Below are 57,671 nucleotides of genomic sequence, written 5' to 3'. Positions count from 1 at the left end.
AATGGCAAAGGGACGGCCCAGATCCGTGCGGACGTCATCGACCAACAGGTCCAGCAACGCCTTCCACTCGTGAACCGGCGCCATCCGCTGCCGCACGCCCCGGCCCGGCATATGCAGGGGGATGACATTGACCCATCCTGGCATTCGGGCTGACCACTCCCGGTAGACGGAGGCATTGCCGCCGGCATACGGCAGGCACAATAGATTGAGAGGAGCCGCCACTGGACGCCTTTACGCTGCGGTCGTGGTCGTCGCAGAATCGCCATCCATCGCCTTTCGAAGGCTCAGCGGACGCATGTCGGTCCAGTGCTCTTCGATATAGGCCAGACATTCTGCCTTGGTGCCCTCCTTGCCCGCCTCACGCCAACCGCCCGGAATTTTCGATTTGTAGGCCGGCCATATGGAGTACTGCTCCTCGTGGTTGACCACCACCTTGAACGTCGCATTCTCGTCGTCCCAGCTCATCGCCGCTCCTTGCCTAGTTAATAAAACAAAATAGCCCCAGCACGCCTATGCCTTAATCCAGCACTTACATGATGCAAAATGATAATCATTCCATTTATTGGAGAAATGTACCGAACTCGTGAACGTTCTGTCAACACAATTCTTTCATGAAGTTCCATGCGGGGGCACCACGTCCGTGGCGACGCTATCCGCGCTGCGGGGCCGCGCAAAGCACCTACAATGACAAGGTGCTACCCTGCCGACCCTACGCTTTGGGCTGCATATCGAACGCGATGGCGGCTGAATATTTCGGCCCGGCGTCAAGCATACTGATCGACAATGACCGCAGCATGGCAGCGGTGGACGAATCGGCACACTCGGATACCTCGATGCGCCACCGATCACATGCGCCACGCACCGTTGAAAAATCCTGTAGGCATTGTGTAATACCCAGGCCAGTCGCCTTGAGCACCGCCTCCTTGCGGACCCAGCAGTCGTAGAACCCGCGCCGGCGGTGACTGGGCGGTATCTCGCTCAAAGCATGCAGCTCCTTACCGGTAAACACAGTCGCGCAAACCTCCTCGTAGTCGAAATCAGCGCGCTGCTCTTCCACGTCTACACCAACCCGGCCGAATCGGGATACTGCAACATAGGCTTGCTTTCCTGAATGGGTCACATTGAATTCGATGGGTTGGCCCTTCCAGAGAGGCTTATCGCGACAGTCCGCGTCCAAGTGGATTTCCCTGGGATCGGTCCCTGGCGCGACGCGGCTGAGCGCGTGCTTGAGCACTACGCGAGTAATGGTGAACCGCACGCGATCGGCATGTTGCTGATAACGCGCCGCGCGGTTCAGCTCTGCTGCATCGAGCCGGCCGAGCATGTCTTCGGGGATGTCAGCCTGAAGATCCAAGTCGATGCGCCAAAGCGTGATAGCCGCAGGGAGCTCGTCGGAGCCTATGCTGGTCACGCGACAGGCTCGATCCTGGGCCGTGCCTTCCATGATCTCTTCCAGATTAAAGGAGGCAGACATGGTCCACTTCAATAATGAGAATCGTTCTATAATAGCCGAAATTTTTGCTAGCAAGCACGTCGCGTATCCAAATTCGCTCGTCGGTTTTATAACATTATGGAGAGAGCGTACATGTCGATGGCCAAGAGTATCAGACTCTGGTATTCCATTCACAAGTGGACCAGTTTGGTCTGCACGGCCTTCTTGCTCACGCTTTGCCTGACCGGGCTGCCACTCATCTTCTCGGATGAGATTAGCACGTGGCTCGATGACGATCCGCCTTATGCGGTACTGCCCGCAAATGCCCCTCTCGCCGATCTGGATCACTTAGTCGATGTCGCGAAACAGAAATATCCCGAGCAGATCATTACTTCCGCGTTCATGGATGACGATGAACCGCAAGTAATTATTGGGCTTGCGCCTTCGTGGAAGGAATCCGAGGACACCCCAGACAGCAACCACTGGATCAAATTCGATTCGCGCACGGGCCAGATCCTCGAGGAGTCCAAGCCGGCTGCCGAACGGTCAATGAACTTTCTCACTCTCATGATGCGACTCCACATCGACCTGTTTGCCCGCCTGCCCGGTCAATTATTCCTGGGGCTAATGGGGATCTTATTCGTGCTAGCGGCTGTTTCGGGAGTGGCGCTCTATGGCCCATTCATGAAAAAACTGGAGTTCGGAACTGTGCGCAAGGGCCGCTCATCGCGCCTGAAATGGCTGGATCTGCACAACCTGTTCGGCATCGTGACACTGGTCTGGGTGTTGGTGGTGGGTTTCACCGGAGCGCTAAACGAATTTTCGACCCCGCTATTCGCGTTGTGGCAACGAACCGATGTTCAGGCTATGCTGCTGCCCTGGCAAGGTGCCCCTCCTCCAAATCCGAAGGAATTTTCTTCGCTTCAAGAGGCTGTCATTACCGCCAAGCGCGCAGTGCCGGCTATGACGGTGCTGAGCGTGTCCTATCCAGGCGGCAGGTTCGGCAGTGCATACCACTATCTCATTTGGGCAAAAGGCAACACTCCACTGACCTCCCGATTATTCAGCCCGCTGCTCGTTGACGCGCGTACCGGATCGCTCACTTCCATCATCAAAATGCCCTGGTATCTGCGCGCGCTGGAGGTCTCGCGGCCCTTGCATTTCGGCGACTATGGCGGACTGCCTCTGAAAATCATCTGGACCTTGCTAGACCTCATCACCCTCGTGGTATTGGGTAGTGGCCTGTACTTGTGGGTCGCCCGCCGCAAAGCGCAAGACGAACGAGTCAATCGGCTGATACAGCGGCTCAATGCCACCTCACCGATACCGATCGATGGCATCAGGGAGACCGCATGAATGCTGAACAGCATCGGCTACGAATATGGGGCATTCCGGCCATCCTTGCACTAGTCACGGCATTTGGGCTGCTCAGCGCGTTACTGGGTACCGGCATCTGGCACGGACTGGCCTGGATCGCATTGCTGATTCCCATCGCAGTCGGACTGACCTGCAGCTTCCGATCAAAGGGGTTAGATGACAAGAACAAGAAGGCGGTCGCCAAACCATGAAGTGTTTGGCGACCGTATTTCCACCCAGTACACCGTTCGCGGACTCAGGCGCGCAACCTAGCCGTTCATCGGCTATCCACGCCACCGCGGCGTTTCGCCCGTAATCATAGGAACAGACGACATGTCGGAACATACATCGGGATTACTGCGCACCGTCATGCACCTGCTACGCCCGTTCTGGCTTGTCGCAACCCTTGCCACCCTCGCCGGCACCGCCAGCGGGCTGGCCACAGCATCACTATTGGCCACCATCAACCATAGCCTGCACAGTAGCACCGGCATCACCAACCAATTGATACTTACCTTCGTCGTACTATTTGTCGTTACGCTGGTTGGAGAGATCATCTCCGATATAGGCAACACGCTGGTCGGTCAAAGAATCATCGCCAGCCTGCGCAATGATTTATCCGCCAAGATATTACGGGCGCCTATCGTCGAGATTGAACGCTATCAGCCCCATCGCATGCTCACTGCGCTGAATCAAGACATCAGCACCATCAGCAATTTCACCTTCGGATTTTCCGGCTTTGCGATCGCCGTGGCCGTGACGTTAGGTTGTTTCGCCTATATGTGTTGGTTGTCGCCGATCATGTTCCTCGTCACGGTGATTGCCGTCGCGCTCGGATCGATTGCCACCGGCTGGGCACGATCCAAGGGGATGCGCGGCTTCTCGATTACACGCGATGCCGAGGATCAACTGCAAAAGCACTATCGTTCCATCATCGAAGGCGCCAAGGAGCTGCGCATGCACCGCCCTCGCCGCATCGATATGTACACAAATAAGATCCAGGCGGCGACCCGCAGAATCGTCGAAGCGTTCATGGGAGGAGTCGTTGTCTTTTGCGCCGCCAACGCGTTTGGCTCCGCGCTGTTCTTCTTTGTGATCGGCCTTTTGCTCGTACTTCACAGCGATGCGGCATCGGATCAGCAGGCCACCATTGGGGGCTTCGTTCTTGTCTTGCTCTACGTAAAGGGGCCGCTGACCCAGATCATCGGCCAATTCCCGATGTTCGCACGCGCACAGATCGCCATGAAGCGCCTGGCCGAACTCTCGCAGCGCTTCAACAGTCCTGAAACCGGACTCACGCTCGACGAACAGCACGCCGGTGACGGCGAAGGCGAGGCTATCAAGACCATCGAACTGCGGGCCGTGAAATTTGCTTTTCCGGCGCCTGAGGGTGGAAATGCGTTTGTGCTGGGCCCCATAGACCTGTGCCTGCAAGCAGGGGAAATACTCTTCATCACAGGCGAAAACGGTGGGGGCAAGACCACGCTCATCAAGCTGTTGCTGGGCCTCTATGCACCAGCATCTGGAACTATCCTGGTCAATGGCGTTCCACTTTCCGACGACCGTTTGGATGGCTATCGGCAGTCCTTTGCAACCATATTCTCGGACTATTTCCTCTTCGACGAGCTCAGCCTTCCCGAAGGGGTTTTGCCCGATGAAGCCGTCAAATATCTCGAACGCCTGGAAATCGCAAACAAAGTGACGGTCAAGGATGGCCGATTCACCACAACGGATTTGTCCACAGGGCAACGAAAGCGTCTCGCCCTGATCCATACCTGGGTCGAGGGCCGCCCTCTCTTGGTATTTGACGAATGGGCCGCCGATCAGGATCCAGAATTCCGGCGCGTCTTTTACACCGAGATCCTGCCAGCCCTGAAACAGCAAGGCCGCACGGTCATCGCCATTTCGCACGATGACCGCTACTTCCATGTCGCGGACCGGCGCGTCACCCTGCGCGATGGCCAGATGGCAGAAAACCGGGACACCGCCACGGCATCCGCCCCGCAACCTGTCGCCTAAGCCTCAAGAAAAAGAAACGCCCAGCATGCCGCCTCGATCAAGAATACGTCGCTTCGCACTGCCTCCAGTCGTCCTCGCAGCGTTCATAATCATCCTCTGGGCGACGTTCTTTCGCACCGAGCGCCATATCGACACGGTGACCATTGGCCGCGGCAACATTGAGCTTACCGTCACCGCGCTGGGCAACTTGCGGCCACGCAGCTATGTCGACGTGGGCGCGCAAGCCTCGGGGGCCATCCGTCGCATCGCGGTGCAGCCCGGCGACCATGTACAGAAAGGACAACTGCTGGTCGAGATTGATCCGTCCATCCAGCAAGCCAAGGTCGATGTCGACCAGGCCAATCTGGCCGGTCTGAAGGCGCAATTGGCCGAACAGCAGGCGAACCGCGATCTGGCCTGGCAGCAATACGAGCGTCAGCGCAAAATGGCGGTCGACGGCGCCACACGGCAAGAAGACATTCAGACGGCACACGCCGCGTTACGGGTGGCCGTGGCGAGCATCGACAATCTGCGCGCACAGATTGACGCTGCTCTGTCCACGCTGAAGGGCGACCAAGCGCAACTTGGCTATACCCGCATCTACGCACCGATGGCCGGCACGGTCGTCACGCTCGATGCGCGCGAAGGCCAAACGCTCAATGCGACTTATCAAACCCCGACGATTCTGCGCATCGCCGATCTGTCGCACATGACGGTGTGGACCGAAGTGTCCGAAGCCGATATCAAGCGCGTCAGAACGGGCATGCCGGTGTATTTTACGACGCTTAGCGGCCAGACCGATACTGGACCACGGCGCTGGACCGGCACGGTACGCCAGATCTTGCCCGCGCCGCCCACGCCGGCCGGCCAGGATCCCAATACTGCGCCTCCCGCACCCACGGCCGGGACGTCGGGCAAGGTGGTCTTATATACGGTGCTCGTGGATGTCGACAATGCCGATGGCGCCCTGATGCCGCAAATGAGCGCCCAAGTGTTTTTCATCGTCGCTTCGGCGGAAAACGCCATACTGGCCCCGACGCCGTCGTTACAGCCAGTGAATCTGAAGCAAGACACCTACGCCGCCAAAATCCTGTCCGGCGCAGAGGTGATCGAGCGCAAGGTCAAGATCGGCGTGCATGACCGCTTGAATGCACAGGTGCTCTCGGGCTTAAGCGAAGGCGATTCCCTCGTGACGGCGATCCATGAGACGCACGCTGGCGCCGGGAGATTCAGGTGGTAGCCCCGGCGCGCAACACCGAACCGCCCTTGATCGAGCTTTGCGATATCCGGCGCAGCTACGGGGGGGCCGACGGCGCTCCGGCGGTCGAGGTACTCCGAGGCCTGTCGCTCAAGATCCATGCCGGCGAGTTCGTCGCGCTTGTCGGTGCCTCGGGGTCCGGCAAATCGACGCTGATGCACATCCTGGGCTGTCTGGATCGTCCTAGTTCCGGGCGGTACCTCTTTGCTGGCCGGGACATTGCCCGCTTTACCGCAGACGAACTCGCATGGCTGCGCCGAGCAGCGTTCGGATTCGTATTTCAAGGCTACCACCTGATACGGACCATCGACGCGCTGCATAACGTCGAGGTGCCGGCCGTCTATGCCGGCATCACTCAGGCAAAGCGCGAATCCCGTGCGGAATTGCTCTTGTCGCGTTTAGGCCTGGGCGACCGATTGGCGCACCGTCCCCACCAGTTATCGGGGGGACAGCAGCAACGCGTGTCGATCGCGCGCGCCTTGATGAACGGCGGCCATATCATCCTGGCCGACGAGCCCACCGGCGCTCTGGACAGCCGCAGCGGCGCCGAAGTCATGGCGTTATTGCGCGAACTCGCGCAAGCGGGCCATACCGTCATTCTGATCACCCATGACCGGGATGTCGCCAGTCAGGCGCAGCGCATCGTTGAAATCCGCGATGGGCAGATCATCGCCGATACCCCGTCGGACCCATCCGCCGAACCGCAATCCCGGACCCAAGCGGCCAATGAACTGCTCAGCGCACGCAACTTTCCGGCCCTCATGGCCCGCGGGGTAGCACACGCCGCTACGCCGGTGGCCGACATGCTCGAAGCGGTGCGTGCGGCCTGGGAGGTGATGTGGGTGAACCGCTTTCGCACGATGCTCACACTGCTTGGCATCGTCATCGGTGTGGCCTCGGTCATCGTGATGCTCGCGATCGGCGCGGGCACTCAAGAAACAGTCATTGCCAAGCTCGCCACGTTCGGCGTCAACCGTATGTATGTCATCCCCGGCGGGGACAACGAGCGCGGGCCCGGAGGCACGCTGTCCGAAGCAGATGTGGACATCGTGGCGAGTGTGCCCAATGTGACGGTGGCCATGCCGTTTGTCCAGGGCAAGGTCACGCTGCGCGCCGGAAGCGTCGATACCTCGGCGCCACTGTGGGCGGTTACAACGGATGCGCCCAAAGTGTTGAGTTGGAAGCCATCACGAGGCGTCTTTTTCACCAAGGAGGACGAACGCAACCTTGCCACCGTCGTTCTGCTGGGCAAACGCGTGAGCGAACGATTGTTCGGCGCGAAGAATCCACTGGGCCAATACGTCCTGGTCAACAATGTGCCCTTCCAGGTGATTGGCGAGCTGGAGGAAAAAGGCGCCACGTCGGGCGAATCCGATGACGACGATGTGATCATGGTGCCCTTTTCGACGGGCAGCCGGCGCGTGCTCGGCACCACCAATCTTTCCTGGATATCGGTGCTCGTCGATAATCTGGACATCGTCAACGAGACAGCCCGCCTGATTACCACGCCGCTTGCCCAGGCGCATCATATCCAGGACTTCAAGGTCTATAACCGCGCCGCCTCGGTCAAGGCGCAGGAAGACACACAGCAGACGCTGACGATGATGCTTGGCCTGATCGCGGCCATTTCGCTTGTGGTCGGGGGTATTGGCGTCATGAACATTATGCTGATGACCGTGAAGGAGCGCACCCGCGAAATCGGCATCCGGATGGCGACGGGTGCGCGCGAGCGCGACATTCTGCGCCAATTTCTGACCGAAGCGATCCTGGTGTCGCTGGTCGGCGGCGTGGCCGGCGTCGTTATCGGTTTGTGTCTGGGTGCCGCGCTCATCTTCTGGGACGTGGCGATCATCTTCTCGGTACGCGCGATCCTGGGCGCTTTTGCCTGCGCCTTGGCAACGGGACTGATCTTTGGCTTCATGCCCGCGCGTCAAGCCGCCCGGCTGGATCCGGTGGTGGCCCTGGCGAGCGAATGATGACGACCCGGCGCCTAACCCTTGCGATCACGGTGATGCCGCTGTGCATCCTGGCCGGATGCGCGCTGTCCGAAAACCCCGCCAATCGTAAAACCGCCGTACCCGCCGCCTGGCATTTTGCCGCATCCGGCACGCCAACCCGCAGCGATAGGGTAAGCGACCACTGGTGGACACAGTTCGGTAGCCGCGAGCTTGACCGTATCGTGACCCAGGCCGTCGCGCAAAGCTACGACGTGGCGGCGGCCACCGCGCGGGTACGCCAGGCGCAGGCCTATGCCCGGATCGCCGGGGCCCCACTGTTGCCTGAGGTGGACGCTGCCCTGTCAGCCAGCCGCCAGGGACAACTGGGCGGCCATGCGGCGGTTACCGGAACGGCGTTGTCCGCCGGTTTTACTGCAAGCTACGAAATCGACTTCTGGGGCGGCAACCGCGCCGTGCGCGACAGCGCCCTGGCCACTCTTCGCGCGACCGACTATGATCGGGATACGGTTCGCCTGACCATCAGCGCGGGCGCGGCGCGGCTATGGCTGCAGACAGTGGGGTTGCGCCAGCGACTGGCGATCGCGCATCTGAACCGGGACAATGCCGCCCAGGTGCTTAAGCTGGTCGAATCCCAGGTTCGCGCCGGCGCGGCCACGCCGCTCGAGCAGGCGCAGCAACGCGGACTGCTTGCTGCCCAGGATCGCAGCATCGCCGCGGTCGATCAGCAGATCGGCGACAGCGAAAATTCGCTCTCCGTACTGCTGGGGCGCCACGTGGGCGACCTCGCCCTGGACACCGCCTCGCTGGAATCCCTGAAGGCGCCCTCGATCCGCGCCGGCCTTCCCTCGGCGCTATTGCATCGCCGCCCCGATATCGCGCGCGCCGAGGCCGACCTGGCCGTAGCCGATGCCAACATCCTGGCCGCGCGCGCAGCGATGCTGCCCGCCCTGAATCTCACCGCGGGCGTGGGTTACGGCAGCGATCATCTGATCACCCTCCTTGATAACCCGCTTTATAGCGTCGCGGCGGCGCTGACCGCGCCCATCTTCAACGCGGGTCGGCTCGCCGCGGGCCGCGACCTGACGGTGGCACAGCGCGAGGAACTGCTCGCCCAATATCGATCCACCATTGTGTCCGCCTTCGGCGATGTCGAACGCGCGCTGAACGCCATTGAGGGCCTGGATCGCCAGGCCGAGGCGCAGCAGCAGGAACTTTCCCAGGCGCGCACTGCCTTCACCCTGGCGCAGGCACGCTACAAAGCCGGCGCGGAGACATTTCTGACCGTGCTCGATGCGCAGCGCACACTGTACGCGTCGATGGATCTGCACGCACAGTTGAGACAGTCCCGGCTGCAAGCCAGCGTCGGGTTGTGCAAGGCGCTGGGCGGCGGCTGGGCGTTGCCGCCCGATAGCCCCTAACGGTCCACATCCTTGATCGCATCGCCTCGCGCTGCACCATAAGCCACGCGCCCGCCCATGGCGCGGCTGGACTGCATTACGCGTCTTGGGCCACAGCCAGGGCGGCCAGCACCTGCGCGGTGGTCACGACCTCGCCGAACTCGCCATGCACGTTCGCAAGGCTTAACGCATGAACCAGCTCGGCGGGATAGGACTCGCCGTGCACACCGACAAGGTCGAACGTCCAGCTGGCGTCGCTGACCAACTGGGCGTTGAATCCGAGGTTTGCGGCCATCCGCAGGGTGGTCTCCACACAATGGTTGGTCGTGGCGCCGGCCACGACCAAGCTATCGATGCCGCCGGTGCGCAGGCGCTCTTCCAGACCGGTACCGATAAACGCCGAATTCACCGTTTTGAGCAGCACGGGTTCGCCTGCCCGCTCGCGGGCGAAATCCTGCGCTTCGAATCCAGGCTGGCCTTGCCTGAAGAGGGAAGCGGGCTCGAGCGAGGCGTGCCGCACATGAATGACGCGGGCGCCGACGCCGCGAAAGGCCGCCAGCAGCCGCGCGATGTGCGCCTCGGCGCTCGCATTGTTCCGGCTGCGGCCCTCCTGCTCCATGATCTTGAAACCTTGCTGCACATCAATGAGAAGCAATGCGCAGCGCGCAATGGGTCCGCGCATTTTTACCTCGTTAAGTCGGCCGCCCGCCCGGCGCCTTGACGGTCTTGCCTTTGACTGTTGCCGCTCCCATCTTGCTTTGACACACTGAACAGATGCCGTAGAGCGCCAATTGATGGTTTTGCAGCATGTAGCCTAAATCGTCCGCCACCGCCTTCTGCCGCGCAATCATGGCCTTGTCGTAGAACTCGTCCACCCGGCCGCACACCGAGCAGACGATATGGTCATGCGGACGCCCTTCATTGAGTTCATACGTAACCCTCTCCGCATCGAACCGGCTGCTGGACAGCACCCCCGCTTCTTCAAATTGCTGCATCACACGGTAGACCGTGGCAAGGCCGACGTCGATTTTCCGTCCTATCAGCAACTTGAACATTTCGTCAGTGCTGAAGTGAACGGCCTGCGGCCGCTCGCCGGAAAGCTTGGCTTTGTCGGTCTTGCGGCGCTGCTCGTCACGGAAGATCTCCAGGATCGCGACACGAGGCACCGTAGCCCTCATGTTCAAACTCAACAGCTCTTCGCGAATATCTTGTTTAAGCATCGTCATCAGTGGAGTGAGTATCACTCAATTTTAATTGTTAACCCCGCGCGCCAGGGAGAGATATGCATATAGCTTATCACTATATAGTAGAGGGTTGAAAGCCCATGTACGGTTAGGGGGTGGAATTGATAGAATAATAATAATTCTCGTTTTGACCATGGCAGCGCTGCCATGGCGATCCGCCCGGGGAAATTTTACCCGCTGCCACGCCAGCTCGCTACCCGAAGTCATTCCGCGCCGCCCTCAGGCAGCATGCCGGGGGCTTCGACTTTTACCGCTCACAGGGAAAACAATGCGCGTAGTCTTCGCAGCCAGGACAGCCGGGGGCGGGACCCGGCGTGGCGCCGGTGGACAGAGCCAGTTCGTAGGCGAGGAACTTCTTCCAGCGCCAGTACGCGGTATTGCGCGCCACGAGTTCTGGGAAATAGCGCTCCAGCAGCTGGGTCACGTCCTCGCGGCCCGCCAGCCCGAGATCGCGCCACAGATGGTCCGGGCGCAGGCATGCATTGGCGATAATCAATGCCATGCAGCGGGCGTCATCGGGATTGACCGCCGGGCTGGCATACCGCAGCAGCAATGCACACAATGCGGTCACGAAATCTTTGCGTTGACGCGTTCTCAGCACGACCGAGAATGCCGGCATGCCGAACGCCGCGGCATCCTGCGTGAAATAGTGCCGCCCCAGCAGCGCATCCACCTGGGCTGGGGACAGGCCCAGCAGGCCGAGTTCGCCGCGCTCGCAGCGGGGCGCGATGAGCTGGGCGAACAGGGCCGCATCGGGCGATTCGGGATCGCGCGCGCCTTGCATCCACTGGCGCACGCGCGCGGCATGGGCGCCCACCGGCTGTTGCGCGCCGCAAATGCCCGCGCTCGTGAACCCGGCGCCCGCCGCGCCTGCATGAGTCATGGCAAAATCTCCCCCAAAGCCTATCGGACTTGGCACGGCGTATTTTACGCGGCCGCGCTGCCCTGTGGGGGTGGATGGCCTCTTCGGTATTGATCTGCGTCACGACTGTGGCAGATCGCCGGCCCGCCGGCAGCGGGAGCGGCGAAATACCAGGTTCAGGAAGCAGCGGGGCCCGGCGCATAGGCCGGGCCCCGGCTCCAGGCCGTCAGGCGGCGCAGCTCATCAGAAGTCCATTTCCGGAGCCGGCGCGGCCGCCGCCTTTTCTTCCTTCGGAGCCTCGGCCACGGTGGCATCGGTGGTCAGAATCAGGCCGGCGATGGAGGCCGCGTTCTGCAGCGCCGTGCGCGTCACCTTGGTGGGATCGACAACGCCCAGCTCCACCAGATCGCCATACTCGCCTGTCGCGGCGTTGTAGCCAAAGTTGCCCTTGCCTTCAAGCACTTTCGCCAGGACGACCGATGCTTCGCCGCCGGCGTTGTCGACGATCGCCCGCAGCGGCGCTTCCAGCGCCCGCAGGGCGATGCGGATGCCGGCGTCCTGGTCGGCATTGATGCCCTTGAGCGCCGCCAGGGCCGCGCGGGCCCGCAACAGGGCTACGCCGCCGCCAGCCACAATACCCTCTTCGACGGCCGCGCGCGTGGCGTGCAAGGCGTCGTCGACTCGGTCTTTCTTTTCCTTCATCTCGACCTCGGTCGCGGCGCCCACCTTGATCACCGCAACGCCGCCGGCCAGCTTGGCGACGCGCTCCTGCAGCTTTTCGCGGTCATAGTCGCTGGTGGCCTGGTCGATCTGAACCTGGATGGACTTCACCCGGGCATCGATGCGCGCCTGGTCGCCGGCGCCATCGATGATGATGGTGTTTTCCTTCTGGACCTCGATGCGCTTGGCGCCGCCGAGATCTTCCAGGGTGGCGTTTTCAAGCTGCTTGCCGGTTTCATCGGAAATCACCGTCGCGCCGGTCAGGATGGCGATGTCCTCGAGCATGGTCTTGCGCCGGTCGCCAAAGCCCGGCGCCTTTACCGCCGCGACCTTCAGCACACCGCGCATCGAGTTCACGACCAGCGTGGCCAGCGCCTCGCCCTCCACGTCCTCGGCAACGATCAGCAAGGGCTTGCCCGCCTTGGCCGCGGACTCGAGCACGGGCAGGAGATCCCGGATGTTGGAGATCTTCTTGTCGTGCAGCAGCACCAGGGGACCGTCGAGATAGGCGACCTGCTTTTCCGGATCGTTGATGAAGTATGGACTCAGGTACCCGCGGTCGAACTGCATGCCCTCGACCACGTCAAGCTCGTTATCCAGGGATTTGCCGTCCTCGACGGTAATCACCCCTTCCTTGCCGACCTTGTCCATGGCATCGGCGATGATCTTGCCTATCGCCTCGTCGGCATTCGCCGACAGCGCCGCCACTTGGGCGATCTCCCTGCTGGTCGATATCGGCTTGGACTGCTTGCGCAATTCCTCGAGCACGGCCGATACCGCCTGGTCGATGCCGCGCTTCAGGTCCATCGGGTTCATGCCGGAGGCGACATGCTTCATGCCTTCCTGAACGATGGATTGGGCCAGCACTGTCGCCGTCGTGGTGCCGTCTCCGGCCACATCGGCGGTTTTGGAGGCGACTTGCTTGACGATCTGGGCGCCCATGTTTTCGAACTTGTCCTTGAGTTCGATTTCCTTGGCTACCGTCACACCGTCCTTGGTGATGGCCGGAGCCCCGAAGCTGCGCTCCAGCAGCACATTGCGGCCCTTGGGGCCGAGCGTGACCTTCACCGCATCGGCCAGTATGTTGACGCCCGTGACGATGCGATGGCGGGCGCTGTCGTGGAATTTGACGTCTTTTGCACTCATGTTTCTACTCCCGAAGATATACGCTCAGCGGATCAGGCCACTTTCTTCAGTTCGCCATGGCCGTCCTCCAGAACACCCATGACATCTTCCTCGCGAAGAACCAGCAGTTCTTCGCCATCAACCTTCACGGTCTGCCCGCCATACTTGCTGAAAAGGACATGGTCGCCGACTTTCAACTGCAGTTCGCGCAGTGTGCCGTCCTGCAGCGGCTTGCCGCTGCCCACGGCAATGACTTCGCCCTGCTCCGGTTTTTCGGCTGCCGAGTCGGGGATCACGATACCCGAGGCCGTCTTGCGCTGCTGCTCGATGCGCTTGACGATAACCCGGTCGTGAAGGGGACGAATTTTCATGTTCAATCTCCTAATCGATAACAGATAACCAAAGGGAACCCGGCCGCCTTGCAAAAACACAAGGGCAAAGCGGCCGCCTTCTCCAGCGGATACGCTGGCGTCGAAAAATTTATGGGCTGGAAAAGCCGATTTCAAGAGGCCGGTTGGCCATTAATTTGTATCATTGTTTTTCACGCGCCGGCCGTCGGGCAGGATGATGCCGGCGATATGGCCCAGGCGGTATACGGTGCGCTTGGCGCCCGCGCGGGGGCGGGACGGAACCGGACACGGCGGCGTGCGCCCGCCGGCCTCGTCGACCGTATCGTCGGGGTCATCGATTGCCGACCAAAGCCCTCCCTTGCGCGGCCTGAAGAGCCAGCGCAAGTAGCCTTTGCGGGCCGCCAGTTCCATCAAGTCCGCGCGGTCGGGCGCTTGAGCCACTACGTGTTCCCGCGCGTCGGCGGCATCGGCATAGTCGCCGAAGGCCCGGCGCCCCGCGAGCGCCTCGCTTGCGGGCGCGCCAATGCGCCACCAGGCCCTGCGCTCGAGGCGTTCCAGATCCCAGGCGCCAAGCCGCCAGGCCGCATCCAGAAGCGCCCGGTCCAGGGCATCGAATGAATCCCAATGCGCGTCGATCTGTGTGGCCGAGCCCGGCACAGGCCGCCGGGGTATATCCACGCCGGGGATGCGCAGCGGTGTTGCGCGGCGAAAGCCATGCCAGTGCATCATCAACAGCAGCGGCGTGTCGCGCCGGTCCACGGCAGTCAGCGTTACCGCGTACAGCGGCAGTTTCATTGCCTCCATCTGGGCCGATAGCATTGCATAGATGTCCACGTGAACCTCCATCAGGCGCCAGATGAAACTTTAGACATTAATATCCATGAATGCAAGACGCCGCGGATAGCGGACCTTTACAATAGCCGTGACCGGCCCCGCGCCGGAACCGTTGCCATACTCAACTTGTCGGGAGCCTTTGATGACGATCGAATATATGAAGCTCGGAGCCACCGGTCTGGAAGTATCCCAGCTCTGCCTTGGCTGCATGACTTACGGCGCGCCGGATCGTGGCAGCCACAGCTGGACGCTGGACGAGGAAAAAAGCCGGCCCCTTATCCGCCAGGCGCTTGAACTGGGCATCAATTTTTTCGATACCGCCAACGTCTATTCGGATGGCACCTCCGAGGAAATCGTCGGCCGCGCAATAAGAGACTTCGCGCGGCGCGAAGAAATCGTGCTCGCGACCAAGGTCTTCAACCGCATGCGCCCGGGCCCGAATGGCGCCGGGCTATCGCGCAAGGCCATCTTCGCGGAAATCGACGCCAGCCTCCGGCGCCTGGGCACGGACTATGTCGATCTTTACCAGATACACCGCTGGGACTACCGCACGCCCATCGAGGAAACCCTGGAGGCCCTGCATGACGTGGTCAAGGCGGGCAAGGCGCGGTATATCGGCGCCTCGTCCATGTATGCCTGGCAATTCTCCAAGGCGCTCTACACCTCGCGCCAGCATGGCTGGACTGAATTCATCAGCATGCAGAACCACCTGAATCTGCTGTACCGCGAGGAAGAGCGCGAAATGCTGCCCTTGTGCATAGACCAGGGCATCGCCGTGATCCCGTGGAGCCCGCTGGCGCGCGGCCGCCTTACGCGCGCCGCCGACGAGACAACGGCGCGCGTGGAAACCGACGACTTCGGCAGCAAGCTGTATGCGCGCTCGGCCGATTCGGATCGCAGCGTTATCGATCGCGTCGGCCAGGTCGCCGCCGCGCGCGGCGTGCCGCGCGCGCAAGTGGCGCTGGCGTGGCTGCGGCAAATACGCGGCGTCTCCGCCCCCATCATCGGCGCCTCCAAGCCGGCGCATCTTGCCGACGCCGTCAACGCGCTTTCATTCGAATTGAGCGGCGAAGAAATCGCCGCGCTCGAAGAACCCTATGTGCCGCACCGGGTCGCCGGCTTCATCTAGTTACCCGCCGCGCGCGATATAGGCATCGGCGCCGGCGGGCGCAAGGGGTATAGTGCATCCAGGCACAACGAGAATGCTCTCGAGGAGGTCCGACCTATGACGGCAGACTTGAACGAAGACCACGCGGCCCGGGCGGCGCCGCCCGATGCGCGCCTGCTGACGGCAAGCTCCCTGCCGCGGCGCGCCTTCCATGAACTGGCATTCTTCCTCGACCTGGATGGAACGCTGGCGCCCATCGTTCCTACGCCGGACCAGGCCAGAATACCGGACGCGACGCTGTCTCTGCTCGAGCGGCTGTATGTCGCCTGCGCCGGTTCCGTCGCCATCGTGTCGGGACGGGACGCGGCCGATATCGACCGCCTTCAGGCGCCGCTGTCATTGCCTTACGCGGCATTGCATGGCGCGCAGATCAAGGGGCCCGCGGGCCGGACCGAATCCATCGAGGTCCCGCCGGACGAACTGGCCGAAATCATCGCCCGCATCGAAAGCGTGGCGGGCCGGCTGCCCGGCGCGATAGTGGAGCGCAAGGCGCTGTCCGTCGCGCTTCATTACCGCAATGCGCCCCGCCACGAAGCCGAAATACGCCAGCTCGCGGCCAGCGCGCTGGCCGGGCATGGCGCCCACTTCGAAGTCCAGGAAGGCAAGATGGTGGTGGAGATAAAACCGCGCGGCGCCAGCAAAGGCGCGGCGGTGGAACGCTTCATGCGCATTGCGCCTTTTCAGGGGCGCACCCCGGTCTTCGCCGGAGACGACCTTACCGATGAATCGGCATTCCGCATCATCAATGCCATGAACGGCATCAGCGTCAAGATAGGCGCGGGCCCGACCCAGGCCCTTTGGCGGCTGGACGATCCGCCGGCGCTCAGCGCATGGCTGGGCTCCCTCTTCCAGACCCACGCCGCGGCGGCGGCCGCCGACACCATAAAGGACAGAAAATGAGCAGACTGATCGTTGTATCCAATCGCGTCGCTCCGATCACCGAAGGCAAAAGCTCCGCGGGCGGGCTGGTGGTCGGCGTCCTGGATGCCTTGCGCGAAACCGGGGGCATATGGCTGGGGTGGAACGGCAACATCGAGCCCGAACCGACGCAACAGCCGGTTACCGAGAGCGACAAGAACATTGATTTCTGCACGGTGGCGCTGACGCAGCGCGACTACGACCACTATTACCGCGGCTTTTCCAACGGCCTGCTGTGGCCCACGTTCCATTACCGCATCGACCTGAGCCGCTATACCGGCGACGACTATGCCGGCTACCTCAAGGTGAACCGGCATTTCGCTCAGATACTGGCGTCGTCCTTGCGGGATGACGACCGCATCTGGGTCCATGACTACCACTTGATCCCGCTGGGCAAAGCCTGCCGGGACCTCGGCATCCGCAACAGGATAGGCTTTTTCCTGCACATCCCCTTCCCCAGCCCTTCGGTGCTCACCACCATTCCGCCGCACCGGGCGCTGGTCGAGGCCATGTGCGCCTACGACCTGCTCGGCTTCCAGACGCAGACCGATGTCCAGGCCTTTGTGGACTACGCGACACGCTATCTCGGCGCCGCCGTCAGCGGCAATGAAGTCAAGATAGGCGACCGCAGCATCAAAGTGGGCGCTTATCCGATAGGCATCCATCCCGACCAGATCAGGGCCTTGTCCAAGCAGTCCCGCCGCTCCAAGCCGCTGGATGCGCTGAAATCGGGGCTGCAGCACCGCAAGCTCATCGTCAGCGTGGACCGCCTGGACTACAGCAAAGGGCTGGTCGAACGATTCAACGCCTTCGAAAGGCTGCTGGAAACCGCCCCCCGCCACCGCGGCAAAGTGACCTTTGTTCAAATAGCCCCGCCATCGCGCCAGGATGTCCAGGGATACCGCCAGATACGGCGCCAGCTCGAGAGCACCGCCGGGCGCATCAATGGCAAGTGGACCGAACTGTCCTGGACGCCGATCCGCTACATGAACCGATCCTACGAGCGGGCCTTGTTGATGTCTTTCTTCCGTGTGTCGCAGGTGGGGCTGGTAACACCGCTGCGCGACGGCATGAATCTTGTCGCCAAGGAATACATCGCCTCGCAGCCGGCCCACGATCCGGGGGTGCTGGTATTGTCCGAGTTCGCCGGCGCGGCGGCCGAAATGCGCGACGGCGCCCTCATGGTCAACCCCTATGACGTGCAAGGCATGGCCGACGCGCTGGACCGCGCGCTGAGCATGGCGCTGGACGAAAGAAAATCGCGCTACGAGCATTTGATGGAAATATTGAGAAAAAACGACCTGTCCAGCTGGCGCGACAGGTTCCTGGCGGACCTGGGCGACTGACTCCCGCCGGCGCGGCGGCCACAAGCCAGGCGCCGCCATCGATATCGGCTTGACTTTAGTTATGCTCCGAATTAGCATAAGTGGCGCGAGCCCGTTTTTGGCCACATAATGCTCATATGGAGCATTATGTGGCCGGCTTGCGGCCTTCCCCCCACTTGCGGACAAGATCATGAGCCAGGCCAATATCAGGAACATAGAATTCGACCTGCCGGCAGCCTCCCCGGGCGCCACGGGCAATACTTGCGCAGTCGGCCGGGCCTGGGCGCGCGTGCCCGAGGATCTGCCCGGCGCGCAAAGGGAAGCGCTCAAAGCCCGGATACGCGGCCTGCTGGCGCGCGAAAACGCCGTGCTGGTCGCGCACTACTATGTCGACGCGGAGCTTCAGGAGCTTGCCGACGAGACCGGCGGCTGCGTGGCTGATTCGCTGGAGATGGCGCGCTTCGGCAGGGACAACCCGGCGCATACCCTGGTGGTCGCCGGCGTGCGCTTCATGGGCGAGACCGCCAAGATCCTGAGCCCCGGCAAGCGCGTCCTGATGCCGGACCTGGAAGCGACCTGTTCGCTGGACCTGGGCTGCCCGGCCGAGGCATTCGCGGCGTTCTGCGATGCGCACCCCGACCGCAGCGTGGTGGTCTACGCCAATACCAGCGCCGCGGTAAAGGCGCGCGCGGACTGGACGGTAACCTCGTCGATCGGGCTGGACATCGTGGCGCACCTGCACGCCCGCGGCGAGAAAATCCTGTGGGCGCCCGATCGGCATCTGGGCGCCTATATCCAGCGGCAAACCGGCGCCGACATGTTGCTGTGGCAGGGTTCCTGCCTGGTTCACGATGAATTCAAGGGCATAGAGCTCGAACTGCTGCGCGGGCAATATCCCCAGGCGAAAGTGCTGGTGCATCCCGAGTCGCCAATGGCCGTCGTGGCGCAGGCCGACGTCGTCGGCTCGACCACGCAACTGATCGAGGCCGCGCAAAAGCTCGACGCCTCGCACTTCATCGTGGCGACCGACCAGGGCATACTGCACAAGCTGCGCTTGCGCGCGCCGGGCAAGACCTTCATCGCCGCGCCCACCGCGGGAAACAGCGCGACCTGCAAGAGCTGCGCGCACTGCCCGTGGATGGCCATGAACAGTCTGGCCAACCTGGCCGACGCCCTGGAGCGCGGCCGCGGCGAAATCCTCCTGGATCCGGCCCTGGGCGCCCGCGCCAAGGTGCCGATCGACCGCATGCTCGACTTTGCCGCCCACCTCAGCCGGGGCGTGCGCGCCAGCGGCGACCTGGCGCGCGACACCGCCCTTTTCGCCAATATAGGCCCCGCCTGACGCGGCATTTCCGCAACCGTGCGCGGCACGGCGCACGCAAGGACAGCAAGTGAAGAACACCATGCATTTCGACGTGATCATCGTGGGCGGCGGCCTGGCGGGATTGAGCGTTGCGCTCGAACTCGCGCCAGGCCGCCGCGTCGCGCTCATCGCCAAGACCGGCCTGACCGGCGGCGCGAGCGACCGGGCGCAGGGCGGCATCGCCGCGGTGCTGGACAAGAGCGACAGCATCGATGACCACGTCGATGACACCCTGATGGCCGGCGGCGGCCTGTGCGACGCCGCGGCCACGCGCTTCATTGTGGAAAACGGGCGCGCCGCCATCGAGTGGCTGATGGACGCCGGCGTCGGCTTCACGCCGGACGCGGCCGCCGATATGGGCCTGCATCTGGCGCGCGAAGGCGGGCATCGCCGCCGCCGCATCGCGCATGCGGCGGACACCACAGGACACGCGGTGATGGCCACGCTCGGCGAGCGCCTGCGCCAGCGGCCCAACATCAGCCTTTTCGAGCACCACCAGGCCATAGACCTGATAACGACGGGGAACCCGCCGGGCGCGCGCTGCCTGGGCCTGCATGCGCTGGATCTGGCCAGCGGCCGCAAGCTTGCTCTGCGCGCAACGCAGACGGTGCTCGCCACCGGCGGCGCCGGCCAGGTCTATCTTCACACGACCAATCCGGCCAGCGCGACCGGCGACGGTATCGCGATGGCGTGGCGCGCGGGCTGCCGCGTATCCAATATGGAATTCATCCAGTTCCATCCGACCAGCCTCTACCACCCCGCCGCCCGCTCCTTCCTGATTTCGGAGGCCGTGCGCGGCGAAGGCGGCGTGCTGCGCCTGCCCGACGGCACCCGCTTCATGCCCGCCCACGACCCGCGCGCCGAACTGGCGCCGCGCGATGTGGTGGCCCGCGCCATCGATTTCGAGATCAAGACGCGCGGCCTGGAATACGTCCATCTGGACATCAGCCACCAGCCCGAAGCATTCCTGCGCGAGCACTTTCCGGCCATATTCGCAACCTGCCTCGAGTTCGGCATCGATATCTCCAAGTCCCCGATTCCCGTCGTGCCGGCGGCGCATTACACCTGCGGCGGCGTGCTCACGGACCTGGCCGGGCGCAGCGATATGGCAGGGCTGTACGCGGTGGGCGAAACGGCCTGCACCGGCTTGCACGGCGCGAACCGCCTGGCCAGCAACTCCTTGCTGGAGTGCGTGGTGATGGGCCGGGCCGCCGCGCAGGCGATCGAGCGCGATATCGAGCGCGAAGACCCGCGCCCCCGCCTCCCGGCCCATGCGCCGCGGGCGGGCGGCGGGCGGGCCGCCATTCCGGACCCCGATGAACAGGCCGCGCTGGCGCACTATCGCGATGAACTGGGCCGCCTGATGTGGAACTATGCGGGCATCGTGCGCACCGACAGGCGGCTGGCGCGGGCGCAGCGGCGCATTGCGCTGCTGCGCGAGGAGCTCCATGCCTATTATGCGAACGCCGCGCCGAGCCGCGACCTGCTGGAACTGCGCAACCTGGTGGATGTGGCGGCCTTGATCGTGGCGAGCGCCTGCGCGCGCCATGAAAGCCGCGGCCTGCATTACAGCCGGGACTGGCCGCAAGCGCTGCCCCACGCGCTGCCCAGCGTGCTGGCGGCGCCCCCCCTGGCGCCCGCCTGACACCGGCGGCGGCCTGCTGCGGCCTGCTGCGGAAATGCCGGCCCTCGCGTTCTATACTGTAGCGAGTTCGCGCCTGTCCGCGCGCGCCTTTCCTGGCCATTGTCCACCATGCAAAACCCTTCTGATCCCTTCCCCTGCGCCGCCTATATCCGCGAAATCGGCCGGGGGGCGCGCGGCGCGCGCAGCCTGAGCCGCGAGGAGGCGCAAACACTCTATGGCGCCATCCTGGCGGGCCGCGTCAGCGACCTGGAACTGGGCGCGGTGCTGCTGGCCTACCGGGTCAAAGGCGAGAGCGCGCAGGAACTGGCCGGCATGCTCGACGCCGTCCACGCCACCATCAGCCCGCTGCGCTGCCCTGGGCCGACGCCGGTGCTGATACCCAGCTATAACGGCGCGCGCCGGCGGCCCAACCTGGTGCCGCTGCTGGCGATGCTGCTGGCGCGGCAAGGCGTTCCCGTGCTGATCCACGGCGTGCTGGCCGACCCGGGGCGCGTGACCACGGCGGAAATACTGGCCCGGATGGGCATGGAGCCGGCGCGCGACGCCGCCGGCATCGAACGGGCGCTGGCTGAAGGCCGGCTGGCTTTCGCCGCCATCGATACCCTGGCGCCCGCGCTGGCACGACAGCTGTCGCTGCGCGCCGCGCTGGGCGTGCGAAATTCGGCTCACACACTGGCCAAGATGCTGCAGCCTTTTGGCCAGCCCGCGCTGCGGCTGGTCAACTACACCCATGCCGCCTATCGGGACACACTGGCCGAGTGCTTCGCGCTGCCCGGCGCGGCCGGCCCGGCCGGCGTGCTGCTCGGCCGCGGCACGGAAGGCGAGGCCGTGGCCGACGCGGCGCTGCCGCGCGAAGCGCTATGGCTGCATGAGGCGGGCAGCGAGGTGCTGATTCCCGCCGCGGACAAAGGCCCGCGCGCAGCCCCGCCACTGCCGGAAACCCATGATGCCGGCGCCACGGCAGAGTGGATCTCGGCGGTGCTGGCCGGCAGCGTGCAGGCGCCGGCCGCCATCGCCGCCCAGGTCGATGCCATCATGCGGATTACCGCCAGCGCCCTGCCCGCCGCCGGCTAAAACAGGCCCCGGCCGGCCGCTGTAACAATCTGTGCCGGGCGCCTCATGCCAGGCGGCGGAAAACCGGCCATTTAGCGTAATCCTGGCGCCGGCCGGCGGCCGGATACATGCCTGGAATGCCGCCAGCGTGGTGTCCATACCACAATGCCTCAAACTTCCCAAAAGCCTTGCCATGCGGTCCTCTCCGGGAATAGTGCATTTTTTCCCTCTGGCGCGGTCCGCGAAAATTGATGGTAACAATTTCGGCCCGAGGAAGAGAAATGTAACGTCTGAATATTCTTATTGCGTTTGGGTAACAGACCCTTTCAAATAGCGATCTTCCGCCCGTCTATTTGCTTCAAACCAATAAATTTCATGTCTCATACAAGCATTCCCACGCGTTCCGAACCTGCGGCGTTTTGCGCCCTGCCAATTCCCCTGCCCGCTTTGCGCAAGCTGCGCGCCGCGCTCGCCGTGGCGCTGGCCCTGGCAATGCCGGCGCTGAGCGCGCAGACGCTGCCGGCGCAGCTGCCGTCGGGGGCCGAACCCGGGCGCGCGGCGCCACGGCCCGTCATGCCGCAAAGTTCGCCGGCGACACCCGAAGTGACGGTGCCCTCGGGCACGGCCACCCAGGCGCCGGCCGGCGCGGACAAGCTCGACTTCACGCTGACGGCGGTGGACATCGAAGGGGCCACGCGCTATACGCCCGAGGACCTGCGCCCGCTGTATGATAGTTTGCTGGGCAAGACGATCACGGTGGCGGACGCCTTCAAAATCGCCAACGATATCGAACTGCGCTATCGCGGCGAAGGCTATGTGACCACGCGCATCATCGTGCCTGAGCAGACGATAGAGGGCGGGCGCTTCCGCATCATCGTGATCGAAGGGTATATCTCCGAAGTGGTCTACGACGGCGATATCGGTCCGGCGCGCCAGGCCGTGGAGAAGCTGGTCAGCCGCCTGCGCGGCATGCGTCCCGTCAGCGTGAGCCAGATCGAGCGCCAACTGCTGCTGGCCAACGATCTGCCCGGGCTTACCGTGCGGGCTTCGCTCGAACCGTCGCCCAAGGAGACCGGCGGATCGGTCCTGGTGGTCCGCAGCCAGCGCAAGGCCATAGACGCGTCGCTGGGTTTCGACAACCGCAACTCGCCCTACCTCGGCTCCCACGAACTATTGGCCACGGTATCCGTCAATTCGCTGGGAGCGCATGCGGACCGCCTGACGCTGACCGGCCGCGGCAGCACGCCATTCAGCCGCAGCAAGACCGCCAGCGCCAACTATGACATGCTGGTCAGCGACAGCGGCATGACTCTGGGCCTGGGCATGGCCTACGCCAACAGCGTGCCCGGCCGGGAATTGCGGGACCTCGATGTCGACAGCGATGTGACGGCCTACACCGCCACGCTGACCTACCCCCTGATACGTTCGCGCCTGGAGAACCTGCGCGCGGTGGGGCAGTTCGAAGCCCGCGACGTAAGCACCGACATCATCCAGACCGCCTTCACCCGCGACCGGCTGCGGGTATTGCGTTTCGGCCTGAGCTATGACCGCAGCGACAGTTGGAACGGCATCACGGCCCTGAGAGGCACCGTGCACAAGGGCCTGAATGCCCTGGGAGCCAGCAGCAACGGCTCGGAATATGCCTCCAGGGTCAATGGCCGCAGCGATTTCCTCAAATTTACGGCCGAGCTTACCCGGCTGCAGCAGATCAGCGAAAAGGTCAGCCTGGTGGCCTCGCTTGCCGGCCAGTACAGCGCCAATCCCCTGCTGGCCAGCGAAGAATTTTCGCTGGGCGGGGGCAATTTCGGGCGCGGCTACGACTACGGCGAGATGTCCGCCGACAACGGCATAGCGGCCTCGCTGGAACTGCGCTATGCGCCTTCGCTGCCGAAAATACTGCCATACGGAAGCCATTTCTATGGCTTCGTCGATGGCGGCCGGATCTGGTCGCGCAGCGCCTCCGCCGAGATATCGCGCAGCTCGCTGTCCTCGTTCGGAGGGGGCATGCGGGCCAATCTGGCCAAGCATCTGTTCGCCACCCTGGAAATCGCCAAACCCGTCAGCCCCGCCGTCTATACCAAAGGCGACAAGCACCCGCGCATTTTCTTCAGCATCGCCGCCCAATATTAAGATTCACAGAGAACCCCGATCATGGCCAAGCGCAATTCCCGTCGTCAAAGCAAGCCTTCCACTGTCATGTCTTCCTACTGTGCGCCGGAGCGGCCGAATAGCGCCGCGCCAGCGCTGAGCACGCTGACCCTGCTCATCGGTTCGCTGCTGTCCGGCGGCGCGCACGCCAACCCCTCGGGGGGAGCCGTGGTGGCGGGATCGGCCGGCATCGCGAGCGACGGCGCCGGCACGATGAACATCAACCAGTCGACCGGCAAAGCCATCATCAACTGGCAAAACTTCGGCATCAAGGCGGGCGAAACCGTCAATTTCCACCAGCCGAACTCGAGCAGCGTCACGCTCAATCGCGTGGTGGGCAACGATCCGTCGGCCATCTTCGGGCGCATGTCGGCCAACGGCACGGTCATGCTGGTGAACCCCAACGGCATCGTATTCGGCCGCGGCAGCTCGATCGACGTGGGCGGGCTGGTGGCGACCACCGCCAACATCCGCGACGACGACTTCATGGCCGGCCGCTACCGCTTCGACCAGCCCTCGCCCAAGCTCGACGCCATGGTGGTCAACGACGGCAGCATCAGCATCAAAGACAACGGGCTGGCCGCGCTGGTGGCGCCGGCGGTGCGCAATTCCGGCGTCATCCAGGCCAGGCTGGGACAGGTGGCGCTGGCAGGCGCGCGCAGCTTCACGCTGGACTTCCAGGGCGACGGGCTGCTCAGCTTCGACGCCGGCTCGGTGGTGGACCAGTTGCCCAAGGACGCCAGCGGCAAGCCGATAGGCGCTCTGGTCACCAACACCGGCGAGATACACGCCGATGGCGGTTCGGTGCTATTGACCGCCAATGCGGTCAAGAACGTCATCGACAATGTCATCAATACCAGCGGCATCGTCACCGCCAATTCGGTCGGCAGCCGCAACGGCAAGATCGTGCTGTCCGGCGGCGGCGCCGGGACGGTCGCCATCTCCGGCGCCCTCGATGCGCGCGGCGCGGCAGCCGGCCAGAACGGCGGCAAGATAGTCGCGACCGGGCAGCGCGTGGCGGTAGCCAAGACGGCGGCGCTGGACGTATCCGGCGCCGCCGGCGGCGGCGAGATCGCCCTGGGCAGCCTGGGAATCGCGCCGGAAGACGGCTCGGCCGCCTTCAGCGGCAAGTCGGAAACCGTCAAGGTCGCCGCGGGCGCCACGCTCAAGGCCGACGCGCGGGACAACGGCAAGGGCGGCAGCATCACGATGTGGTCCAGCGACACCACCGTATTCGATGGCGCCCTCTCGGCGCGCGGCGGCGCCAACGGCGGCGACGGCGGCTTCGCCGAGGTGTCCAGCCTGAAGAACATCGGCCTGACGGGTTCCGCCGACCTGCGCGCGACCAAGGGCGAGACTGGCTTGCTGCTGCTGGATCCGACCGATTTGCGCATCGTCGACAGCGGCCCCGGCAGCCAGGACGGCAATGCGGGCGACGGCGGGATAGGCGCGAGCGATGGCGACAGCGGCCTGAACACCGTGTCGCGCGGCCTGCTGGAAGGCCTGGCCGGAACGACCAACATCAAGCTGCAAGCCACCGGCCTGATCACGATCGACGCCATGACCAATCAGTTGATCGATTTGAAGACCACTACCGGCCACAGCTTCACGCTCGAATCCACACAGTCCGGCGGCATCCGCTTCGAAGACGCGGCAACCGAGATCCGCACGGCCGGCGGCGACATCACGCTGCGGACACTGGGCGCGGGAAGTTCGCTGGATAACATCGGCAAGCTGACCAGCAATGGCGGCAATATAAGCCTCGTCGCCAATGGCGACATCCGGCTGGCGGGCGCCGTCAATGCCGGCGCCGGCTCGGTCGCGGTGCAAAGCGGCGTCGGTTCCATCTACAACACCGGCGGAACCAGCCAAAACGTGGCAGGCGCCGCTGTGGCGCTGAACGCCGCGGCCGGCAGCGTGGGCGCGCCCGGCGCGGCGATCCGCACGGAGACGGCCAGGCTGTCGCTCACGTCCGGCGGCGACATTGTCGTCGCCAACAATGCCCAACTGTCGTCGCTGGCGGTCGCCAGCCGGCACGCCCGCAGCGGCAACGGCAACGTCTATGACGTCGGTTCGACCGGCCTGATCTTCAGCCTGAGCGACGGCGGCAGCTATCAGCTCGACCAGGTCAGCCAGGACGGCCTGGATTTCTCCTTCACCGGCGACCGCTCGATCGCCTTGGGCGCGCTGAACATCGGCGCCGGTACGCTGGGCCTGGCCTCGACGGCCGGCGACCTCAGTGGCAGCGCCGAGACGCTGCTCACCGCGGGCGCCGTCACCCTGACGGCGGCGGGCAGCAGCGGCGCCAATGGCGCGATCGGCACGGCGAGCCAGGCGTTGAAGACCCAAGCCTCGGCGCTGACGGCCACCGCCGGCAGCGGCGGCATCTATCTTGAAAATACCGGCGCCCTGGCCCTGAACAGCGTCACGGCTACCGGCGCATCATCCATCAAGGCAAGCGGCGACCTGACCGTCGGCAATGTCAGCGCAGGCAATGCCACGCTAAAGCTGGAGTCGGGCGGCAATATCCACGGCAATGCCGATAATGCGATCACTACCTCGTACCTGACGGCCGTCGCCGCCGGCGCGATCGGCAGCGCGGCCGATAGGCTGCGCCTGAACGCCACCAGCCTGTGGGCAAGCGCGGGCAATGGCATCTATGTCGACGGCACCGGCAGCAGCCTGACCCTCGACAAAATCGAATCTCAACACGGCGCGATCTCGATCCGGGGCGCCGGCACCATGACGGCCGTCGATGTCGACTCCCATGGCGGCGACACCGAATTGACCGCCAACAGCATCAGCGCCGGCCAGATCAATGCCGGCACCGGCAACGTTGACCTGACGGCGCGCAGCGGCAGCATCACCGCCTATGGCTCGTCGCTGCTCACCGGCGACACCGTCACGCTGACGGCGCCGGCCTCGAATGCCAACGACACGATAGGGACCTCATCGACGGCGCTCAACACCGCCGCCAAGACACTGAACGCCACGGCGGGCGCCATCTACATCAACCAGGCAGGCGCGGTCACACTGGACTCCCTCAAAGCCTACAACGGCATCTCGCTGCAGGCATCGGGCGGCGACATCACCACCGGCATGCTCGATGCGGGCACAGGCACGCTGAAGCTGGATGCCATGGCCGGCAGCATCGTCAGCGGCGCCGGCAGCAGGCTCTCGGCCGGCAACGTAAACCTGTCCGCCAGCGGCAGCCTCGGCAGCCACGCCAGCCGCATCACCACCGCCACGACCGGCCTGACTGTCAGCAGCGGCGCCGACATCTACGTAAGCAACGTGGACAAGACGCTGACCAGCCTGTCCATCAGCAACACGCACGCCGCCGGCCAGCCCATAAACGCCATCGATATCGACTCGCCCTTCCTGGGCTTCGACGTCGCCGACAATGGAGACGCGCACGAACTGAAGCAGATCTACAGCGCGGCGCTCGACTCGCTCAGCTTCACGGGCGACCGCGATCTGGTGCTCGGCAGCATCAAGGCGGGCGGCTCGGTATCGCTGACATCCACCGGCGGCGACATCGCCGATGACGGCAACGACGATACCCGCGTCGCCGGCGGCAACGTTGCCCTGCTCGCCGATCAGGGCAGCATCGGCACCTTTGCGCGCGACGTGGAGGTCGACACGTCCAACCTGACGCTCGCCACGCGCGGCCATTTGTACGCCAGCAGCGTCCGCGACCTGTCAGTGCTCGACATCACCAACCGGCATGCCAACGACGCGGACAACACACTGCAGGTGCGCGCCCCCAGCCTCGTCTTCGATATCAAAGACGCCGCTGGCTACAAGATCAACCAAGTCGGCGACAGCAATGGGATCGACTTCCGCTACACCGGCGACCGCGACATCACGGTCGGCACCATAGACGCCGGCTACGGCGGCAGCATCAGGCTGACATCGGAAAACGGCTCCATCCTCGACGACGGCGACAAATCCACCACGCTGCTCGCCAACGCCGTGAACCTGACCGCCATCGGCGCCATCGGCGCCACGGGCGGCGGCCACCTCGACATCCTGACCGGCAGCCTCAGCGCCCAGGCCGGCAACGGCGGTATCTACGTCCAGTTGCCCAGCCCGACCGGATCGAGCAACTACACCAGCACCATCACGCTCGGCACCATCTCCGCCACCAACGGCGCGGTGGTCATCGATGCGCTTCAGGGCGATCTGGCGCTGGGCGGCCAGGTTTCCAGCAGCAGCGACGACGTCACGCTGACCGCGGCCCAAGGCTCCATCCTCAATCCCAACGGCAACGGTTCCATCACCGCCGGCGGCGGCGAGATCACGCTGACGGCGGCCGGCTCCATCGGCAGCGCGGACACGACCACCGGAGGCAAGCGCGGCATCGCGGTCGGCGGATCCGGGCTGGTGAACGTCACGGCCCGCGCGGGCGACGACATCTACCTGAGTTCCAGCAGCAGCAATATGAAGCTGGCCGACGTGGACGCCGGCAAATTGGTCAGCTACACCCAATCCTCAGGCTCCACCACAGTCGGCAGCGTGCGGGGCGGCACGTCGGTCAGCCTGGCCAACACTTCCGGCGCCATCCTCGACGACGGCGACCAAGCGACGGGTATTACCGCCAGCCGCATCGCCCTGTCGGCGGCCGGCTCGCTGGGCAGCGCCGGCGCCCATCTTACCCTCGATGCGCCGGACGTCAGCCTCAGCAGCGGCGGCGGCATCGCCGTCGACAATGCCTCCGGCTTCACACGGCTGGACATCACGCGCACCGGGTCCGCCATCGGCCAGTATGCGATCACCGCCCCCAACCTCACGGCCTTCACTCTGTCCGAGGACGGCAGCAGCTACCACCTTTCGGACATCGCCAGCTCGACCGACCTGGACTTCGGGTTCACGGGCGCCAACAAAAATATCATGGTCGGCCAGATCGACGCGGGCGCGGCCGGCACGGTGCGGCTGAGCGCCACGGGTTCTAGCAGCATCGTCAATGGCGTCATCCCCGATCCCGAGGGAGGCGAGGAAGGCGTCGCCGGCAGCCGCATCACGGCATCGACCGTGTCGCTGTCGGCGGGCGGCTCGATCGGCGCCGGCGGCGAAGGCCAGGCCATCTCGCTGCTTGGCACCAAGGATCTCACCCTGACCGCCGGCCGCGACATGTATGTGGGCAGCGATACGGCGCTGAACCGGCTGGCCATCACCAGCACGAACACCTCCACGTCGCCGTCCATGGCCAGCAAGTTCGGCATCACGGCGCCAGGCCAGACCTACACGATCACTGACGATGGCGCCACCCAGTCCCTGACGGCCATCAGCGGCATCGGCCTGACGGATTTCAGCTTCGCGGGCCGCAAGAACATCCAGGTCGGCGCCATCACCGCCAGCAACTCGGTCAGCCTGGCCACCTCGGGCGGCGGCGTCAATTCCAGCATCACCAGCGACGGCGGCAGTGGCCGCATCACCGCCAACTCGGTCAAACTGTCGGCCTCCGGGTCCGACAGCTCATCTTCCCGCAACAGCCAGACGGGGACCATCGGCACGACTGGCCGGTTCCTGCGCCTGGACACCAGCAACCTGACCATTGCCAACAACGGCAATATTTATGTCAACAACAGCGGAAGCCTCTCCAGTGTCGACCTTCATCTGACACACCGCGACACGAGCAGCACCGATCCGTACGGCAATATCTACTCCTTCGCACTGGGCAGTGGTATGCTTTCCATCGGCGATGGCAATACTCAGACCATAAACGCCGACAGCGGCGGCATGGCGCTGACGCTCAGTACCGACCGCGGCATCAGCATCGGCAACATCAATGCCGCCTCGGTCGACTTGACGTCGCGCAGCGCACCTTTCAATACAGCCCCCTCCATCAACGGTGGCAACATCACTGCCGGCAGCGTCAGCCTGACGGCCATCGGCACCGACGGCAACGTGGGCGGCCAAGCACGAGTCAATACGGCGACGTCGCATCTGTCGATCGCCTCGGGAGGAAACGTCAACGTCGCCAACACCGGCACGCTGCAGTCGCTGTCGCTGCAAGCGCTGCACAAAACGACCGGCACACAGACTCATACTTACCAGATTTCATCCAGTGGCCTGACATTCAACGTAGACGACTCGACCGGCACGTCCGGCCTGACGCTAACGAACATCAACACGACGGCCAACCTGGCCTTGTCCCTGGCGTCGGACCGTACACTCACGGTCGAGAATATCAAGACCGGCGCCGGCGGCTCGGTCACGCTGGGCACGACCGGCACCATCTATGGCACCAGCACCAGCGCCGGCGATGCCGACATCACCACCGGCGGCCTGACGCTGAATGCCAACACGGTGCAGGGCCGCTATAGCCAAATCCCGGCGATCCCGCTATACGTCAGCGTCGACACGCTGTCCTCCGACGTGGGCTCGAGCCTATGGGTGTCCAACAACAAGGACTTGACGCTGCTGAACAACCGCGTCGGCAACTCGGCCCACGTGGACGTGACCAGCGGCTCGCTGATCCAATCGGGCACCGGCAGCTTCGTCAGCCCCGTGCTGACGCTGACCGCCGAGCAATCCATCGGCGGCAGCGGCGCGGCCGTGCTGACCGACACACGCCAGTTGACCACGCAGACCGGCAAGGACTTGTATGTCAACAACGCGAGCGACCTGTTCAAGCTCGACATCACGGCCAATCACACCGGCGCAGACAGCAACACGCTGCGGGTCACTGCCCAGGGCCTGGACTTCAACGTCACGGACAGCGGCTACGGCGGCGCCTACGACATCGTCAACGTCACCGACGAGACCGGTCTGAACTTCAGCCTGGCTGGCGACACTGACCTGCGCGTCGGCACCATCGACGCAGGCGCGGGCCGCAGCGTCAGCCTGGCGGCCACCGGCATCAACAAAAACATCACGAATCTGACAGGCGCGGACCTGCCAGAAGGCGCGCAAGCGCCCCACATCACGGGCAACCGCGTGAATTTGTCCGCCACCGGCTCGATCGGAGCCGCGTCCGGGGACGGGTCCGGCATCATCCAGACCACGGCGCGCGACCTGCTGCTGACCACCGGCGGCGACGTCTACGTCGCCAACGACATCGACCTGACCACCCTGTCGCTGACGAGCTGGCAGCCGAGCGGCGCGGCCGCCTACCAGATCACCGCGGGACCGGAATTCAACTTTGACGTCACCAATGACGGCGCCGTCACCCGGGTCAACGACGTCCGCGACACGACGGGCCTGAACTTCACCCTGGAGACCCAGCGCGCCCAGCAAATCGGCCAGATAGACGTGCAGCCCACCGGCACCGTGGCCCTGACCACCCACCACGCCGACGGCATCCAGCAATTGGACAGCGATCAGCACATCACCGCCGCCAGCGTGGAGCTGCGCAGCGACGGCAATGGCGCAATCGGCAGCGGGCCCGCAGCCCTGAACATTACCGCCCCCCGGCTGACTGTGCATAACTCGGGCGATGTCTGGGTGTCCTCCGACACTCACATCGATGCGCTCACCATCGATCGATTCGGCAGCCAGGCGCGTTCTTACGGCATCACCTCGGTCGTCGGCGGCGTCCCCACCTCCATTCTGGATGCCAGCGACAACGGGGCCGGCATCGCCATCAATGAGCTGGCCGATGCCACCGGCCTGGCCTTCAGCCTTTCCAGCGACAGCGACATCACCGTCGGCGCGATAGACCTGGGCGGCCTGGACAACGTCACGCTGTACGCCAGCAGCGGCGGCATCAAGGGCGACGGCGACGACACGACCAAGGTCCACGCGGCCAAGCTGTCCATGTCGACCAGCAACGGCGCCATAGGCGCCGCAGGCAGCGGCAACGGCATCGACGCCACGGTCAGCACGCTGTCGGCGTCCGCCGGCGGCAGCGGCAGCGGCGTCCACCTGGCGCTGGACAGCGCCACGACGCTGCAGGGCATATCGGCCTATGGCGACAGCTCGATCACCAACAAGACCGGCGACATCGCGCTAGGCTCGATTTCCCTGAACAACCACGACCTGGCCGTCGACAACCAGGGCGGCTCCATCCTCAGCGGCAACATCAGCGGCGCCGACAAGCTCAGCCTGATCGCCGAGGGCTCGATCGGCAACGCCGGCGCCATCCAGAGCACCGCCTACGGCGGCGGCACGACCACGCTGCAAACGGTCTCGGCCAAGGCCGCCAACGGCGCCGACGGCAGCATTGCCATCAGCGAAACCTACGGACTGACAGCTGTCAACGTCACCGGCGAAAGCGACATTTCGCTGAAGGCGGGCACCGGCGCTCTGACGGTCGGCATCGTCAACGCCGGCGACGGCGCGGTGACGCTTTCCTCGAACCAGGGCAGCATCCTGGCCAGTTCCGGCAACAAGGTCAGCGGCAGCAGCGTCAGCCTGACGGCCAAGTATGGCAGCAGCCGCTCGATAGGCACGTCCGGCACACGCCTGAACGTCGACACGGCGTCCCTCGCCATCGCCACGCCGGGCAGCTTCTTCATCACCAATTCGGCGGATCTGACAGACTTGACCGTCCTGCGCCAAAGTTCCCTCACGGGCGGCAGCGGCGGCACGATGAGCCTGACCGGCCCGACAGGCTTCACCTTCGCCGCCACCGACAATGGTTCGACCACCACGCTCACCAATGTCACCGACACCAGCGGGCTGAATTTCGACTACCAGGCCACCGGCGCCATCAGCGTCGGCACCGTGAACGTCACCTCGGGCGGATCGGTCAAGTTGTCCACCAGCCCGTGGAGTTCCGGTAGTTCGGGCAGCATCACTGCCGGTTCCGGCTCGCTGATCACCGCCGGACACCTGTCGGCGACCGCGAACAGCAGCAGCCTTTCCGGTTCTTCGAACATCACGTTGAACACCAAGGTCGGCAGCGTCGATGCCACGACGAACAACGGCGGCAACATCAGCCTGACGCAAGACGGTACGCTCAGCCTCGACAAGCTCTCGGCCAGCGGTGCGCTGTCGGTCACGGCCACCAGCGGCGACCTGCTGGTCAGCGGCGCGCTGACCGCCGGCGCGGGCAAGTCCATTACCCTCAACTCGCAATCGGGAAGCATTCTGTCCGGCGGCGGCACCATCACGGGTTCCGGCGACAGCGAGGGCTACGGAGCCGTCAACCTTACGGCCGCCCACGGCATAGGCAGCGATAGCGCGGCCCTGCAGATTTCGGCGCCGAACAATGCGGTATCGGCGACCGTCACCGGCGATGGATCGCTCTATCTGGACAGCCTGTCCAGCCTGACGGGCGGATTGACCACATCCGTCAAGAATGGCGCCACTGTCATCAACGCCAACGGCAACATCAATCTGACCAGCCTGGCCTCGGGCACCGACGCCGTGGGCAACGACATCTCGGTGCGCGCGACCATGGGCAACATCACGGTCAAGAACGTCCAGGCCGGCAGCAACTTTGGCCAGATCTCGCTGAACGCGGACAACGGTTACATCCTCGCCGATGCCTCCGGCTCCAACATCAGCGCCTATGGCATCGGCCTGCACGGCTCGTCCGGCATCGGCTCCGGCACGACTACGGCAGCCCGGGTCGGCGCCACCGGCCAGCGCGTGGAGGCCACCAGCAACGGCGCCGTCTACCTGAAGACCACCGGGAACGCCGCCTATTCATACGTCTCCGGCAGCGCCATTGATATCGCGGCCGCAGGCGGCCTGCTGCTGGCCAACGCCGTGTCCGACAACGGCGCCATCAATGTCACCGGCAGCGGCGCCAACAGCCGCCTGGTCGCCGGCAACATCGATGCGGGCACCTCGGGCAGCGTCAACTTCGACTTCAGCCAGGCCGGCGGGACCATCGTCGACGACGGCAATGCGCTGACGCGCATCGTCGCCGGCAATGTCGCCCTGAAGGCCGGCGCCGGTATCGGCGGCAGCGAGGCCGGCGCGGCCGAAACCGTGCAAACCACCACGGCCAACCTGACCGCCTCGGTGACCGGCAGCGGCGGGCTGTATTTGGATGACAACCGCGCCGACGGCATCACGCTGGCCTCGGTATCGACCCAGAACGGCGCCATCGGCATTACCACTGAGGGCAACACACAGGCCACCAGCGTGGTGTCGCAAACCAGCGCCGCTGGCAACGACATCTCCATCGTCAGCGCCAATGGCAATCTGACGGTCGGCACCATCGACGCCAAGACGCTGGGCGACGTGACGCTGCAAGCAGCCAACGGCGCCATCGCCGCCACTTCCGACAGCAGCCTGATTACTGCCCACGCCCTGACCGCCACGGCGGTCAACGGCATCGGCACGGTCGGCAGCCTGGCCACCGGAGAAGGCGGCCTGGCCCTGCGGATGAAGGTCGCCGAGATCGGCGGCCTGGCCTCCACCGCCGCGGACAGCGTCATCTCCATCAACAATATTGGAACCAGCGCCCTGACGCTGGGCGGCAGCTTGATCCAGATGGGCGCCGGCGGCTCGGCCTACCTCCGCACTGCGGGCGACCTGGACGCCAGCGCCGGCATCGGCGACGGCCAGGGCAACCTGCTGCTATCCTCGGGCGGCAGCCTCAAGATCGCGGCCGCCGGCATCGAAACCAGCGGCGCCGTGACGCTCAAGGGCGCCACCGACATCGTCGCTGGCGGCTCATCGCCGCGTTCGCTGGGCGTCAAGGCGGCTTCGCTGACCCTGACCAGCGGCTCGGCCGGCGGCGACACCACGCTGGTCACCGAGACGGCCAGCATCGACGCCCGCCTGACCGGCGCCGGCGCCTCCAACCTGGCCGTGGACAACACCGGCGACCTGGTCGCGACCCTGCACGCCAACAGCGGCGGCATCACCGTCGACAACGACGGCAAGCTTACCGCCCAGGACCTGAATGCGGCAACCGGCATCACGGCCACGGCCACCGGCACGCTGGACGCCACGAATGTGGTCGCTATTGGAAACACCATCAACCTGACGTCGGAGGCGGGCGACATCAATATCGGCACCGTCGACGCCGGCAGCGCGGACGGCAGCATCATCCTGGCCGCCGCCCGGGGCAAGCTTGCCGATACCGGCGCCGGCTCCGGACTGTTGGCCGACAGCCTGGACCTGACCAGCCAACACGGTATAGGCAGCACGGAGGCGCACTTCACGACGTCGGCGCGCCAGGTCTCCGCCCAGGTCACCGGTCTCGGCGACATTTACCTGGATGGCACGCGCGAGCTCACGCTGGGCGAGATCGTCACGCACGATGGCGACATCGCGCTGACCGCGGCCGGCAACCTGGCGAGCTTGACCGGCCTGAGCGCGGGCAATGGCGGCGATGTCTCGCTGGTTTCCAGCGGCGGCAACATAACCGTGTCGCACGCCATGACCCTGGAAGGCGGCAGCAAGGTCTCGCTGACGGCCGCGAGCGGCAATGTGAGCGTGTCGGAAGCCATAAGCCTGGGCGCCGACGAAAACGGCAATGGCGCCAGTCTTACTGTCGAAGGTGGGCAGATCGCCATGGCTCAGGCCAGCACCGCCGGCGCGCAGCACTACAGCGGCGACGTGACACTCAAGGGCGACCTGACCGCCAGCGCCATCGACATCGACGGCAATCTCACGCTGGCCGGGGCCGGCGTCACCAGGACGCTGGATACCAGCGCGGCGGGCGGCAATATCGGCATCGGCGGCACGCTCAACGGCGGCAACAATGCCGCAGCCATCCGCGCCGGCACAGGCACCGTCACACTGTCGGGCAATGCCAGCGAACTGGACTCCCTGACCATAGGCGCCGGCGCCATCCAGCTGGCTTCCGTCACGACCGCCGGCGCCCAGCGATACACCGGAGCCACCACCCTGGCCGGCAGCTATATCGCCGGCGACGCCGACTTCATCATCGACGGCGCGGCCACGCTGGGCGCCAGCGTCGATGTTGCGACCGGCGCCGGCAAGGTCCAATTCAAGGGCAGTGTCGATGGAGCACACGACCTCGCCATTGCGGCCGACGGCGGCGATGTGGCGTTCGAATCGACCGTGGGCAATGCGGCCGCCCGCCTGGGCGCGCTCTCCATCGATACGGCTGGCGCAACAACCTTGGGCGGCGCGGTCCATGCCGCGTCGCTGCGGACCGACGCGGGCGGCACGGTGGCCATCGACGGCGGCCTGGTCGACACCACCGGCGACCAGGTCTACGGTGAACGCGTGGTGCTGGGCAAGGACGCCACCCTGGCCGGCTCCAGCGTCGCCCTGCAGGACGGCGCCGACGGCGCATATGCCCTGACCATAGATGGCCCGGCCTCCCTGGCCGGCGCGATCGGCGACTATGCCGCGCTGGCCAGCTTGACGGTGAACGACTCCGCCACGCTGGCGGCCGGCAGCATCGCCACCACCGGCGACCAGTCTTACAACGGCGCTGTCACTCTGACAGGGAATCAGCGCCTGAGCACCCAAGGCGGCGACATTGCGTTCGCCGGCACGGTGGACGGCACGCACAACCTCACCATCCAGGCCGCTGACGGCGATGTGGTATTCGAATCCACAGTAGGCAATTCGGCCACGCGGCTGGGCGCGCTCTCGGTCAACACCACCGGCGCCACCATCTTCGACGGCGCGGTCTATGCCGCATCGCTGCGGACGAATGCCGGCGGAACCGTGGCCATCAACGACGGCCTGGTCGACACCACCGGCGCGCAGAGCTACGGCGACCGCGTCGTGCTGGGCCAGGACACCACCCTGACCGGCTCCAGCGTCGCCCTGCTGGCCGGCGCCGATGGCATCGCCCAAGGGGCGCAAAGCCTGACGATAGACGGTCCGGCCTCTCTGGCCGGGGCGATCGGCGCAAATGCCGCGCTGGCCAGCCTGACGGTCAACGACTCCGCCACGCTGGCCGCCGGCAGCATCGCCACCACTGGCAAACAGGCATACAACAGCACCGTCGTCCTGAGAGGGAATCAGCGCCTGACAACCCAAGGCGGGCCAATCGAGTTTGCCGACACGGTCAATGGCAGCCACGGACTTGCCATCCAGGCCAACGGCGGCAATGTCGTCTTTGCCTCGACCATCGGCGACACGGCCCGGCTGGGCGCGCTGTCCGTCGACACCGCCGGCGCCACCGTCTTCAACGGCGCGGTCTATGCCGCATCGGTGCAGACCGACGCGGGCGGAACCGTGGCCATCAATGACGGCCTGGTCGACACCACCGGCGCGCAAAGCTATGGCGAGCGCGTCGTGCTGGGCCAGGACACTGCACTGACCGGCTCCAGCGTCGCCCTGCTGGGCGGCGCCGACGGCATCGCCCATGGCGCGCAAAGCCTGGCCATCAACGGCGCGGCCTCCCTGGCCGGCGCAATCGGCGACTATGCCGCGCTGTCCAGCCTGACGGTGAACGGCTCCGCCACGCTGGCTTCCGGCAGCATCACCACCACCGGCGAGCAGAAATACGCCGGCCCGGTCATGTTGACCGGCGGCCAGCAGTTGAGCAGCGGCACGTCAGTCCGCTTCAATGGCGCGCTCGACGGCGCCCATGCCCTGGCAGTGCGGGCCGGCAGCGGCGGAGTCGCCTTCAGCGGCCCCATAGGCGGCAGCCAGCGGCTGGGCGCGCTCACTGTCGACACCGCCGGCGCCACCCGTTTCGATGGCACGGTACGGGCGGCGTCGGTACAGACCGATGCGCCGGGTTCCCTGGCCATCAATGGCGGCCTGGTGGACACCACCGGCGACCAGCGCTATGGCGAACGCGCCGTGCTGGGCGCCAACACCACTCTGGCCGCCGCCACGGTCCACTTGATGAATGGCGCCGATGCCATCGGCGCCGGCGGCCAGGCGCTGCATATAGCCGGCAACGCCGACATCCGCGGCAACCTGGGCGCCATGGGAACCTTGGCCGCGCTGGCTATCGACGGCGCCGCCACCCTGGATGCCGGCACGGTCGCCACCACGGGCAACCAGACCTACAGCGGCGCGGTCACCCTGAACGGCAGCCGCGCGCTGGACAGCAAGGAGGGTTCCATCGTATTCGGCAGCACGCTGGACGGCACCGATCGCAGCAATCTGGCGATCAGCGCCGCCAATGCCATCCAGGCAGCCGGCGATGTCGGCGGACTGGCTGCGCTGACATTGCGCGCGGGCACCTCCATCGTCTTCAACGGCGCGCTCAACGCCTACCGCATCCAGCAATTGGAAGCGGCGACGGCCGCTTACCGCGGTCCCGTCACGGCGCAAGGCGAAAACGGCATCGAGCTTGCCGGCGGCAGCTTCTCGTTCGGCGATACGGTGACCGCCTCCACTGGCGCCATCACCATTGCCAACAGCGACCCGTCCGGCACAGTGGATTTTGCGCGCAACGCCTGGGTACGGGCCGCGACAGGCTTCACCCAGACCGGCGGTTCGGCTGTGCGGCTGCCCGCCCGCCTCGAAGTGACCAAGGGGCCGATCACGATCGCGGCGCCCGCCCTGCTGCCCTCGGGCGATGCCGCCATCATCACCGACGGCGCCATCACCATGACCGGCCTGTATGGTCCCGGCACGGCGCTGACCATGGCGTCGGGCAGCGGCGCGCAGCGCATAGGCCTGAATGACAGCGACGCCAGCCATAAAATCAACGTAGCGCGCTTGATCGTGCCGAATGCGCTCTCGGCCTCGATGTATGGCTCGGTCAACGGTTATACCGGCGCGCAGGCTGCCTCCCGCATCACCAGCCAACTGGTCGGCGACCCGTACTACATGAACGACACCGTTTGGGGTCCGGTCGAGATCATAGGCCGGCTGGCGGCGACCACGGTTCCTCAATGGGTAGTGCCCAGCACTCCCGGCGCCGATTCATTGTTCCGTGGTACCGTCACTCCCGAGGGCGTCAGCCCCAATGCGCTGGCGCCCTATGCGGACCCGCAGGTCCTGAAAGTCGTCCAGCTTGGCGGGCCGGCGCTCCTGGAATCGTCGGATAATGACGATGATCGCCCGCAGGACTCCGCTCAATCCAATTTCTTCTGATTCCGCACCATGACTTCTACCACGCTTCCGCTGTTCTACATACAACCCAGGCCTTTGCAGGCCGCGCTGCATGACAAGCTGTCCCTGGCCGAGCAGGCCGGCTACGGCTTTGCCGGCGCGACCAATGCCGTGCCGCTGGTCGCCGGCGAAATCGCCGTCGCATGCCGGCACTATCCCATTGTGTTCACCGAAGGCGCGCTGCCGTCGCCGGTTGCCGTGCTGGGCCTGCGCGGCCAGGAAAACCTGTTCGTGGACGCCGACGGCCAATGGCGCGCCGGGCACTATGTGCCCGCCTACATACGCCGCTACCCCTTCATATTCATGGAAAACACCGACCGCGGGGAATACACGCTATGCATAGACGAGGCGGCGGCCAGCGTGGTCGAAGGCCGCGACCATCCGCTGTTCAACGATGACGGATCCCCCAGCGCGCTGTCGCGCAGCGCTCTGGATTTCTGCCGCGACTACCAGAACCAGCACGCCCACACGATGGAATTCATGCGTGCGCTGGCCGAGGCCGACGTGCTTGTAGAGAACCGCGCCGACATCACCCTGCCCGACGGCCAGCGCCTCAGCCTGTCGGGCTTCAAAATCATCGACGAGGCGAAATTCAACAAGCTGCCCGAAGACGAATTCCTGCGCTGGCGCGCCAATGGCTGGCTGCCGCTGGTCTATTTCCATTTCGTATCGATCGGCACCTGGTCCACGCTGCTCGACCGGATACAGCCATCGGCCGCCGGAACGGAGCCGGGCAAGGCGGCGGATAGCCAATAAAAGCTGTTATATTGAATCGAATGCGGCGAGGCGACGATGTGGCGATAGCCTCGCCGGTCCATCCCTTGACCTTGCCTCGATTTTCCTGTGACGCTTCCATGAAAACCAAGATACAGTTTCGCCTGCGCGTCTACCAGGACGACAGCATAGCCATCGGCCCCGGCAAAGTCGCTTTGCTGGAAGCCATTGCCGAAACCGGATCGATCTCCGCGGCCGCGCGCCAGTTCAACATGTCCTACCGGCGCGCCTGGCTGCTGATCGACCAAATGAACCGCGCCCTGAGCCAGCCCGCCGTGGCCACCGCGACCGGCGGCGCGCACGGCGGCGGCACCAGGCTCACTCCCGTGGGCGAAGACATCATCAAGCACTATCGCGCCATCGAAAGCACATCCCGTATCGCCGCCGCCGAGGACATCGCCGCGCTGACCAGGCTGCTCGCGCCCTGAAAACGGCGACGCCGGCGCGGTGTGATAGGTTCAGGCCGCCCGCGCATCCACATACGCCCACGCAGCCGTCCCCGAAGCCAGCACCACCCGGTCGCGCCGATAGTCCGACACTTCATAGCCATCGGCCTGGCGCAATTCGGCGGACGTGATGCGCAAGACCATGCCTTCCACACAATCCCGCGCATCCCCCGTGTAAGCCACGATAGGATGATGAGCCTTGCCGCTGGTGGCCACCACGGCGGGATCGCGGATTTCCAGCAGGCCCAGGCGATACCCGGGCAACTGGTCCGCATGGCCATCGAGCTTGCGCCCGAAAGTTGCCTGCTGCACGGCTTCCAATTGCAAAGTGCCATAGGAAAACAAATATTCAGTGGGTTCGACAGTGGTATCGGACATGGTGCGCGGCTTCCATATATCAATAGGCAAGAATCGGGACAAGCAGGCCTTCACGCGAGCCCCGCGTAAACTCGCGGATATTATGACACCGCCGCATGCTTTCCGAGCTTGTATAACGGTAAACGGAAGGGTCTATCTACTGAAAATCGCTGCTGCCGGCGCCAGGGCCAGCGCATTCCGACCGGGCGTTCCCGGCTGTGCCGGTGTATTGGCTGTCTTCATTGCTTCTCCGTTCCAGAATGGTTTTTATCGGATGATGGCGGGCTCACGGCAGGCAGGGACAACTCGCCTTCGAGCCGGATGCGATCGAAGTCGCTGACAAGAATGTCGATGCGCAAGGTCCAGCGGGCGGCGGCGGGCAATTGCAGGGAGGGGATTTCCCACTGCCCCGGGCCCAGCGGATTGGCCTGGCGCGACAGCGCTTCGATGCCCAGGGCGGGGCTGAAAAAAGCGACACTGACCGCCTGCGCCTGCAATGGCGCCGCGTTCGCGTCGCTCAGCGTCAATTGCAGCCGTCCGGGGCGGTCCGCACTGGCCGCGGTAAACGCCAGGCGCGCCATGGCCGCGGCGCTGTGGAAGTGGGCGGAAACCGCCGCCGGCTGGCCGGCGTGCAGGGCCCGCGGCGGCGGCGTGAAGCGCCATAGCGCCACCACGGCCAGCACGCACAGCGCGAGCGCCGCCTCAAGCTTGATGATGCGGCCCAGCGCAAGGCGGGCCGCATCCTGCCCCGAAAGCGCGGCGGCGGTCAGGCGATAGCGGTTCCAGCCGGCCAGCAGGAAAAGGACCGCAACCAGAGCCAGCTTGCACAGCAATATCCGCCCATAGGCGCTGCCCCACAGCGACGCCGGCCCGTCGATTTGCAGCCAGGCGAGCGCAAGGCCGCTGCCCAGCAGCGCGGCCACGACCCAGCGGATGCCCCGGGAAAACCGGCGCAGCGCCGGTGCCAGCCGCGCATCATTGCCGCGCGCCAGCCAGAACAAAGGCGCCAGCGCACCCAGCCAGGCGGCGATCGCCAATGTGTGCAGCCACACGGCGGGGCGAGCCAGCCATTGCGGCGGCGCGGCGCTGGCATGGCCGCTGGCCGCGAAGGCCAGGCCCAGCAGCAGCGCCGCCACGCCTGCGGCCAGGCGGATCCCCGCGGCGCCGCTGGCGGTCAGCGCGATGCGGGCCGCCGCCAGCGCAAGCACGGCCAGCGCCAGGGTGATGAAATAAGTCGTGCCCAGAGCCGCCTGCCAGACCGCCGCCGCGGCCAGGGCTCGCCACGGCGCATCCAGGGCATCCAGACCTTGCAAGGCCAGGCACGCCGGCGCCGCGGCAAGGCCGAGCCAGACCGCCAGCCGGGCATGTTGCGCGGCGCGGCCGCGCGCGGCTTGCGGCAGCCAGGCGCGCGACATGGCCCCGCCCACGCCGAAGAACAAGGCCGCATAGAGGGCCAGCCTGGCCAGCCAGATCGCCGGCTGGCGCAAAGGCGCGGCGCCTTGTGCGCTGGCCGGCGCCGCGCTTGCCGCGCCCAGCGAGAACACCAGGGCGCCGCCCACCGGATGACCGTCCGCCGACGTCACGCGCCAGCTCAAGGCATAAGTGCCGGGCGGCGCCCCGTCCGGAAGATCGATGCGCAGGCCGTCATCGACAGGCGCAATACGATCCAGAGTGCGCGTCGTCCCATCCGGCGCCGTCAAACGGATGATGAGCGGCGACACGGGCTCGTTGAAGGTCAGCGTGGCCTGGCGCGGAAATGCCGCCAGCACCGCGCCGTCGGCCGGCGCGGACGCGGTCAGCGCGGCGTGCGCATAAGCCTTCGGCCCGCCGGCGGCCATCGCCAGCAGGAACAAGACCAGCGCGATGCCGCGCCAGGCGCGGCGGCGCGCGCCCAGGCCCGATATTTTCAGGAACATCAGAACCTCCCCGCGGCCTGCGGCTTTCGATCAGGAATGCCGCGAACCGCGACTCAATGGCTTAGGGCTTAGGGTTTGGGCAGCAGTTTCAGACCGGGCGCGGGCATGTCCGCATTGCCGGAAACCGGTATGTCGATCCAGCGCGCAACACCCTGCTCGCATTCCTGCACCACCGGGAAATACAACGTATCGCCGGCTTTCAGCGTGGGCGTCAGGTAGGCCTGGAAAACGAATTCATCGAAATACTCGTCAGGCAGCTTGCCGCTCCAGACGATTTCCCGCACGCCGGCCGTGGACTGGGCGCCATGCAAGGTATAGGATTGCGCATAGTCGCCCTTGATGGTTTCCAGGCCCCAGCCCGCCTTGGGCTGCGGCTTGACGGCGATCACGCCTTCCGGAATGCGCACGCGCAACTTGAGCGTCGGCGAGCCGGCGCAGCCATGCGGCACGCGCAGGACGGCTTTGTAATAGCTGCCGACCGCGGCCTGGCGGGTTTCCAGCGTGACGTGGGCCAAGGCGGGCGCGGCCGCCAGGACGGCAGCGGCCATGGCTGCGCGTGCAAAAAAGTAATTCATGGAAAAACCCTCGGTGGAATCTATCGTCGGACACCACCCGCAACGACGCCGCGGGCAGAAGGAAATACGATTAACCGAGGTTCAAGGGAGGGGCTCGCGAACCCAGCGGCGGACCCGGCGCCTGCGGCGCGAGCAAGGCCGGGTTCAGTGCAAAGGGCGCGGACCATGCCACGAGCGCCACGGCCGGCGCCACCGCGGTCGCGGCCAGGGGCATATCGAACGCTTGCTGGGCGAGGATGCCAAAGGGGCAAGCGCTTGCGGCGCCATCCTGGTGCGCCGCATTGCCATCGCGATCGCCCAGGTCCAGCGACGCGGTGGAAATCCCGCTGCCTACCGTGCAGAAGGTGATCAGGACCCTGCCGTCGCGCAAGGCCGCCGCATCCGGCATATAGCCGGCCGGAATCAGGGCGCGGAGCATCATGGCCAGGACCAGCAGGCACATCAAGATGTGCCTGCTGGAACCGGGTGTGCGTAAGAGCCTGGGGTGCGCCATGCCGCGGATTATAACCAAACAGGGCCCATGGGTCGTCCAATATCGCCGGCCTGCCAGAATTGATTCTCATTCTCGGCGGTGGTATAGTAGCCCTGCCTCCAGCAAGCGCAGATAGCGCGCTTGTCGCGACTGCGGGGGGCGTTTTTTCTGCTTAGGAAGCGCAGTGCTTATCCCTTTCCTCATCATGTTGCGCGAAGGTATCGAAGCCGCGCTCATCGTCGGCATTGTCGCCGGTTACCTACAAAAAAGCGGTCGTTCCAGCCTGATGCCGGCCGTCTGGGTCGGCGTGCTGCTGGCGGCGGCGCTGTCGCTGTTCGTCGGGGCCGGGCTGCAATTATTCGCGGCCGAATTTCCGCAAAAACAGCAGGAACTCTTCGAAGGCCTGGTCGGCCTGGTGGCTGTCGTGCTGCTGACCTCCATGGTGTTCTGGATGCGCAAGGCCGCGCGTTCGATCAAGGGGCAGCTGCACGCCTCCATCGACCAGGCGCTGGCGCATACCGGCGGCCAGGCCTGGGCCCTGATCGGCATGGTGTTCCTCGCCGTGGCGCGCGAAGGCCTGGAATCGGTATTTTTCCTGCTCGCCGTGTTCCAGCAAAGCAAGGGCTGGGAAGCGCCGGCGGGCGCGCTGGCCGGCGTCGCGGTCGCGGTGGCTATCGGCTACGGCTTGTATTCGGGCAGCTTGCGGCTGGACCTGCGCCGCTTCTTCCGGCTCACCGGCATGTTCATTCTGCTGGTCGCGGCGGGTCTGCTGTCCGGGGTGCTGCGCAAGCTGCACGAGGCCGGCGTCTGGAATCATCTGCAGCAAGTCGTCTTCGATGCGAGCGGCACGCTGCCCATCGACAGCCCCGTCGGCGCTGTGCTGTCGGGCCTGCTGGGCTACCAGGCCACGCCGGTGCTGGGGGAAGTCCTGGTCTACCTGGCCTTCCTGGTTTGCAGCCTGTTCTTCTTCCTGCGCCCCATGCAGGCGCGCCCCACACTGCAACAAGCCGCTGAAAGCTGAAAGGTTTCCGATGTCGCCGTCTTCAAAATCGCCCCGCCTCATGCGCATCGCAGTGGCCGCCTCCGCCCTGCTGGTGGTCATAGCCCTTGGCGCGTTCTGGTATGCCTCCGAAACCGCCAGGAAAGCGCCGCCCCGGGCGGCCGATAACGCGGTGACGGTCACCATCAAGGGCAAGGCCTGCGAACCCAACGAAATCTCCGTGCCCGCGGGGCGCACCACCTTCACCATCGTCAACCAGTCGGACCGCGCGCTCGAATGGGAGATTCTCGACGGCGTGATGGTGGTCGAGGAGCGCGAAAATATCGCCCCGGGCTTTTCGCAAACCATGACAGTGAAACTGCAGCCAGGCACCTTCGACATCACCTGCGGGCTGTTGAGCAATCCCCGCGGCAAACTGCATGTGACGCCGTCCAGCGCATCCCAGGCTGAAGCGGCGCGTCCGTCGCTGGTGAACTACATCGGCGCGCTGGCCGAATACAAGGTATTCCTGGCGCTGGAATCCGACGCGCTGGCGGATGCGGCTGGCAGCCTGGCGCAGGCGGTCAAGGCCGGCGACCTGCAGCAGGCCCGGGAGCTGTATGCGCCCGCGCACCAGGCTTACGCCCGCATCGAGCCGGTGGCCGCCCTTTTTGCGGATCTCGATACGCGCCTCAACGCTCCCGCCCAATACTTCGAGAAGCGCGAGGCCGATCCGGGCTTTACCGGCTTTCATCGCATCGAATATGCGCTGTTCGGGCAAAACAGCACAAACGCGCTGGATCCCGCGGCCGAACAACTGTTGGCCGACATCGGTACGCTCAAGGAAAGGCTGCGCAGCCTGAACCTCCAGCCCGCTCAGCTTGCCGGCTCGGCAAGCAAGCTGCTGCAGCGCGTCGCCGACCGCCTGTCGGCGGACGGCGCGGGCGACTACAGCCGGGCCGAACTCGACAATCTGCGGGGCACGTTCGACGGCACCAAGAAAATCTCCGACCTGCTTGCGCCGCTGCTGGCCAAGGCCGCGCCCGGGCTCCAGCAGGACATCGACCAGCGCTTCGCCGCCCTGGACGCAGCGCTGGGCTCCCACCGCGCAGGCCAGGGCCCGACGGACGCCGCCCTGAACCAGGCGCAGCGCAGCGCGCTGGCCGAACCCGTGCGCGCGCTGGCCCAGGAAGTCGCCAAGGTCAATGCGGCGCTGGGACTCGACTGAACAGGTAACGCCATGAAAGAAAAGCGCCATACGCCTTCCCCGCCGGCCCGTCCGGTTTCGCCGCAAAGGCGCCGCATGCTGGGCGGCCTGGGCGCGGCAGGCGCCGCGCTTGCCGGCCTGCCGGCGGCCGCCCGCGCCGCCACGCCCGGCGATCCCGGAGCGCCGGCACCGGACGCGCAAGTCACCGATGCGCCGCAAAGCACCCACACCCAGGACCGCGTGCCCTTCCATGGGCTGCATCAGGCCGGCATCGTCACGCCGCGCCCCACTGCGGGCATGGTCGCCGCCTTCGATGTGCTGGCCCAGGACCGCGCCGAACTCGAACAATTGTTCCGCACGCTGACCGAGCGCATGGTTTTCCTTACCCAGGGCGGCGCCCAGCCGGACCTCGACCCCAGGCTGCCGCCGGCCGGCTCGGGCATCCTCGGGCCGGTGGTGCAACCCGACGGGCTTACCGTCACAGTCTCGGCGGGAGCGACGCTTTTTGACGAGCGCTTCGGCCTGGGCCCCCACAAGCCGCGCCACCTGCTGACCATGCAGGCCCATCCCAACGACGCCCTCGATGCCGCGCTGTGCCATGGCGATCTCTCGCTGCAATTCTGCGCCAACACCCCCGACGCGAATATCCACGCGCTGCGCGACATCATCAAGAACACGCCGGGCCTGTTGCTGCTGCGCTGGAAACAGGAAGGCACCGTGCCGGCCATACCTGCCGTGCCGGGCCAGCCGACCGAAAGCGCGCGCAATTATCTGGGCTTCCGGGACGGCTCGGCCAATCCCGATTCCGCCGACGCCAAACTGATGGAGCGCATCGTCTGGGTGCAAGCCGGCAGCGGCGAGCCCGCCTGGGCCGTCAACGGCAGCTACCAGGCGGTGCGCATCATCCGCAACTTCGTGGAGCGCTGGGACCGCACCCCGCTGCAGGAGCAGGAAGCCATCTTCGGCCGCGCCAAGGCCAGCGGCGCGCCCCTGGACCGCGGCCACACCGAGCACGATGTGCCCGACTACGAACTGGACCCGGAAGGCAAGCGCACTCCCCTGGATGCGCACATTCGCCTGGCCAACCCGCGCACGCCGGCATCGCAAGCCAACCTGATGCTGCGCCGGCCCTTCAACTATTCCAATGGCGTCACCAGATCGGGCCAGCTCGAAATGGGACTGCTATTCATCTGTTATCAGGCCGACCTTGAACAGGGCTTCATCACCGTACAGAAGCGCCTGGACGGCGAGCCGCTGGAGGAATACATCAAGCCGATAGGCGGCGGCTTTTTCTTCACCCTGCCGGGCGTGCGGGACGAGCGCGACTGGCTCGGCCGGACATTGATGGAAAGCGGCCGCCCCGCCTGAAGCAAACCCAAACCCAACGAACGAGGCACCTATGAAAGACATGACCACGCAGACTCGCCGCCGTTTTCTCGCCGCCCTCGCCGCCGGCGCCATCGGCCTGTACACCGCCCACTCGTTTGCGGCGGTCTCGCCGCTCGATCTGGTCGGCCCGCTCTCCGACTACAAAATCTATGTGGCCGAGAACGTGCGCAAACTGGTGGCGGACACGCGCAGCTTCACCAGCGCCGTGAAGGCGGGCGAGGTCGACAAGGCCAAGCAGCTCTTCGCTCCCACGCGGATGAGCTATGAACGCATTGAACCCGTCGCTGAATTGTTCAGCGACCTGGACGCGGCGATAGACTCGCGTGCCGACGACCACGAGAAGGCCGAAAAAGACCCCGGCTTCACCGGCTTTCACCGGATTGAATATGGCTTGTGGGAGCAAAACAGCGCCCAAGATCTCGGTCCGGTGGCCGATAAGCTGATGGCTGACGTGCTGGAACTGCAGAAACGGCTGGCCGGCCTGACCTTCCCGCCGGAAAAGGTGGTGGGCGGGGCCGCGGTGCTGATGGAGGAAGTGGCCGCCACCAAAATCTCCGGCGAAGAGGACCGCTACAGCCACACCGATCTATGGGACTTCCAGGCCAATTTCAAAGGGGCCTACAAGATAGTCGAGCTGCTGCGTCCGCTGGTTGCCAAGGAAGACAAGGCCTTTTCCGGCAAGGTGGATGCCAACTTCAAGACGGTGTTCGATACCCTGGCCAAGTACAGGACGGCCGACGGCGGCTTCGAGACTTACTCAAAGCTCAACGATGCGGACCGCAAGCTGCTGGCGGGCAGGGTCAATGTCCTGGCCGAAGATCTGTCCAAGCTGCGCGGTATGATGGGCCTGAACTGACCTAAAAGGATACGCTCATGCAGATCGATCTCTCGGGCAAGACCGCCATCGTCACGGGCTCCACATCCGGCATCGGCTACGCCATCGCCAAGGGCCTGGCGCAGGCCGGCGCCCAGGTGGTGGTGAATGGCCGCAAGCAGGCGGACGTGGACAGCGCCGTCGCCGCCCTGGCTTCGGAAGCCGGCCAGGCGCGCCCGCGCGGCGTCGCGGCCGATGTCGGCACGGCCGAGGGCTGCGCCGCATTGCTGGCGGCACAGCCCTCGGCCGACATTCTGGTCAACAACGTCGGCATCTATGGGCCGCAGGATTTCTTCGAGATCCCGGATGCGGAATGGCTGCGTTTCTTCGAAGTGAATGTGATGTCGGGCGTAAGGCTGTCGCGCGCTTATCTGCCGGGCATGGTGCAGCGCCAATGGGGCCGAGTGCTGTTCCTGTCCTCCGAGTCGGGGCTGAACATCCCGGCCGACATGATCCACTACGGCTTCACCAAGACAGCGGTCCTTTCGATTTCCCGCGGCCTGGCCAAGCGCGTCGCCGGCACGGGTGTCACCGTCAATGCCATCCTGCCCGGCCCGACCCTGTCGGAGGGCCTGCAGGCCATGCTGAAGGACGAGCAGCAGGCTTCGGGCCAGTCCATGGAAGAAACCGCCGCCGCCTTTGTCATGAAGAATCGCCCCAGTTCCATCATCCAGCGCGCCGCGAGCGTGGAAGAAGTCGCCAACCTGGTCGTCTATGCCGCATCGCCACAGGCCTCGGCCACCACCGGCGCGGCGCTCAGGGTAGATGGCGGCGTGGTCGATACCATCGCCTAGGCGTTCAAGCCGCGGCCCGGCGCTAGCGGCGCCGCTGGACCCGCCGCGGCGCCACGACGGGCTCCTGCGCGCTGGAATCGCCCAGGGCCGGCGCATCCGCTGCCCGGGCGTCTTCTTTTTCCTCGAGTATCCACTCGCGCCATATCGCCACCAGCAGCGCCATGAGCACGGGGCCGATGAACAGCCCCACCAGCCCCATGGTCTTGACGCCGCCTATCAGCCCGAAGAAAGTGGGCAGGAAAGGCAGCTTGACCGGGCCGCCCACCAGCCGCGGCCGCAATGTCTTGTCGACGATGAACAGCTCTATCGTGCCCCAGAGGAACAGGCCCAGGCCCGCCATCCCATGCCCCGAACCCACCAGGTAAAGCGAAACCAGCGAAAAGGACAGCGGCGCGCCGCCGGGAATCAGGGCCATGAAGCCCGTCACCACCCCCAGCAGCACCGGCGAGGGCACGCCCGCCACCCAATAAGCGACGCCCAGCACGACGCCCTCGCCCAGCGCGATCAGGCCCATGCCGGTCACCGTGGAGTTGATCGTCGCCGGCACCACGCGCGAGAAGCGCTGCCAGCGCGTGGGCAGAACGCGCTCGCCCACGATGTCCAGCTGGCCCAGGATGCGTATGCCGTCCTTGTAGACGAAAAATAGCGTGATCAGCATGAACACGACAGTCAGCAACAGGCGGAATATATCGCCGGTCGCCGTCAGCAGCATGCGGTAAATATTGCCCAGATGCTCGCCGCTGACCACTTGCACCACCTCGCCAAGCGCGTGCGGTTCGCCCAGGTAAGTGGCCCAATACTCGGCCAGGCGCTCACCCACCAGCGGCAGGGCTTCGATCCAGGCGGGCGTGGGCATGCCGTTGCGATTGGCCGCCACCGCCCACGCGATGAAGCTGCTGGCCTCCTGGATCGCATAGGTCAGCGCCAGCGACAGCGGCACGATCAGCACCAGGATGACGATGACCAAGGCAAGAGACGCGGCCAGCGCGGTGTGCCCATGGCAGCGCCGCAGCAGGCGCTGATACAGCAGCCAGCTGGCCAGGCCGATGATCACCGCCGCCAGCACCGGCACCAGAAAACCGCTAAGAAAGTACAGCCCTGCCAGCACCACCAGCACGAGCAGCCAGCGGGCGATCAGGAAAGCGGGCAAGACAGGTTGCATAATGAAAAGGGTCTTCAGTTTCAAATGGGGCGCAGCCGGGAAAAACCGGCGCGCGAGGTTTCGACGATATCACGGAATGCCCGGATACCCCTATGACCTGCCGCAATGCGGCCGATACCCCGCGCGACCCCGGGCAATACCCCTAGAAATGCCCGCGCAGCCCCACCATGACGCTGCGCCCGCCCTGCGGCGCCACATCGCGCAGTATCGATGTGGCGTAGCGGATGGTCTGGTTGGTCAGGTTGATGCCCCGCAGATAGGCCTGCCACTGCGTGCCGCTCATTTTAAAACGATAGACCGCATCGGCGTCCAGGCTGTAATAGGCCGTGGTGGTCGTGTCGTTGTCCGGCTTGCGATGCTGGGCGAAGGCGCGCGTCACGCTGACGCCCGCGCCCCATGGGCCGTGGTTGTAGTCCAGGCCGGCGTTGAGGCGCAGCGGCGGGATGCGCGGCAGCGGCTCGCCCGTGTCGCTATTGCGCGCCCGCGTATAGTCGCCCGACAGATTCAGGTCGACCGTATGGCCGCCGCGCTCGAGCACGCGGAACCTTCCCTCGGCCTCGATGCCGAAGAAATCGGCCGGCACGGCCGTGTACACGGCCTCGGGCAAGGCATCGTCCGTATCCGCGTCGACCAGATCGCCGTCGTCATTGCGGAACCGGCCTGTATTGGTCTCCGCCAGATAATTGGAGAAATGGCTGTAGAAGACGCCCACGCTGCCTTGATGCGGGCCATCCTTGAAACGCAGGGCCAGGTCGCTGGAATAGGCGCGCTCCTTTTTCAGCCCGCTATTGCCCACCAGATATTGGCCGGTCGCCTCGTGCGGTCCATTGGCATACAGCTCATAGAACGTGGGAGCCCTTTCGGTATAGGCCGCGTTGGCCGCCACCGACCAGATGCTGGTCAACTTATAGACGCCGCCCAATGAGAAGCTCCCTGCCGTGAAATCTCGCTTTTCGGAACCGATGAAGCGTTCGGTTCCGCCCGCGGACGGCGACAGGCGCGAATATTCGACCCTGGCGCCCGTGCTCAGCTTGAAACGGTCGTTGACGGCCCATTCTTCCAGCGCGAACAGCGCGGCGGAATCGGTAGTGGTGGTCGGCACCACGGCTTCCGAACCCAGGGCCGAGAACTTCGTGCTGCCAAACTGCAAGCCCAGCGCGCCTTGCAGCGGCCCTATATCGGCATGGCGCGCCTCCAGCCGGGCTTCGTAGCCGCGATTCTTGAATATCGTGCCGGTTTCGCCATCATCGATCTCCTTGTGCTCATAATCGGTATACGCGAAATTGCCCTTGATGCTTTTGAACGGCCCCTCGAGATCGCGGATTTCCCCGGCCAGGCCGAAGCGTTCCTGACGCATCTTGATGCGCACGCTGTCTTCGGCCACCGAACCGTAGTCCGAATCGTAGCCGCTATAGGACAGGCCCGCATAGCCGCTGTCGCCGGTCCAGGACATGCCGACCGCGCCGCCATCGGTCCTGCCGTCGCTGTTGGGCAGGCGCCGCCTCGGCTGCTCATCGTCGGGCGCATCGACCGAGCGCTGCTGCGTGGAACGCGCATAGCCCGGTATGCGCAATTCACTGGTCTTGCGCCCGAAAACATCGGCATGCAAGGCAAATTTCCCGTTGCCCGCCTCCAATTGCACCGCGCCGTCGCGGTCCTTGTTGGCGCCGCCGTAATTGCCCATCACATCGCCATGGACGCCATCGATGGGATCCACAGGAATGCGGTTGTCTATCGTGTTGACCACGCCGCCGATGGCGTTGCCGCCATACATCAGCGCGGCCGGGCCGCGCAGGATTTCAATGCGGCTGGTCGACAGCGGGTCTTGCGGCACGGCATGGTCATAGGACAGCGAAGACGCGTCCAGCGTTCCGACGCCATTTTGCAGCAGCCGGATGCGGTCTCCGTCCATGCCGCGGATGACCGGGCGCCCGACCATCGGGCCGTAGGTCGTCGTCGAAACGCCGGGCAGCCCATTCAAGGTCTCGCCCAGGGTGCCCGCCCTGCGCAAATCCAGGCTTTCGCCGTCGATGATCGTCGACGGCGAGGCCAAGGTGTCGCTGCCCAAGGGATTGCCGGTGATGACGATGGGCGACAGCGTCGCAGCCTGGGCGCCAGCGGCGGCGGTCTGCGCCTGCGCCGGCTGCGCCAGCGCCAAGGCAAGCGCCAGCGGCGTCATTGCGAAAAGCCGGCCCGCGGCGCGGCGCGGCGGTTTCCGCGAAGAAAAATCGGTGAGAGTAGCGTTCATATACCTGTTTATCCAATAACAATGGCTGCCGCCACGCCCGGATGGCGTGCGGCGTTGAAGAAAAATCCTGAGGGGGAAGACTTCAGCCTGGCCGTGGCGGCGCGCGTTGCATGAACCAGCGCGCGGGGGCCGTATCGATCGAACGGGCGGGAGAAATAAAACAGGCCGGGCCGGGGCAGCCGGCGGGCATCGCGGGCGGCGCGGGAAGCAGGACGGCGTAAAGCGCGTTCCAGGCGTCGCAACTGTTGCAATGGTCCAGGCCGCTATCCGGGCCGCGCTGCTGCCCTGCCGCGCCATGGCTGGCCGCGGGCGCGGAGCCAAGATGCGTCATCGCGTGCCGGGTCGCGCCCAGCGGCAGGCTCAGCAGGCATGCCAGCAGCCACGCCAGCGCCAAGGCTTGGCAACGCCCTGCCTTGCGGAAAAAAATGCGGCGGCGCGAGGATGGATGAAGCATGGAAAGGAGAGCGCCATGTCGTTGTTATGTTATATCATAACATCAACTGCCGCCGCCTTCATCCGCCTTCGCGCGCGCACGATTATGCGTATTCCCCCATGTCTGGCGAGCCGGTTTACGCCGTATTATGATTGAGGCGCTAATGACAATCTGCCTGACCGCAGCACTGCCGCCCGGCGGGATCTCATAAGGTGCCCTAAGTGGACAACGACGCACATGCCTTTAACCAGCTTCGCCCGCGATTGCAAAAGATCGCATATCGAATGCTGGGCTCGGTCGCCGAAGCCGAAGACGTCGTGCAAGACGCTTGGCTGCGCTGGCATGCTGCAACGCAACAAAGTATAGACAATCTGGAGGCCTGGCTCGTCACGGTCACGACGCGGCTCTCCATCGACCGCTTGCGCGCGGCCAAGACGCAGCGTGAACACTACGCCGGGATCTGGCTGCCCGAGCCCCAGATGACGGAATTGCCGGCTACGCCCGAAGAAATCAGCGAGCGTGCCGACGATGTATCGATGGCTTATCTGATGCTCCTCGAACGGCTGACGCCCGAGGCGCGCGCAGCCTTTCTTTTGCACGAGGTCTTTGACGCGGACTATGGCCAGGTTGCGGAAGCCATAGGCAAGACGCAGGCTGCATGCCGTCAACTGGTGAGCCGCGCAAAAGCGCAATTGCGCGACGATAGGCCGCGCTTTGCCGTGCCACGCGAAACGCATCATCGTCTGCTGCAGACTTTTGCGCAGGCGCTCGAGCGCGGCGATTTTGCCGCGATCAACGCGCTGCTGGCCGAAGACGCCGTGCTGATGGGCGACGGCGGCGGCCGGGTGGCCAGCTTTCCGAAACCGATGGTCGGCGGTCGGCGCATCGCGCAGCTTTTCTTTGCCGCCTCGCTTCGCTACAAGAGCGAGCTTCGCATTGAACTCGCCATACTCAATGGCCAGTGGGCGTTATTGCGTTTTATCCAGGGCCAGCTTGAATCCGCGCAGGTATTCGAATCAGACGGCAAACGCATCGTCCGCATCTATGTTCAACGCAACCCCGACAAGCTGCTGCGCATCGCTGCGGCATACGGCGGCCATTGAACCCTGTGTCCGGGGCATGAATCGCGCGGCGGTTTGGTGCGTGGCAGGCAACACTGTGAGCCCGTTGGCAGGCCTACCGCCGCGCGCCGCTCCTGCTTACGATGACGACATGCGGCCTTCTGCCGTTGTCGGCACCCGGGAAGGCCAGGGTGCCGCCCTCATCATCGCCTGGAGAAATCATGACACAGCGCATCAACTATATTCAGCAATCGCCCGAGCTATTCAAGAAATTCCTGGAGTTCAGCACTCTCCTGAAAAGCGGCGCAATAGAAGAACCGATCCGCGACCTTGTTTCGATCCGCGCCTCGCAGATCAACGGTTGTGGATTTTGCCTCGACATGCATGTGAAAGAAGCGCACATCCACGGCGAGCGGGCGCTGCGTCTCCATCATCTGGCAACGTGGCGCGAGTCCACGCTCTTTGAGCCGCGCGAACGGGCCGCGCTCGCCTGGACCGAAGCGCTGACCAAGCTGCCCGAGCATGGGGTGGCCGACGACATCTACGAGCGGGTGCGCACGCAGTTCAGCGAAAAGGAGCTGTCCGACCTGACCTTCGAAGTCATGGCCATCAACGCATGGAACCGTGCGAATGTCGCGTTCAAGACTGTGCCAGGATCGGCCGACAAGGCCTTTGGCCTGGACAAAGCCAACCTCGCCTGAACGGCGGCGTACTGCCAGCCACCTGGCTGGCTTTGCGGCCCGGGCAATCGGGCTGCCTCTTTAGGAGTTCCATCATGCCTGGCCTGAAACAAGCCGCACTCGCCCTATTGCTCATCGCAGACATCCTGACCGGCGTGGCCGATGCCGCGCCACCCGAAGCGATCGTCACGCAAGTCATGGAAAAGCCGCTGGACGATTACCCCGGCAAGGAAGCGCTGATGATTACCGTCGAGTATCCTCCGGGCGCCGCCGATCCGGTGCACCGGCATCACGCGCATGGGTTCATCTATGTGCTGGAAGGTTCCATCATTATGCAGCTGCGGGGCGGCCAGGAAGTCGCGCTGACGCCGGGGCAAAGTTTCTACGAAGGGCCGAACGATGTACACACCGTCGGACGCAATGCGAGCCAGACCCGGCCGGCGAAATTCCTGGCGCTGTTGCTGAAGGACAAGGGTGCCCCCATCCTCGTGCCGGAGCACTAGGCCGCATCTGGCGGCAAATGTATCGGAAAAAAACGGCCGGTAGTGTCACAAGTCGCCATGCCCGTTCGTCTAGACGGGTATGGAAACCACGATTTGCCCTCCGATGCCGAACCAGCACCCGCGCCCCTCTGTCCCTGGCGCGGGCGATTCGCTTGCCAGCAGTTTTGTCACCAGTTACGCCGGCGTCGTCGCCTTTCTGGCCGTCGCCGACGAAGGCAGTTTTTCACGCGCGGGCGACCGGCTGGGCATAGGCCGCTCTGCGGTCAGCCGCAATGTGCAGAAACTCGAGGCCCAGCTCGATGCTCGCCTGTTTCAGCGCACGACGCGAAGCACATCGCTGACCCGCGAAGGCGAACTGTTCTACGAAAACTGCCAGCCAGGCGTGGAGCGTATCGTTCAGGCGCTGGAAGACATGCGCGAACTGCGCAATGGGCCGCCGCGCGGCCATCTGCGCATTCACTCGGCCCCTGGGTTCGGGCGCAAGGTAATCGCCCCGCTGCTGCAAGGCTTTCATGCGCAATATCCTGACATCACACTCGAGCTGCTGCTGAACGACCACCCCGCGGATTTCACTGCCGACCGCGTGGACGTTTCCTTTCGCGACGGCCGAATGGAAGACAGCGAGATCGTGGCGCGGCAGTTGATACCGATGCAGATGATCGTATGCGCGTCCCAGGCGTATGCAGAGGCTAACGGCTTGCCGCGCCATATCGGCGACCTGGACAGCCATCGCTGCATCAATTTCCGGACAGCTTCCGGCCGCATCAGGGAATGGGAATTCAAGGTCGATGGCCTTGCCCAGAAGCGCCTGCCGTCCGCGCAGCACACCTTCAACGACATGGATCTGATCCTGCAGGCCGTACTGCAAGGGCAAGGCATCGCGCAGCTACCGGCGTATCTGGTCTGCGATCTGCTCCGTAACCGGCAATTGGCCGCCTGCCTCGCCCAGCATGAACCGGACGACGGCGGCCACTATCTCTGCTACCTGAGCCGCAAGCAGCTTCCCGCCAGAATCCGCGTGTTCGTCGACTATATCACTGAGCACACGCGGACACTCGACCTGCAATGCCCGGCCACAATGGCGCCATCGGCCACGCCCTGATGGGCGCTCCATTGGTGCTTCCGATGCAACACCGTGGGTTCGTCCGCGGCTCTACCGCAGGAGACGGCACATCCCTACAATTTTTCCTACCCACATCGACATCAGGAGAAGGTCATGAAAATCGTAGTCATTGGAGGCACCGGGCTTATTGGCAGCAAGGTAGTCAAGCGCCTCGGCGCACAAGGCCATACCGTGGTCGCGGCCTCCCCCGCATCGGGAGTCAACACCGTGACGGGCGAGGGGCTGGCGGAAGCAATGGTGGACGCAAGAGTGGTCGTGGACCTTGCCAACTCACCTTCATTCGAGGATGCGGATGTCCTCGATTTTTTTGAAACATCCGGCCGCAAGCTGTTCGCCGCCGAGGTTGCCGCGGGCGTACAGCATCACGTCGCGCTGTCTGTCGTGGGCACCGATCGTCTCGCGCATAGCGCTTATTTCCGCGGAAAGATTGCACAGGAAAGACTGATACGCGAATCAGGCATCCCATACACCATCGTGCGCTCGACACAGTTCTTCGAGTTTCTGGGTGGCATCGCGCAGGCTGGCAGCGCGGGCCAGGATGTTCGCTTATCTCCCGTATTTTTCCAGCCGATTTCCTCGGACGATGTCGCCGCGGCGGTCGCCGACTATGCTGTCGGCAAGCCTCGCAATGGCATCGTCGAGATCGCTGGTCCCGAACGCGTGCGCCTCTCCGCTTTGGTACAGCGCTACCTGGAGGCGACATACGATGCGCGCAAGGTCGTGGAGGATGCGCATGCCCCGTATTTCGGCGCGGAACTCAAGAACGACACCCTCATTCCAGGCAGCAACCCACGCCTGGGTGTCGTGAAATTCGATACGTGGTTCGCCCAGTCGCAAGCGTCGAGATAAGCGGCGGGCACGGGCGTAGCAGGTCATGACCATATTGCGACCACCATCATTGTCGCTGCTCGACAAATACCACGGGCGGGATGCGCAGACACTGTACTCGGCCACCGTCACGGTGACGGGCGGTGACGCTGGCCATGGACGGGCATCGGGCCTCGCGCGTTCAGATGACGGCAACCTCGACGTTCATCTGCGATTGCCCAAGGAGCTCGGCGGGCCGGGCGGAGGCACCAATCCGGAACAACTGTTCGCGGCCGGGTACGCGGCCTGCTTTCATGGCGCCCTGAGCCTGCTTGCAGCGCGGGCGGGCATTCCTATCCCCGGCAGTTCGGTTGAAGTCACGGTCGACTTCAACCGCGACCCGATGGATGGCCTGTTCGTGCTGGCCGCGCGTACACGCATCCGACTGCCTGGCGTCGAGCGGGCTATCGCCGAAGAGCTTACCCGCAACACCGAACGTTTCTGCCCCTACACCAAGATGGCGCGGCAGGGCATCACGAACATCGTTGCGCTCGCGCCATCGGACGATGGCGGACCGTAGGGCCCAAAACAAAAAAAGCCCCCACGCTATGGCCATTGCTCGCGCCCCAACGCCAAACCCCCAGCGGGTTGCCCCGCTGGGGGTTGGGTTTTCAATAAGAGCCTGACGATGACCTACTTTCACAGACGTACGTCCACTATCATCGGCGCAAAGGCGTTTCACGTTCCTGTTCGGGATGGGAAGGAGTGGGACCACCTCGCTATGGTCGTCAAGCGTAACCGGGTGTCGCG

Annotated in this window: 43 protein-coding genes and 1 rRNA gene (1 of these 44 running past the window's edge); 27 read left to right on the top strand and 17 right to left on the bottom strand. The window is 64.8% G+C overall.

What is annotated here, in order from left to right:
* The 3 genes from BUB23_RS10935 to BUB23_RS10925 all read right to left on the bottom strand — a co-directional run.
* Positions 1 to 222: the 5' end (the start) of a thioesterase II family protein gene (locus tag BUB23_RS10935; protein ID WP_073103162.1), read on the bottom strand. The gene continues 546 nt to the left of window position 1, outside the view; the window shows 222 of its 768 coding nt (coding positions 1-222); its start codon is at positions 220 to 222; the stop codon falls past the left edge of the window.
* Positions 223 to 231: 9 nt separating this feature from the next.
* Positions 232 to 465, bottom strand: a complete 234-nt coding sequence (locus BUB23_RS10930; RefSeq protein ID WP_073103161.1) for an MbtH family protein — start codon at positions 463 to 465, stop codon at positions 232 to 234.
* A 244-nt stretch (positions 466 to 709) separates the two neighbouring features.
* A complete protein-coding gene (locus BUB23_RS10925) occupies positions 710 to 1,474 on the bottom strand; it encodes a 4'-phosphopantetheinyl transferase family protein (RefSeq protein ID WP_073103160.1) in 765 nt (254 codons plus the stop codon).
* Positions 1,475 to 1,585: 111 nt separating this feature from the next.
* Between BUB23_RS10925 and BUB23_RS10920 the strand changes: the two genes are divergently transcribed.
* The 6 genes from BUB23_RS10920 (at position 1,586) to BUB23_RS10895 (ending at position 9,420) form a co-directional block, all read left to right on the top strand.
* Positions 1,586 to 2,788: a PepSY-associated TM helix domain-containing protein gene (locus BUB23_RS10920; protein ID WP_073103159.1), complete on the top strand. Its 1,203-nt coding sequence runs from the start codon at positions 1,586 to 1,588 to the stop codon at positions 2,786 to 2,788.
* The gene (locus BUB23_RS10915) at positions 2,785 to 3,000 is read left to right on the top strand and encodes a hypothetical protein (protein ID WP_073103158.1); all 216 of its coding nucleotides are present in this window, start codon (positions 2,785 to 2,787) and stop codon (positions 2,998 to 3,000) included. Before BUB23_RS10920 ends, BUB23_RS10915 begins: the two co-directional genes overlap by 4 nt.
* A gap of 121 nt (positions 3,001 to 3,121) precedes the next feature.
* Positions 3,122 to 4,807 (top strand): cyclic peptide export ABC transporter, encoded by a 1,686-nt coding sequence (locus BUB23_RS10910; RefSeq protein WP_073103157.1) that lies wholly within the window; start codon positions 3,122 to 3,124, stop codon positions 4,805 to 4,807.
* A gap of 25 nt (positions 4,808 to 4,832) precedes the next feature.
* Positions 4,833 to 6,026: an efflux RND transporter periplasmic adaptor subunit gene (locus tag BUB23_RS10905; protein WP_073103156.1), complete on the top strand. Its 1,194-nt coding sequence runs from the start codon at positions 4,833 to 4,835 to the stop codon at positions 6,024 to 6,026.
* Entirely contained in the window at positions 6,020 to 8,020 is a 2,001-nt protein-coding gene (locus tag BUB23_RS10900; RefSeq protein WP_073103155.1) for a MacB family efflux pump subunit, read from the top strand. The genes BUB23_RS10905 and BUB23_RS10900 overlap by 7 nt, the downstream gene beginning before the upstream one ends.
* Positions 8,017 to 9,420 (top strand): efflux transporter outer membrane subunit, encoded by a 1,404-nt coding sequence (locus BUB23_RS10895; RefSeq protein WP_245801236.1) that lies wholly within the window; start codon positions 8,017 to 8,019, stop codon positions 9,418 to 9,420. Before BUB23_RS10900 ends, BUB23_RS10895 begins: the two co-directional genes overlap by 4 nt.
* Positions 9,421 to 9,496: 76 nt before the next feature.
* On the opposite strand, the gene BUB23_RS10890 is transcribed toward BUB23_RS10895, so the two are convergent.
* The 6 genes from BUB23_RS10890 to BUB23_RS10865 all read right to left on the bottom strand — a co-directional run bounded on the left by BUB23_RS10890 (position 9,497) and on the right by BUB23_RS10865 (position 14,534).
* Positions 9,497 to 10,081, bottom strand: coding sequence for a cysteine hydrolase family protein (locus BUB23_RS10890; RefSeq protein WP_073103154.1), 585 nt, complete (start codon positions 10,079 to 10,081; stop codon positions 9,497 to 9,499).
* Positions 10,082 to 10,091: 10 nt separating this feature from the next.
* A complete protein-coding gene (locus BUB23_RS10885) occupies positions 10,092 to 10,625 on the bottom strand; it encodes a Fur family transcriptional regulator (protein WP_073103153.1) in 534 nt (177 codons plus the stop codon).
* Positions 10,626 to 10,890: 265 nt separating this feature from the next.
* Positions 10,891 to 11,427 (bottom strand): nitrogen fixation protein NifQ, encoded by a 537-nt coding sequence (locus tag BUB23_RS10880; protein ID WP_073103401.1) that lies wholly within the window; start codon positions 11,425 to 11,427, stop codon positions 10,891 to 10,893.
* 321 nt (positions 11,428 to 11,748) lie between these two features.
* Positions 11,749 to 13,371 carry a chaperonin GroEL gene (gene groL / locus BUB23_RS10875; protein WP_073103152.1) on the bottom strand — a complete coding sequence of 541 codons (1,623 nt, stop codon included), beginning with the start codon at positions 13,369 to 13,371 and terminating at the stop codon, positions 11,749 to 11,751.
* 32 nt (positions 13,372 to 13,403) lie between these two features.
* On the bottom strand, positions 13,404 to 13,721 hold the full coding sequence (locus BUB23_RS10870; protein ID WP_073103151.1) for a co-chaperone GroES: 318 nt from the start codon (positions 13,719 to 13,721) through the stop codon (positions 13,404 to 13,406).
* Between the two features lie 150 nt (positions 13,722 to 13,871).
* The gene (locus BUB23_RS10865; RefSeq protein WP_073103400.1) at positions 13,872 to 14,534 is read right to left on the bottom strand and encodes a diguanylate cyclase; all 663 of its coding nucleotides are present in this window, start codon (positions 14,532 to 14,534) and stop codon (positions 13,872 to 13,874) included.
* A 148-nt stretch (positions 14,535 to 14,682) separates the two neighbouring features.
* Here BUB23_RS10865 and BUB23_RS10860 point away from each other — a divergent pair, with 148 nt between their 5' ends.
* The 10 genes from BUB23_RS10860 to BUB23_RS10815 all read left to right on the top strand — a co-directional run bounded on the left by BUB23_RS10860 (position 14,683) and on the right by BUB23_RS10815 (position 40,263).
* On the top strand, positions 14,683 to 15,663 hold the full coding sequence (locus tag BUB23_RS10860) for an aldo/keto reductase (protein ID WP_073103399.1): 981 nt from the start codon (positions 14,683 to 14,685) through the stop codon (positions 15,661 to 15,663).
* Positions 15,664 to 15,759: 96 nt separating this feature from the next.
* Positions 15,760 to 16,602 carry a trehalose-phosphatase gene (gene otsB / locus BUB23_RS10855; RefSeq protein ID WP_084135958.1) on the top strand — a complete coding sequence of 281 codons (843 nt, stop codon included), beginning with the start codon at positions 15,760 to 15,762 and terminating at the stop codon, positions 16,600 to 16,602.
* The gene (otsA, locus tag BUB23_RS10850) at positions 16,599 to 17,966 is read left to right on the top strand and encodes an alpha,alpha-trehalose-phosphate synthase (UDP-forming) (RefSeq protein ID WP_073103150.1); all 1,368 of its coding nucleotides are present in this window, start codon (positions 16,599 to 16,601) and stop codon (positions 17,964 to 17,966) included. The genes otsB and otsA overlap by 4 nt, the downstream gene beginning before the upstream one ends.
* A gap of 169 nt (positions 17,967 to 18,135) precedes the next feature.
* Positions 18,136 to 19,287 carry a quinolinate synthase NadA gene (gene nadA / locus BUB23_RS10845; protein WP_073103149.1) on the top strand — a complete coding sequence of 384 codons (1,152 nt, stop codon included), beginning with the start codon at positions 18,136 to 18,138 and terminating at the stop codon, positions 19,285 to 19,287.
* Positions 19,288 to 19,348: 61 nt separating this feature from the next.
* Positions 19,349 to 20,953 carry an L-aspartate oxidase gene (nadB, locus tag BUB23_RS10840; RefSeq protein ID WP_073103148.1) on the top strand — a complete coding sequence of 535 codons (1,605 nt, stop codon included), beginning with the start codon at positions 19,349 to 19,351 and terminating at the stop codon, positions 20,951 to 20,953.
* A 108-nt stretch (positions 20,954 to 21,061) separates the two neighbouring features.
* Positions 21,062 to 22,027 (top strand): DNA-binding protein YbiB, encoded by a 966-nt coding sequence (gene ybiB, locus BUB23_RS10835; protein ID WP_073103147.1) that lies wholly within the window; start codon positions 21,062 to 21,064, stop codon positions 22,025 to 22,027.
* A 354-nt stretch (positions 22,028 to 22,381) separates the two neighbouring features.
* Complete coding sequence (locus tag BUB23_RS10830; protein ID WP_084135957.1) at positions 22,382 to 24,136, top strand: ShlB/FhaC/HecB family hemolysin secretion/activation protein; 1,755 nt, start codon at positions 22,382 to 22,384, stop codon at positions 24,134 to 24,136.
* 66 nt (positions 24,137 to 24,202) lie between these two features.
* Positions 24,203 to 39,043: a filamentous hemagglutinin N-terminal domain-containing protein gene (locus BUB23_RS10825; protein ID WP_073103146.1), complete on the top strand. Its 14,841-nt coding sequence runs from the start codon at positions 24,203 to 24,205 to the stop codon at positions 39,041 to 39,043.
* A 9-nt stretch (positions 39,044 to 39,052) separates the two neighbouring features.
* On the top strand, positions 39,053 to 39,817 hold the full coding sequence (locus BUB23_RS10820) for a SapC family protein (RefSeq protein ID WP_073103145.1): 765 nt from the start codon (positions 39,053 to 39,055) through the stop codon (positions 39,815 to 39,817).
* Between the two features lie 98 nt (positions 39,818 to 39,915).
* On the top strand, positions 39,916 to 40,263 hold the full coding sequence (locus BUB23_RS10815) for a winged helix-turn-helix domain-containing protein (RefSeq protein WP_073103396.1): 348 nt from the start codon (positions 39,916 to 39,918) through the stop codon (positions 40,261 to 40,263).
* Positions 40,264 to 40,293: 30 nt separating this feature from the next.
* Here BUB23_RS10815 and BUB23_RS10810 read toward each other — a convergent pair whose 3' ends face one another.
* The 4 genes from BUB23_RS10810 to BUB23_RS10795 all read right to left on the bottom strand — a co-directional run bounded on the left by BUB23_RS10810 (position 40,294) and on the right by BUB23_RS10795 (position 43,571).
* Positions 40,294 to 40,659, bottom strand: coding sequence for a gamma-glutamylcyclotransferase family protein (locus tag BUB23_RS10810; RefSeq protein WP_073103144.1), 366 nt, complete (start codon positions 40,657 to 40,659; stop codon positions 40,294 to 40,296).
* Between the two features lie 218 nt (positions 40,660 to 40,877).
* Positions 40,878 to 42,554: a copper resistance CopC/CopD family protein gene (locus BUB23_RS27565; RefSeq protein ID WP_073103143.1), complete on the bottom strand. Its 1,677-nt coding sequence runs from the start codon at positions 42,552 to 42,554 to the stop codon at positions 40,878 to 40,880.
* Positions 42,555 to 42,622: 68 nt separating this feature from the next.
* Positions 42,623 to 43,129, bottom strand: a complete 507-nt coding sequence (locus BUB23_RS10800; RefSeq protein WP_073103142.1) for a YcnI family copper-binding membrane protein — start codon at positions 43,127 to 43,129, stop codon at positions 42,623 to 42,625.
* 70 nt (positions 43,130 to 43,199) lie between these two features.
* Positions 43,200 to 43,571: a DUF2946 family protein gene (locus BUB23_RS10795; protein WP_084135955.1), complete on the bottom strand. Its 372-nt coding sequence runs from the start codon at positions 43,569 to 43,571 to the stop codon at positions 43,200 to 43,202.
* A gap of 214 nt (positions 43,572 to 43,785) precedes the next feature.
* Here BUB23_RS10795 and efeU point away from each other — a divergent pair, with 214 nt between their 5' ends.
* From efeU to BUB23_RS10770, 5 genes are read left to right on the top strand one after another with little or no spacing between them, the layout of a single operon-like run.
* On the top strand, positions 43,786 to 44,622 hold the full coding sequence (gene efeU, locus BUB23_RS10790; RefSeq protein ID WP_073103141.1) for an iron uptake transporter permease EfeU: 837 nt from the start codon (positions 43,786 to 43,788) through the stop codon (positions 44,620 to 44,622).
* A gap of 10 nt (positions 44,623 to 44,632) precedes the next feature.
* On the top strand, positions 44,633 to 45,808 hold the full coding sequence (gene efeO, locus BUB23_RS10785; protein ID WP_073103140.1) for an iron uptake system protein EfeO: 1,176 nt from the start codon (positions 44,633 to 44,635) through the stop codon (positions 45,806 to 45,808).
* A 12-nt stretch (positions 45,809 to 45,820) separates the two neighbouring features.
* On the top strand, positions 45,821 to 47,155 hold the full coding sequence (efeB, locus tag BUB23_RS10780) for an iron uptake transporter deferrochelatase/peroxidase subunit (protein WP_073103139.1): 1,335 nt from the start codon (positions 45,821 to 45,823) through the stop codon (positions 47,153 to 47,155).
* Between the two features lie 31 nt (positions 47,156 to 47,186).
* Positions 47,187 to 48,032 carry an iron uptake system protein EfeO gene (gene efeO, locus BUB23_RS10775; protein ID WP_245801235.1) on the top strand — a complete coding sequence of 282 codons (846 nt, stop codon included), beginning with the start codon at positions 47,187 to 47,189 and terminating at the stop codon, positions 48,030 to 48,032.
* Positions 48,033 to 48,049: 17 nt separating this feature from the next.
* Positions 48,050 to 48,844 (top strand): SDR family NAD(P)-dependent oxidoreductase, encoded by a 795-nt coding sequence (locus BUB23_RS10770; protein WP_073103138.1) that lies wholly within the window; start codon positions 48,050 to 48,052, stop codon positions 48,842 to 48,844.
* A gap of 22 nt (positions 48,845 to 48,866) precedes the next feature.
* On the opposite strand, the gene BUB23_RS10765 is transcribed toward BUB23_RS10770, so the two are convergent.
* From BUB23_RS10765 to BUB23_RS10755, 3 genes are all read right to left on the bottom strand, one after another.
* Entirely contained in the window at positions 48,867 to 50,009 is a 1,143-nt protein-coding gene (locus BUB23_RS10765; protein ID WP_143160961.1) for an AI-2E family transporter, read from the bottom strand.
* Between the two features lie 139 nt (positions 50,010 to 50,148).
* Positions 50,149 to 52,185, bottom strand: a complete 2,037-nt coding sequence (locus tag BUB23_RS10760; RefSeq protein WP_073103392.1) for a TonB-dependent receptor — start codon at positions 52,183 to 52,185, stop codon at positions 50,149 to 50,151.
* Positions 52,186 to 52,336: 151 nt separating this feature from the next.
* Complete coding sequence (locus BUB23_RS10755) at positions 52,337 to 52,708, bottom strand: hypothetical protein (protein ID WP_245801234.1); 372 nt, start codon at positions 52,706 to 52,708, stop codon at positions 52,337 to 52,339.
* Between the two features lie 200 nt (positions 52,709 to 52,908).
* Here BUB23_RS10755 and BUB23_RS10750 point away from each other — a divergent pair, with 200 nt between their 5' ends.
* The 6 genes from BUB23_RS10750 (at position 52,909) to BUB23_RS10725 (ending at position 57,441) form a co-directional block, all read left to right on the top strand.
* Positions 52,909 to 53,790 (top strand): RNA polymerase sigma-70 factor, encoded by an 882-nt coding sequence (locus BUB23_RS10750; protein ID WP_073103137.1) that lies wholly within the window; start codon positions 52,909 to 52,911, stop codon positions 53,788 to 53,790.
* Positions 53,791 to 53,969: 179 nt separating this feature from the next.
* Entirely contained in the window at positions 53,970 to 54,449 is a 480-nt protein-coding gene (locus BUB23_RS10745; RefSeq protein ID WP_073103136.1) for a carboxymuconolactone decarboxylase family protein, read from the top strand.
* Between the two features lie 74 nt (positions 54,450 to 54,523).
* On the top strand, positions 54,524 to 54,931 hold the full coding sequence (locus BUB23_RS10740) for a cupin domain-containing protein (protein WP_073103135.1): 408 nt from the start codon (positions 54,524 to 54,526) through the stop codon (positions 54,929 to 54,931).
* 103 nt (positions 54,932 to 55,034) lie between these two features.
* Positions 55,035 to 56,033 (top strand): LysR family transcriptional regulator, encoded by a 999-nt coding sequence (locus BUB23_RS10735; protein WP_073103134.1) that lies wholly within the window; start codon positions 55,035 to 55,037, stop codon positions 56,031 to 56,033.
* A 114-nt stretch (positions 56,034 to 56,147) separates the two neighbouring features.
* Entirely contained in the window at positions 56,148 to 56,903 is a 756-nt protein-coding gene (locus BUB23_RS10730) for an SDR family oxidoreductase (protein WP_073103133.1), read from the top strand.
* A gap of 25 nt (positions 56,904 to 56,928) precedes the next feature.
* On the top strand, positions 56,929 to 57,441 hold the full coding sequence (locus BUB23_RS10725) for an Ohr family peroxiredoxin (protein ID WP_073103132.1): 513 nt from the start codon (positions 56,929 to 56,931) through the stop codon (positions 57,439 to 57,441).
* A 100-nt stretch (positions 57,442 to 57,541) separates the two neighbouring features.
* Here BUB23_RS10725 and rrf read toward each other — a convergent pair.
* Positions 57,542 to 57,654: ribosomal RNA gene (gene rrf / locus BUB23_RS10720) — 5S ribosomal RNA — on the bottom strand.
* Positions 57,655 to 57,671 lie beyond the last annotated feature (17 nt).

It is taken from the genome of Pollutimonas bauzanensis, from assembly GCF_900129885.1.
Classification (GTDB): domain Bacteria; phylum Pseudomonadota; class Gammaproteobacteria; order Burkholderiales; family Burkholderiaceae_B; genus Pollutimonas; species Pollutimonas bauzanensis.
The sequence above is the reverse complement of the archived record's forward strand: the minus strand, read 5'-3'. Positions and strand labels throughout refer to the sequence as shown.

Bases quoted from the DNA above. Each gene is read 5' to 3' on its own strand.
- BUB23_RS10930 (WP_073103161.1), bottom strand. From the start codon at position 465: ATGAGCTGGGACGACGAGAATGCGACGTTCAAGGTGGTGGTCAACCAC.
- BUB23_RS10925 (WP_073103160.1), bottom strand. From the start codon at position 1,474: ATGTCTGCCTCCTTTAATCTGGAAGAGATCATGGAAGGCACGGCCCAG.
- BUB23_RS10920 (WP_073103159.1), top strand. From the start codon at position 1,586: ATGTCGATGGCCAAGAGTATCAGACTCTGGTATTCCATTCACAAGTGG.
- BUB23_RS10915 (WP_073103158.1), top strand. From the start codon at position 2,785: ATGAATGCTGAACAGCATCGGCTACGAATATGGGGCATTCCGGCCATC.
- BUB23_RS10910 (WP_073103157.1), top strand. From the start codon at position 3,122: ATGTCGGAACATACATCGGGATTACTGCGCACCGTCATGCACCTGCTA.
- BUB23_RS10905 (WP_073103156.1), top strand. From the start codon at position 4,833: ATGCCGCCTCGATCAAGAATACGTCGCTTCGCACTGCCTCCAGTCGTC.
- BUB23_RS10895 (WP_245801236.1), top strand. From the start codon at position 8,017: ATGATGACGACCCGGCGCCTAACCCTTGCGATCACGGTGATGCCGCTG.
- BUB23_RS10890 (WP_073103154.1), bottom strand. From the start codon at position 10,081: ATGCGCGGACCCATTGCGCGCTGCGCATTGCTTCTCATTGATGTGCAG.
- BUB23_RS10885 (WP_073103153.1), bottom strand. From the start codon at position 10,625: ATGACGATGCTTAAACAAGATATTCGCGAAGAGCTGTTGAGTTTGAAC.
- BUB23_RS10880 (WP_073103401.1), bottom strand. From the start codon at position 11,427: ATGCAAGGCGCGCGCGATCCCGAATCGCCCGATGCGGCCCTGTTCGCC.
- groL (WP_073103152.1), bottom strand. From the start codon at position 13,371: ATGAGTGCAAAAGACGTCAAATTCCACGACAGCGCCCGCCATCGCATC.
- BUB23_RS10870 (WP_073103151.1), bottom strand. From the start codon at position 13,721: ATGAAAATTCGTCCCCTTCACGACCGGGTTATCGTCAAGCGCATCGAG.
- otsB (WP_084135958.1), top strand. From the start codon at position 15,760: ATGACGGCAGACTTGAACGAAGACCACGCGGCCCGGGCGGCGCCGCCC.
- otsA (WP_073103150.1), top strand. From the start codon at position 16,599: ATGAGCAGACTGATCGTTGTATCCAATCGCGTCGCTCCGATCACCGAA.
- nadA (WP_073103149.1), top strand. From the start codon at position 18,136: ATGAGCCAGGCCAATATCAGGAACATAGAATTCGACCTGCCGGCAGCC.
- nadB (WP_073103148.1), top strand. From the start codon at position 19,349: ATGCATTTCGACGTGATCATCGTGGGCGGCGGCCTGGCGGGATTGAGC.
- ybiB (WP_073103147.1), top strand. From the start codon at position 21,062: ATGCAAAACCCTTCTGATCCCTTCCCCTGCGCCGCCTATATCCGCGAA.
- BUB23_RS10830 (WP_084135957.1), top strand. From the start codon at position 22,382: ATGTCTCATACAAGCATTCCCACGCGTTCCGAACCTGCGGCGTTTTGC.
- BUB23_RS10825 (WP_073103146.1), top strand. From the start codon at position 24,203: ATGTCTTCCTACTGTGCGCCGGAGCGGCCGAATAGCGCCGCGCCAGCG.
- BUB23_RS10820 (WP_073103145.1), top strand. From the start codon at position 39,053: ATGACTTCTACCACGCTTCCGCTGTTCTACATACAACCCAGGCCTTTG.
- BUB23_RS10815 (WP_073103396.1), top strand. From the start codon at position 39,916: ATGAAAACCAAGATACAGTTTCGCCTGCGCGTCTACCAGGACGACAGC.
- BUB23_RS10810 (WP_073103144.1), bottom strand. From the start codon at position 40,659: ATGTCCGATACCACTGTCGAACCCACTGAATATTTGTTTTCCTATGGC.
- BUB23_RS27565 (WP_073103143.1), bottom strand. From the start codon at position 42,554: ATGTTCCTGAAAATATCGGGCCTGGGCGCGCGCCGCCGCGCCTGGCGC.
- BUB23_RS10800 (WP_073103142.1), bottom strand. From the start codon at position 43,129: ATGAATTACTTTTTTGCACGCGCAGCCATGGCCGCTGCCGTCCTGGCG.
- BUB23_RS10795 (WP_084135955.1), bottom strand. From the start codon at position 43,571: ATGTGCCTGCTGGTCCTGGCCATGATGCTCCGCGCCCTGATTCCGGCC.
- efeO (WP_073103140.1), top strand. From the start codon at position 44,633: ATGTCGCCGTCTTCAAAATCGCCCCGCCTCATGCGCATCGCAGTGGCC.
- efeB (WP_073103139.1), top strand. From the start codon at position 45,821: ATGAAAGAAAAGCGCCATACGCCTTCCCCGCCGGCCCGTCCGGTTTCG.
- efeO (WP_245801235.1), top strand. From the start codon at position 47,187: ATGAAAGACATGACCACGCAGACTCGCCGCCGTTTTCTCGCCGCCCTC.
- BUB23_RS10770 (WP_073103138.1), top strand. From the start codon at position 48,050: ATGCAGATCGATCTCTCGGGCAAGACCGCCATCGTCACGGGCTCCACA.
- BUB23_RS10760 (WP_073103392.1), bottom strand. From the start codon at position 52,185: ATGACGCCGCTGGCGCTTGCCTTGGCGCTGGCGCAGCCGGCGCAGGCG.
- BUB23_RS10755 (WP_245801234.1), bottom strand. From the start codon at position 52,708: ATGCTTCATCCATCCTCGCGCCGCCGCATTTTTTTCCGCAAGGCAGGG.
- BUB23_RS10745 (WP_073103136.1), top strand. From the start codon at position 53,970: ATGACACAGCGCATCAACTATATTCAGCAATCGCCCGAGCTATTCAAG.
- BUB23_RS10740 (WP_073103135.1), top strand. From the start codon at position 54,524: ATGCCTGGCCTGAAACAAGCCGCACTCGCCCTATTGCTCATCGCAGAC.
- BUB23_RS10735 (WP_073103134.1), top strand. From the start codon at position 55,035: ATGCCGAACCAGCACCCGCGCCCCTCTGTCCCTGGCGCGGGCGATTCG.
- BUB23_RS10730 (WP_073103133.1), top strand. From the start codon at position 56,148: ATGAAAATCGTAGTCATTGGAGGCACCGGGCTTATTGGCAGCAAGGTA.
- BUB23_RS10725 (WP_073103132.1), top strand. From the start codon at position 56,929: ATGACCATATTGCGACCACCATCATTGTCGCTGCTCGACAAATACCAC.